At 36.4% G+C, this 55,982-nt stretch carries 51 protein-coding genes, 2 tRNA genes and 1 other annotated feature; of the genes, 22 read left to right on the forward strand and 31 right to left on the reverse strand.

Annotation, left to right across the window (positions count from 1 at the left end):
• Positions 1–123: 123 nt before the first annotated feature.
• From ACY9Z2_RS17415 to ACY9Z2_RS17455, 9 genes are all read right to left on the reverse strand, one after another.
• Complete coding sequence (locus ACY9Z2_RS17415; RefSeq protein WP_463610942.1) at positions 124–1,557, reverse strand: tyrosine-type recombinase/integrase; 1,434 nt, start codon at positions 1,555–1,557, stop codon at positions 124–126.
• Entirely contained in the window at positions 1,550–2,662 is a 1,113-nt protein-coding gene (locus ACY9Z2_RS17420; RefSeq protein ID WP_463610943.1) for a tyrosine-type recombinase/integrase, read from the reverse strand. Before ACY9Z2_RS17420 ends, ACY9Z2_RS17415 begins: the two co-directional genes overlap by 8 nt.
• Positions 2,663–2,939: 277 nt before the next feature.
• The gene (rpsR, locus tag ACY9Z2_RS17425) at positions 2,940–3,170 is read right to left on the reverse strand and encodes a 30S ribosomal protein S18 (protein WP_463610944.1); all 231 of its coding nucleotides are present in this window, start codon (positions 3,168–3,170) and stop codon (positions 2,940–2,942) included.
• A gap of 338 nt (positions 3,171–3,508) precedes the next feature.
• A complete protein-coding gene (ssb, locus tag ACY9Z2_RS17430; RefSeq protein ID WP_463610945.1) occupies positions 3,509–3,976 on the reverse strand; it encodes a single-stranded DNA-binding protein in 468 nt (155 codons plus the stop codon).
• 15 nt (positions 3,977–3,991) lie between these two features.
• Positions 3,992–4,282 carry a 30S ribosomal protein S6 gene (gene rpsF, locus ACY9Z2_RS17435; protein ID WP_463610946.1) on the reverse strand — a complete coding sequence of 97 codons (291 nt, stop codon included), beginning with the start codon at positions 4,280–4,282 and terminating at the stop codon, positions 3,992–3,994.
• Between the two features lie 132 nt (positions 4,283–4,414).
• Positions 4,415–5,515 (reverse strand): redox-regulated ATPase YchF, encoded by a 1,101-nt coding sequence (gene ychF, locus ACY9Z2_RS17440; RefSeq protein WP_463610947.1) that lies wholly within the window; start codon positions 5,513–5,515, stop codon positions 4,415–4,417.
• Positions 5,516–5,712: 197 nt separating this feature from the next.
• Positions 5,713–5,913 (reverse strand): DUF951 domain-containing protein, encoded by a 201-nt coding sequence (locus ACY9Z2_RS17445; RefSeq protein WP_463610948.1) that lies wholly within the window; start codon positions 5,911–5,913, stop codon positions 5,713–5,715.
• Between the two features lie 15 nt (positions 5,914–5,928).
• Positions 5,929–6,858 (reverse strand): mechanosensitive ion channel family protein, encoded by a 930-nt coding sequence (locus ACY9Z2_RS17450; protein ID WP_463610991.1) that lies wholly within the window; start codon positions 6,856–6,858, stop codon positions 5,929–5,931.
• Between the two features lie 76 nt (positions 6,859–6,934).
• The gene (locus tag ACY9Z2_RS17455) at positions 6,935–7,957 is read right to left on the reverse strand and encodes a YkvI family membrane protein (protein ID WP_463610949.1); all 1,023 of its coding nucleotides are present in this window, start codon (positions 7,955–7,957) and stop codon (positions 6,935–6,937) included.
• Between the two features lie 89 nt (positions 7,958–8,046).
• Between ACY9Z2_RS17455 and yyaC the strand changes: the two genes are divergently transcribed.
• Positions 8,047–8,676 (forward strand): spore protease YyaC, encoded by a 630-nt coding sequence (yyaC, locus tag ACY9Z2_RS17460; protein ID WP_463610950.1) that lies wholly within the window; start codon positions 8,047–8,049, stop codon positions 8,674–8,676.
• A 132-nt stretch (positions 8,677–8,808) separates the two neighbouring features.
• Here the strand turns inward: yyaC and ACY9Z2_RS17465 are convergent, their stop codons facing one another.
• The 13 genes from ACY9Z2_RS17465 to rpmH form a co-directional block, all read right to left on the reverse strand.
• The gene (locus ACY9Z2_RS17465; RefSeq protein WP_463610951.1) at positions 8,809–9,513 is read right to left on the reverse strand and encodes a DUF554 domain-containing protein; all 705 of its coding nucleotides are present in this window, start codon (positions 9,511–9,513) and stop codon (positions 8,809–8,811) included.
• 17 nt (positions 9,514–9,530) lie between these two features.
• Positions 9,531–10,691 carry an aminotransferase class V-fold PLP-dependent enzyme gene (locus tag ACY9Z2_RS17470; RefSeq protein ID WP_463610952.1) on the reverse strand — a complete coding sequence of 387 codons (1,161 nt, stop codon included), beginning with the start codon at positions 10,689–10,691 and terminating at the stop codon, positions 9,531–9,533.
• A gap of 143 nt (positions 10,692–10,834) precedes the next feature.
• Positions 10,835–11,668 carry a ParB/RepB/Spo0J family partition protein gene (locus tag ACY9Z2_RS17475; protein WP_463610953.1) on the reverse strand — a complete coding sequence of 278 codons (834 nt, stop codon included), beginning with the start codon at positions 11,666–11,668 and terminating at the stop codon, positions 10,835–10,837.
• The gene (locus ACY9Z2_RS17480) at positions 11,649–12,422 is read right to left on the reverse strand and encodes a ParA family protein (protein ID WP_463610954.1); all 774 of its coding nucleotides are present in this window, start codon (positions 12,420–12,422) and stop codon (positions 11,649–11,651) included. Before ACY9Z2_RS17480 ends, ACY9Z2_RS17475 begins: the two co-directional genes overlap by 20 nt.
• Before the next feature lie 225 nt (positions 12,423–12,647).
• Positions 12,648–13,505, reverse strand: coding sequence for a nucleoid occlusion protein (gene noc / locus ACY9Z2_RS17485; RefSeq protein WP_463610955.1), 858 nt, complete (start codon positions 13,503–13,505; stop codon positions 12,648–12,650).
• 268 nt (positions 13,506–13,773) lie between these two features.
• Positions 13,774–14,490, reverse strand: a complete 717-nt coding sequence (gene rsmG / locus ACY9Z2_RS17490) for a 16S rRNA (guanine(527)-N(7))-methyltransferase RsmG (protein WP_463610956.1) — start codon at positions 14,488–14,490, stop codon at positions 13,774–13,776.
• Between the two features lie 15 nt (positions 14,491–14,505).
• A complete protein-coding gene (gene mnmG / locus ACY9Z2_RS17495) occupies positions 14,506–16,392 on the reverse strand; it encodes a tRNA uridine-5-carboxymethylaminomethyl(34) synthesis enzyme MnmG (RefSeq protein WP_463610957.1) in 1,887 nt (628 codons plus the stop codon).
• Between the two features lie 70 nt (positions 16,393–16,462).
• On the reverse strand, positions 16,463–17,839 hold the full coding sequence (mnmE, locus tag ACY9Z2_RS17500) for a tRNA uridine-5-carboxymethylaminomethyl(34) synthesis GTPase MnmE (protein ID WP_463610958.1): 1,377 nt from the start codon (positions 17,837–17,839) through the stop codon (positions 16,463–16,465).
• A gap of 240 nt (positions 17,840–18,079) precedes the next feature.
• Positions 18,080–19,057 carry a M20/M25/M40 family metallo-hydrolase gene (locus ACY9Z2_RS17505; RefSeq protein WP_463610959.1) on the reverse strand — a complete coding sequence of 326 codons (978 nt, stop codon included), beginning with the start codon at positions 19,055–19,057 and terminating at the stop codon, positions 18,080–18,082.
• 404 nt (positions 19,058–19,461) lie between these two features.
• Positions 19,462–20,076, reverse strand: a complete 615-nt coding sequence (gene jag / locus ACY9Z2_RS17510; RefSeq protein ID WP_463610960.1) for an RNA-binding cell elongation regulator Jag/EloR — start codon at positions 20,074–20,076, stop codon at positions 19,462–19,464.
• Positions 20,073–20,843, reverse strand: coding sequence for a YidC family membrane integrase SpoIIIJ (gene spoIIIJ / locus ACY9Z2_RS17515; RefSeq protein ID WP_463610961.1), 771 nt, complete (start codon positions 20,841–20,843; stop codon positions 20,073–20,075). Before spoIIIJ ends, jag begins: the two co-directional genes overlap by 4 nt.
• Positions 20,844–20,918: 75 nt before the next feature.
• The gene (gene rnpA, locus ACY9Z2_RS17520) at positions 20,919–21,257 is read right to left on the reverse strand and encodes a ribonuclease P protein component (RefSeq protein ID WP_463610962.1); all 339 of its coding nucleotides are present in this window, start codon (positions 21,255–21,257) and stop codon (positions 20,919–20,921) included.
• Between the two features lie 166 nt (positions 21,258–21,423).
• Positions 21,424–21,558, reverse strand: coding sequence for a 50S ribosomal protein L34 (gene rpmH, locus ACY9Z2_RS17525; RefSeq protein ID WP_463610963.1), 135 nt, complete (start codon positions 21,556–21,558; stop codon positions 21,424–21,426).
• A 730-nt stretch (positions 21,559–22,288) separates the two neighbouring features.
• Here rpmH and dnaA point away from each other — a divergent pair.
• From dnaA to ACY9Z2_RS17565, 8 genes are all read left to right on the forward strand, one after another.
• On the forward strand, positions 22,289–23,641 hold the full coding sequence (gene dnaA, locus ACY9Z2_RS17530) for a chromosomal replication initiator protein DnaA (RefSeq protein WP_463610964.1): 1,353 nt from the start codon (positions 22,289–22,291) through the stop codon (positions 23,639–23,641).
• A gap of 186 nt (positions 23,642–23,827) precedes the next feature.
• Complete coding sequence (gene dnaN, locus ACY9Z2_RS17535; RefSeq protein WP_463610965.1) at positions 23,828–24,964, forward strand: DNA polymerase III subunit beta; 1,137 nt, start codon at positions 23,828–23,830, stop codon at positions 24,962–24,964.
• A 622-nt stretch (positions 24,965–25,586) separates the two neighbouring features.
• Positions 25,587–25,811, forward strand: coding sequence for a S4 domain-containing protein YaaA (gene yaaA / locus ACY9Z2_RS17540; RefSeq protein ID WP_463610966.1), 225 nt, complete (start codon positions 25,587–25,589; stop codon positions 25,809–25,811).
• A gap of 25 nt (positions 25,812–25,836) precedes the next feature.
• Positions 25,837–26,949 carry a DNA replication/repair protein RecF gene (gene recF, locus ACY9Z2_RS17545; RefSeq protein ID WP_463610967.1) on the forward strand — a complete coding sequence of 371 codons (1,113 nt, stop codon included), beginning with the start codon at positions 25,837–25,839 and terminating at the stop codon, positions 26,947–26,949.
• 19 nt (positions 26,950–26,968) lie between these two features.
• The gene (gene remB / locus ACY9Z2_RS17550) at positions 26,969–27,241 is read left to right on the forward strand and encodes an extracellular matrix regulator RemB (protein ID WP_463610968.1); all 273 of its coding nucleotides are present in this window, start codon (positions 26,969–26,971) and stop codon (positions 27,239–27,241) included.
• A gap of 136 nt (positions 27,242–27,377) precedes the next feature.
• Positions 27,378–29,303, forward strand: coding sequence for a DNA topoisomerase (ATP-hydrolyzing) subunit B (gyrB, locus tag ACY9Z2_RS17555; protein ID WP_463610992.1), 1,926 nt, complete (start codon positions 27,378–27,380; stop codon positions 29,301–29,303).
• A 475-nt stretch (positions 29,304–29,778) separates the two neighbouring features.
• A complete protein-coding gene (gene gyrA / locus ACY9Z2_RS17560) occupies positions 29,779–32,301 on the forward strand; it encodes a DNA gyrase subunit A (RefSeq protein WP_463610969.1) in 2,523 nt (840 codons plus the stop codon).
• Between the two features lie 284 nt (positions 32,302–32,585).
• Positions 32,586–33,680, forward strand: coding sequence for an HD-GYP domain-containing protein (locus ACY9Z2_RS17565; protein WP_463610970.1), 1,095 nt, complete (start codon positions 32,586–32,588; stop codon positions 33,678–33,680).
• Positions 33,681–33,931: 251 nt separating this feature from the next.
• Here the strand turns inward: ACY9Z2_RS17565 and ACY9Z2_RS17570 are convergent, their stop codons facing one another.
• On the reverse strand, positions 33,932–34,888 hold the full coding sequence (locus ACY9Z2_RS17570) for a YaaC family protein (RefSeq protein ID WP_463610971.1): 957 nt from the start codon (positions 34,886–34,888) through the stop codon (positions 33,932–33,934).
• Positions 34,889–35,066: 178 nt separating this feature from the next.
• Between ACY9Z2_RS17570 and guaB the strand changes: the two genes are divergently transcribed.
• From guaB to serS, 5 genes are all read left to right on the forward strand, one after another.
• The gene (gene guaB, locus ACY9Z2_RS17575; protein ID WP_463610972.1) at positions 35,067–36,536 is read left to right on the forward strand and encodes an IMP dehydrogenase; all 1,470 of its coding nucleotides are present in this window, start codon (positions 35,067–35,069) and stop codon (positions 36,534–36,536) included.
• 450 nt (positions 36,537–36,986) lie between these two features.
• Complete coding sequence (locus ACY9Z2_RS17580; RefSeq protein WP_463610973.1) at positions 36,987–38,321, forward strand: serine hydrolase; 1,335 nt, start codon at positions 36,987–36,989, stop codon at positions 38,319–38,321.
• Between the two features lie 50 nt (positions 38,322–38,371).
• Positions 38,372–39,256: a pyridoxal 5'-phosphate synthase lyase subunit PdxS gene (gene pdxS / locus ACY9Z2_RS17585; RefSeq protein WP_463610974.1), complete on the forward strand. Its 885-nt coding sequence runs from the start codon at positions 38,372–38,374 to the stop codon at positions 39,254–39,256.
• A 15-nt stretch (positions 39,257–39,271) separates the two neighbouring features.
• Positions 39,272–39,862: a pyridoxal 5'-phosphate synthase glutaminase subunit PdxT gene (pdxT, locus tag ACY9Z2_RS17590; RefSeq protein WP_463610975.1), complete on the forward strand. Its 591-nt coding sequence runs from the start codon at positions 39,272–39,274 to the stop codon at positions 39,860–39,862.
• 99 nt (positions 39,863–39,961) lie between these two features.
• Positions 39,962–40,182, forward strand: a binding site (T-box leader).
• A 168-nt stretch (positions 40,183–40,350) separates the two neighbouring features.
• Positions 40,351–41,625 (forward strand): serine--tRNA ligase, encoded by a 1,275-nt coding sequence (gene serS / locus ACY9Z2_RS17595; protein WP_463610976.1) that lies wholly within the window; start codon positions 40,351–40,353, stop codon positions 41,623–41,625.
• A 72-nt stretch (positions 41,626–41,697) separates the two neighbouring features.
• On the opposite strand, the gene ACY9Z2_RS17600 is transcribed toward serS, so the two are convergent.
• The 3 genes from ACY9Z2_RS17600 to ACY9Z2_RS17610 are packed head-to-tail and all read right to left on the reverse strand — an operon-like array spanning position 41,698 to position 44,357.
• Complete coding sequence (locus ACY9Z2_RS17600; protein ID WP_463610977.1) at positions 41,698–42,012, reverse strand: hypothetical protein; 315 nt, start codon at positions 42,010–42,012, stop codon at positions 41,698–41,700.
• 13 nt (positions 42,013–42,025) lie between these two features.
• Positions 42,026–43,153 (reverse strand): hypothetical protein, encoded by a 1,128-nt coding sequence (locus ACY9Z2_RS17605; protein ID WP_463610978.1) that lies wholly within the window; start codon positions 43,151–43,153, stop codon positions 42,026–42,028.
• Positions 43,140–44,357, reverse strand: coding sequence for a DUF58 domain-containing protein (locus tag ACY9Z2_RS17610; RefSeq protein ID WP_463610979.1), 1,218 nt, complete (start codon positions 44,355–44,357; stop codon positions 43,140–43,142). The genes ACY9Z2_RS17605 and ACY9Z2_RS17610 overlap by 14 nt, the downstream gene beginning before the upstream one ends.
• A gap of 257 nt (positions 44,358–44,614) precedes the next feature.
• Here ACY9Z2_RS17610 and ACY9Z2_RS17615 point away from each other — a divergent pair.
• Together ACY9Z2_RS17615 and proC are read left to right on the forward strand one after the other, a co-directional pair.
• Positions 44,615–44,707, forward strand: a tRNA-Ser gene (locus ACY9Z2_RS17615).
• Positions 44,708–45,085: 378 nt separating this feature from the next.
• Positions 45,086–45,913 carry a pyrroline-5-carboxylate reductase gene (proC, locus tag ACY9Z2_RS17620; RefSeq protein WP_463610980.1) on the forward strand — a complete coding sequence of 276 codons (828 nt, stop codon included), beginning with the start codon at positions 45,086–45,088 and terminating at the stop codon, positions 45,911–45,913.
• 65 nt (positions 45,914–45,978) lie between these two features.
• Here proC and ACY9Z2_RS17625 read toward each other — a convergent pair whose 3' ends face one another.
• The 3 genes from ACY9Z2_RS17625 to ACY9Z2_RS17635 all read right to left on the reverse strand — a co-directional run bounded on the left by ACY9Z2_RS17625 (position 45,979) and on the right by ACY9Z2_RS17635 (position 47,644).
• A complete protein-coding gene (locus tag ACY9Z2_RS17625) occupies positions 45,979–46,167 on the reverse strand; it encodes a hypothetical protein (protein ID WP_463610981.1) in 189 nt (62 codons plus the stop codon).
• A 132-nt stretch (positions 46,168–46,299) separates the two neighbouring features.
• Entirely contained in the window at positions 46,300–46,983 is a 684-nt protein-coding gene (locus tag ACY9Z2_RS17630) for a deoxynucleoside kinase (protein WP_463610982.1), read from the reverse strand.
• A 13-nt stretch (positions 46,984–46,996) separates the two neighbouring features.
• Positions 46,997–47,644: a deoxynucleoside kinase gene (locus tag ACY9Z2_RS17635; protein ID WP_463610983.1), complete on the reverse strand. Its 648-nt coding sequence runs from the start codon at positions 47,642–47,644 to the stop codon at positions 46,997–46,999.
• Between the two features lie 129 nt (positions 47,645–47,773).
• Between ACY9Z2_RS17635 and ACY9Z2_RS17640 the strand changes: the two genes are divergently transcribed.
• Positions 47,774–47,846 (forward strand) — tRNA-Arg (locus tag ACY9Z2_RS17640).
• A gap of 183 nt (positions 47,847–48,029) precedes the next feature.
• Here the strand turns inward: ACY9Z2_RS17640 and ACY9Z2_RS17645 are convergent.
• Positions 48,030–48,869, reverse strand: a complete 840-nt coding sequence (locus tag ACY9Z2_RS17645; protein ID WP_463610984.1) for a DUF3800 domain-containing protein — start codon at positions 48,867–48,869, stop codon at positions 48,030–48,032.
• A gap of 263 nt (positions 48,870–49,132) precedes the next feature.
• Between ACY9Z2_RS17645 and acsA the strand changes: the two genes are divergently transcribed.
• The 5 genes from acsA to ACY9Z2_RS17670 all read left to right on the forward strand — a co-directional run bounded on the left by acsA (position 49,133) and on the right by ACY9Z2_RS17670 (position 54,270).
• A complete protein-coding gene (acsA, locus tag ACY9Z2_RS17650; protein ID WP_463610985.1) occupies positions 49,133–50,848 on the forward strand; it encodes an acetate--CoA ligase in 1,716 nt (571 codons plus the stop codon).
• Between the two features lie 560 nt (positions 50,849–51,408).
• Positions 51,409–51,909, forward strand: coding sequence for a zinc metalloprotease (locus ACY9Z2_RS17655; RefSeq protein WP_463610986.1), 501 nt, complete (start codon positions 51,409–51,411; stop codon positions 51,907–51,909).
• 14 nt (positions 51,910–51,923) lie between these two features.
• Positions 51,924–52,565 (forward strand): hypothetical protein, encoded by a 642-nt coding sequence (locus tag ACY9Z2_RS17660; RefSeq protein ID WP_463610987.1) that lies wholly within the window; start codon positions 51,924–51,926, stop codon positions 52,563–52,565.
• 168 nt (positions 52,566–52,733) lie between these two features.
• Positions 52,734–53,147 carry a DUF4362 domain-containing protein gene (locus tag ACY9Z2_RS17665; protein WP_463610988.1) on the forward strand — a complete coding sequence of 138 codons (414 nt, stop codon included), beginning with the start codon at positions 52,734–52,736 and terminating at the stop codon, positions 53,145–53,147.
• A 607-nt stretch (positions 53,148–53,754) separates the two neighbouring features.
• A complete protein-coding gene (locus ACY9Z2_RS17670) occupies positions 53,755–54,270 on the forward strand; it encodes a type 1 glutamine amidotransferase domain-containing protein (protein ID WP_463610989.1) in 516 nt (171 codons plus the stop codon).
• Positions 54,271–54,391: 121 nt separating this feature from the next.
• Here the strand turns inward: ACY9Z2_RS17670 and ACY9Z2_RS17675 are convergent, their stop codons facing one another.
• Positions 54,392–55,681 (reverse strand): glycoside hydrolase family 18 protein, encoded by a 1,290-nt coding sequence (locus ACY9Z2_RS17675; RefSeq protein ID WP_463610990.1) that lies wholly within the window; start codon positions 55,679–55,681, stop codon positions 54,392–54,394.
• Positions 55,682–55,982: the final 301 nt, after the last annotated feature.

A 55,982-nucleotide genomic window follows, 5' to 3' on the forward strand; every position in this document is an offset into this window, starting at 1 on the left:
AGAAAGTGTTCCAAATTAATCAGCAAAAACTGTGTCTTTCTACTTGACGGTCACAAACGCCACTCTATATCAGATTTTGAAGGGTTGTAATCAACAATTGGCATGTCTTTATTTATTGTCATTTTATGCTCCCCCTTCTTGAAAGGCTGATAAACGGTCTATTATGTCTTCTAAGGCCTTTTCAGTCTCAAATAGATGGTATTCACTACCCATTAAATCTTCTGCTAAGTAACGTTCCTTATCCGCTCTTATACGTTCTAGGTGACTCTTATGTATATCAAAAAACTCAGGTGTTGTAATAAACTTGGGGCAAAACAAGCAAGCATTAGGTTTTCTGCAATCAATAACTTTGGCCCCAATTGGCTTAGCACAAACACCATCTGGAAGCTGTGCCATTAAGCGTTTTTCAGAATCAAGTTTGTTTCCATCTTTATCAGCAATGTCTTCAGTGCTTTTTTCAATAACACCTATAAATCCAAGTTTCTTGTAGTCTTTGGTTAATCTGTCATCTCGGACTTTGGCATACAACCGTGTTGAATGCATCGATTCATGCCCTAAATACTCTTTTACTTCAAAAGGTCTCATCCCATTGTTTAATAGGTCTGTTCCGATTTGATGACGAAAATTATGATATGTCAGTACAGCTAAATTACCGTTAGAATCATTTATGTGGAACCTCTTGAGAAATTTATTTTTCAACCAGCCTCTAGCTGTTCTTTGTTCAATAAACTTATATCTTTTATTAAATGGCTGATAATACATAAAAATCTTTTCAGTATTCATTTCAGAACGAAGTTCTTGAGTTGACTTGCAAAGATAATCAACTGCTACAGCTACATCCCTGTTCACTGGTATAAACCTTTCGGTTTCATTTTTCGGACTAACAATCTCCATCAAATGCTTATTCATGAAGTCCCTGTTCATGCAATCTGCTTTCAGATTTAGAGCTTCTGCAAGTCGCACTCCAGTGTGTCTAATTACAGTAATTAAAGCCCAAAGTACAACTTCGTTTAAGTCTTCTAGAACGGGCTTAATTGTTGGTTTCCAGTGACGAAGTGAGGAATCAATAGAATTCATTACATCATCATCAATAAGCATACTTTTTAGTGTATCTTCTGTCTGAAGAGTGCGTTGCTCCGTACCATCAAAAATTTCAGAGAGAGGAAACCCATCCCATTCAAACAGTTGTCCATGTCTTATATGATGTTTTAAAGATGCGATTGTTAATGATCTTGTAGATGGACTATTTACGTTTGTCAATAGATAGTGAACAAAACCTTCTATTAACTCATATGAGATATCCTCAAATGTATCAAGCTCAATACCATAACTTTCTAAAAAATCCCAGAATACATCTAATGAATAGTTGTATCTGTGTAATGTAGAAAGCTTCAACCGACCGATTGTAATATTTTCTTTTGTTATCTTCTTAATTGTTTCTTTAAACCACTCGTTTGGTAAATGTCCAAACTCGAATGTAAAATCAGATAAATCATCACTTGAAGGAAGTACCCATTTATCTTTTCTTATATCAATAAGAGGGAGTACGTTATCCATTGGATACCACACCTTTCTTACTTGTTAAATATCTTTCGTAGGCCTTAATTTGAGTTTCTATCGAAGGCTTAGCGTATTTAGAAGTAGTTTCGATGCTTCCATGCCCTAAACGATCCTTTATGATATTCACATCAACGCCGATGTCTTGTAACTCAGAACCGTGAGTGTGCCTCAATGTGTGAGGAGTTAATTTTGTATACTTAAAGTCACATTTCGATTCAATGTCATCAAAAACTCCTTCAACAGTAGCTCTCCCAATTGGTTCGCCTAAATTCGCCCTAGAATGTGAAACGAAAATATAATCACCATCCTTATTTTCAGGACGATGATATAAAATATAATCATCTATCTCCTGCAGTAACTTAGCTGAAACGGGGGTTGTTCTCTCACCTGTTTTAAGTTGTCTATTAGGTGGTTCATTATTTCGTTCAATAAGATATACGTTTCCCGTTTTCTCGATTGGATCAGGATAGTCAAAATCATCAATTCTGAGATGTAAAAGCTCGGAAACCCTATAACCTGTTTCATAAAGTAATTTAAACATCAATCTATTACGGAACTTTAAAGACTCATTTTCATTCCATAGAGACTCTATTGCTTCGAAACACTTATCAACGTCATATTCATATAACCTCTTTTTATCACTTTTCTTTTTATGCTTTCTCCTAAAATAATTATGAAGATTCTTATCCCAATGCCTAGTGATATGTCTAAGGTATCCTTTTCTTTGAGTGTGCCAATATCCTTTTGCTTTAACTAATGGTGATTCTTCCACATAACCCCCAATAGCTTCAAAATGCCTATAAAACGATCCTAGAGTTGCTAGGTAACGAGATAATGTAGGAGGGGATACTCTTCCCCTTGTATTTCTGCTGTCAACAAACTCGATAAAACTTGATAGATGTTTTGGCTTTACCTCAAAAAACTGTAACTCTTCCTGTTCAAGCCACATATAGTAAACTTTTAAATCATTCAAGTAGCCTCTAACAGTGTTGGGTGACATTCCTTTGAGTTCCAATGCGTTAGTAAAGTTTAAAACTTCCGGATTAATTCTCATACTAGAATCAACTAATACTAAGGAATTAAGAGTCTTTTCAATCTTCATATGCTCCCCCATTTGACTAAAGGAATTAGATTCCCCTCTCAATTACTTATTAATTACAAATATTATAACACTTCTACAATACTCTAGGTACAGTTCATACATAAATTACTCATAATACTTAAAAATAACTCCCCTAATAAAACAGCCTAAGTCTCTTTATAGCAATAAAAATAGAGAAGCCAATTATTTATTAATTGGCTTCTCTAAGTAAAGAGAATTTTATTTTTGACTTCATCCAAAAAACCACTAAGTTCAATCCCCTAGTGGTTTTTTATTATTACTCTGTTACGAAAGGCAATAATGCCATTGTACGAGCACGTTTAACCGATTTTGTAAGTTTGCGCTGATACTTAGCAGATGTTCCAGTAACACGGCGAGGAAGAATTTTTCCACGCTCTGAGATGAAACGTCTTAGTAAATCAACATCTTTATAATCGATGTGTGTAATTCCATTTGCTGTGAAATAGCACACTTTACGACGCTTTGCGCGTCCACGACGAGCTGCCATTTAATTACCTCCTTAATATATTATATCTATAGAAACTCATATAAATTTATAGAACCCATCTCTCAATAATTTTAAGAGTCTAACCTATGATATATTCACCCACTAAATTAAAGGAGAAGAATGTTCCTTTTCCTTTAATTTATATTACACATAGTATAATATATTAAAGCTAGTGGTAGCCGTATTTAAACAAAGATTACTCAAGTGATAAATAAAGTACGAATAATCCACACTTAACTCTTAAAATATTACTTATAAATTACTCACTAATTAAATAGTTAATCCTTTTATAAATAAAGGCTTTAAGGATATTTACAGATTACTCACTATTACACTTTTCAAAATGGTAAATCGTCGTCTGATATATCGATAGGCTGTCCGTTATTTTTAAACGGATCCTCTTCGTTTTGATTCGGTCTGTTTTGGTTTTGGTTTTGGCTCTGATTCTGTTGTTGATATCCTGATGAACCTTGACCTTGTGTGGAACCTTTTGTTTCCAAAAATTGTACACTGTCTGCCACAACTTCTGTCATGAAAACCATTTTACCGTCTTGCCCTTCGAAGTTACGTGTTTGCACACGTCCATCTACTCCGACCATACTACCTTTTTTCATGTAATTAGCAAGATTTTCTGCAGGTCTACGCCATACAACACAGTTAATAAAATCAGCTTCTCGGTTCCCTTGTTGATTAGAAAAAGGTCGATTAACAGCTAACGTAAAATTGGCTACTGCCACTCCGTTTGGCGTATAACGTAAATCAGGATCCTTCGTTAATCTGCCAACTAGTACGACACGATTTAACATCAGAACCACCCCTTATTATTGATCTTCTTCTCGAATTGCCATATGGCGGATAATATCATCTGAGAATTTAGCTAAACGATCAAACTCATTGATTGCAGCTTCATCACTTGAGAAATTCACAACTACATAATATCCATCACGGTAATCATTGATTTCATATGCAAGGCGTTTTTTGCCTTTTTCATCAACTTTTTCAATCTCCGCCCCATTATCAGTTAGAATCTTGTTGAAACGCTCAATTAATGCTGTTTGAGCATCCTCTTCCATGTCTGGGCGAATGATATACATGATTTCGTATTTAGTCATTCGTTACACCTCCTTTTGGTCTTAGCGGCCTCTATTCCTAATAGAGGCAAGGAGCAATTTATAGTTAATTACTCACAATAGTGTATTATACCAAATCATTCTCTTAAAAACAAGCTTTCGAGGGATCCTTTGTTATACGTTAAAACGGAAATGGATAACGTCTCCATCTTTTACAATATACTCTTTACCTTCTAATCGAACTTTTCCTTTTTCTCTTGCTTGTGCCATTGCACCCGCTTCTACAAGGTCTTCGTATGAAACGGTTTCTGCACGAATAAAACCTCTTTCAAAATCAGTATGAATAATGCCTGCAGCTTGTGGAGCTTTAATGCCTTTTTGGAATGTCCATGCTCGCACTTCTTGTTCACCTGCAGTAAAGTATGTTGCTAAGCCAAGCAATTGGTATGCAGCTTTAATTAATTGATCTAACCCGGATTCTTTAATACCAAGCTCTTCTAAAAACATTTCTTTCTCATCTTTATCAAGCTCTGCAATTTCGGATTCGATTTTCGCACAGACAACGATTACTTCAGCATTTTCGTTAGCCGCAAACTCTCTTACACGTTGCACATACTCATTTCCCTCTGGATCAGCGACCTCATCCTCTGAAACGTTCGCAACATATAATATTGGTTTACTCGTTAACAAATGCAATTGCTTTACTACTTTCCATTGTTCTTCTGAAAAGTCTATTGCACGTGCAGGTTTATCATTTTCAAGTCCGTCTTTTAGCTTTTCTAACACTTCATATTCAGCTAATGCCGCTTTATCTTTTTGTCGTGCTAGTTTTTCCACACGTTGGAATCGCTTTGTAACGGTTTCTAAATCAGCCAAAATTAATTCTAAGTTAATAATTTCGATATCATCGATTGGATCAATGGTCCCAGAAACATGTGTAATGTTTTCATCAACAAAACACCGGACCACGTGACAAATGGCATCTACCTGGCGAATATGGGATAAAAATTGGTTTCCAAGACCTTCCCCTTTACTCGCCCCTTTAACAATGCCAGCGATATCTGTAAATTCAAATGCTGTAGGGATTGTTTTCTTTGGGGATACTAACGCTGTTAATGTATTCAAACGATCGTCCGGAACTTCTACAATACCAACGTTCGGATCAATCGTACAAAACGGATAGTTCGCCGATTCTGCTCCAGCCTGCGTAATGGCATTAAATAAAGTAGATTTACCCACGTTAGGCAGTCCGACAATTCCTGCTGTTAAAGCCATGAAACTTTCACTCCTTAAGGATACTTTCAACTATAGTCTTCCCAATTATAATACAAGGACAGAATTTGACAAGCAAAGAAAAAGCAAAAATACAAGATTTCTAGCTTGCATTTTTGCCCATTTTCCTTTGAAACGTTTATTTTCTATTATTCAAGGCTGTAAAAACCTTATTTTCAAACGGAAATAATAAATTTTCACTATTCCGTTTCACCTTTTTCAAGAACCTTTTTTAGTTTCTTTGTAAATTCCCTTCTAGGAATCAGAACACTATGATCGCAGCCTTGGCATTTAATTCGAACGTCCATCCCCATTCGGATTATTTTCCAACGATTTTCCCCACATGGATGGGGTTTTTTCATCTGTACTATATCATTCAAGCCAAATTCCTTCTCCACCATCTAAGTCCCTTCTTTCTATTCCTGTTCTCTTTCTTGGATTAGTTTTGATTCTCCCTCTACTTCTAACGTGTTCGGACCTTCATTCCTTGTATACATTACAAGGCGTGGTGAAGGTATTTCAATTCCTGCACTATATAATCGTTCTTTTACTTCACGTCGAATAATTCTAGCACCTGCCCATTGGAATGATGGTGGCGTTTCGGCAATTACTTGTATAACAAAGTGAGACAGTTCCAATGTTTGAACTCCAATAATCTCTGGAACAGTTACAATTTCTTCATATTTATCCGGTAGTTCCTTTGCCATTTCTTCAATTATTTGCTCTGCAAACTCGATATCACTTTCATAAGGTACATTGATGTCCACTACTGCCAGTCCATTGTGAATGGAGTAATTGGTTACTTGTGTTACATTTCCGTTAGGCAGAATATGCAATTCTCCTGTCCAGCTTTTAATTTTTGTGGTACGAATTCCAATTTCTTCTACAGTACCTTCAACTCCAGAGGTTCTTACATAGTCCCCAACTGAAAATTGATCTTCAAAAATGATAAAGAATCCAGAAATAATATCTCGCACAAGGTTCTGTGCACCAAAACCAATTGCTAAGCCAGCTACTCCAGCACCAGCAAGTAATGGGCCAATTTGTAGTCCAAAACCACTATCCAAAACCATAATAAGCGCAGTGAAATAAACGGTATACGTTAAAATGTTATGCAACAACTTTTTAAGTGTATTTTCACGTCGTTCTGTTATTCGAAAAGGACCACGTTGTCGGCTAATAAACACCTTGTCTATTATCTTTTTACCAACCTTAATAATAACCATTGCTAAAATGAGAATCAGGACAATTTTTAAAAATCCTTCACCGATAACCAACCAGAGTTCAGGACCTGTAATATAATCCCAAAATTTGTTGATCTCTTTATTAGCTTCATCCACATCCATGCCCTCCATTACGAAACTAGCTATTCCATCTATAAATAAATAGTACAACATTACGTTATTAATGAAAAGCATAATACTACTGCACCTTCCTCTTGTTATTCCATATTGGATAAAGTATTAATCGCATCAAAACATATAAATTCAAAATTCCATATATTGGGTATATGTAGCTAACTAATGTTGAAAAACCAAACGTCGTGAATGGTATCATTATTAGAAGAGATAAAGCTGCTATTATCCATAAAGGCATGTTCCAATAACTCTGAATGCGTGTAATCATACCTAATAGCCCTGATGCTGCAGTTGTAAAAATTGCAAACCACAAAAGGATGGACATAAATACTAATATTCCAAAAGAATAATGCTTTAATATCGCAAATAAAGGTATTTCATAAACAAGGATTTCCTCTGCTATTTGAATCAAACTATTGTTATAGATATACGAAATAATTCCTAAAATTAGGCCGCTACCAATCCCAGCAATAGCTATCTCTTTTTTCGATTGAATTTTGTTACCAATAGCACCTAGAACAGCTATTAACGGCAAGATATTTAATGCCGTAAACGGAAATGCCGCTGTCCAGTTACGTTGCTCATGCCAATGTGAAAAAAGTGCTAGCTTCTGATCAAAGGTGAAAATCAGTAATATAGAAAGTAGTCCAACCAATAGAACTGGTAATATAAATTGATTAATCGTAAGTAACCCATTTATTCCCCTAATAAACAAAAGAACTAGAATTACAGAGATAAAACCAACACCCCACCAATAAGAAAAATAAAATGCCTGTCCAGTCGCACCACTACCTGCAAGCATCACAACGGTGGTAGTAAATAGATACAAAAAGATCATAACATCATAAATTTTGGTGAGTTTTTCTCCAACAATAACTTGTAATACTGGTAAATAATCCTTCGATTGCTTCTGATAGCCTACATTCATCACTACAATACAAGATATAGAAAACAATAAGGCAAATATAGCAATAGCAAGTCCACTTTCATGCCCAAAAAATTGCCATAATTCTCGACCAGATGCATACCCTGCGCCAATTGTTGTTCCAATAATTAAAAACATCCATTTAAGCCCTGAACTCCACATTTGCTTTCCTCCAATTAAAAACAAAATCGATGTATAGTTATCTTTTTAAAGTCGTATACTATTACCAATATGTTTGTGGAGGAAAAGCTATGAATCTAAAAAAACAATTTGTTACGGAAAGTGAACAAAATAAGATGAACGTAAAGTATACAAATTCATCGATTTCATTAGTTATGAGTGAAAAAATAATTTCTTTTCTTCCGGAACAACCAAGAGAATATGTAGTTGTCTGTATCGGAACCGATCGTTCAACTGGCGATTCTCTAGGACCGTTAACCGGGAGTTTTCTCCAAGAATATAGACCGAAACATTTAAGTGTTTATGGGACTATTCATAATCCAGTACACGCCACAAACCTTGAATCTTACATAGAATTAATTCATAACCAACACCGAAATCCATATATTGTGGCAGTTGATGCTTGTTTAGGTAAATCAACATCAGTTGGGAATATCATACTCGGCGACGGCCCTTTAAAACCAGGTGCTGCCTTAAAAAAGTCACTACCACAAATTGGGGATATTCATCTTACGGGGGTTGTTAACATAAGTGGTTTTATGGAGTTTTCTATTCTACAAAACACTCGTTTATCTCTTGTAGTTGATATGGCTAAACAACTAGCAAATCTATTAATAAAAGTAGATAATCGTTTACAACACAGCATAACCTCTCCATCAGTAGTTATGCCTACTAGCGAACAAGAGAATATTGAAATCTAAAAAACTTCTACTAGAATGTTTTTAGTAGAAGTTTTATTTTTAATTTATTTTTAATTGTTCTCTTAGCTGATAACACTGCGACACTATTGAAACTTTGTCGCAGTTACTAGTTTTTGTCGCAATAAACTTTTTCTAAAACAATTGATACACATAATAGATACCGATAACTGTTATTAGCGATGGTAACAAATTACCGATTCGGATTTTGGTGATTTTTAATAGATTCAAACCAATTGCTACAATTAATAGTCCACCTACAGCAGTTAATTCGACAATAAATCCATTCAAAAAGCTTTCTGGCATCCACTTTGTAATCTGTGTTGCTAACAACGCTATGGAACCTTGATAAATAACCACTGGAACTACTGAAAACACTACACCAAACCCTAATGTTGTCGTAAGTACTAACGCAACAAACCCATCGATAATCCCTTTCGTAATCAAAATTTCATGGTCTCCTCGGATGCCGCTGTCCAGTGCACCGATTACCGACATAGCTCCAATTACAAATATTAATGAAGCTGTTACAAACCCTTGAGCAACACTGAAGTTTTCATTCTTCGTAGTAAACTTACTGCCAATCCATGCACCTAACCGATTTAATCCTTCCTCCACATGTATAAGTTCACCAATAATAGCCCCTGTGAGTAGACTTAGTAATACTACAACAATTACTTCTGTAGTAAAGGCCATTTGTAATCCGATTAAAACAACCGCTAACCCTATTCCATGCATGACGGTTTCTTTATAACGCTCAGGAATTTTTGTAAAAAAAAGACCCAACAGACTTCCTACAATAATACAAATTCCGTTGACCAAAGTTCCATATAAAACCATTGCCCCATCCCCATTATTTAAATTTCGTTATACGCTGCTACTATTTCCGTTATTGCAGTAAGAAATTCCTTTACCTCTTCTTCCGTATTATAAATACCTAAACTAGCTCGTACAATCCCTTGATCTGTTGTTTTTAACGTTTCATGTGTTAACGGACTACAATGTAAACCAGCTCGGACTGCAATTTTATAGTGCGAATCAAGGACCGCACCTATTTCTTGTGAGGATACGTTATCTATATTAAACGCTACAATTGGCACGCGAAAAGAATCAGATGGTGGTCCGTAACATGTAACTCCCTTTATCTTTCTTAATCCATTAAATAGCTTGTTTGCTAACATTGTTTCACGTGGAACAATTTCCTTCTTTCGTTTCTCATACTCTAATAACGCTGCATGAAGTCCAGCTATTCCAGGTGTATTGAGCGTACCGCTTTCTAGATACTCTGGCCATTGTTCGGGTTGGTGAGCGGAATATGAATACGCACCTGTACCACCATGGTGAATTGGAGATAGCAGTACTTTACCTTCAACCATTAACACGCCAGTTCCCTGAGGTGCCATTAATCCCTTATGACCGGGGAAAACAAGCATATCAACACCTTGTTTTTTCATATCTATTGATATATGGCCTGCAGTTTGGGAAGCATCAATAAGTGTATAAATTTTTCTTTCCTTCGCTTTTTCTATTACTCCATCTATCGGAAAGATACGACCTGTAACATTTGATGCATGTGTTATAGCTATCAATCGTGTGTTTGAGGTTATAGCTTGCTCAACAGCATCAACAAATTCATCGTCACTACTAGTATCGGGAGTTTCGACATATGTAACTGTCACCCCATATTTTTCTTTTATAAATTCCAAAGGTCTTCTTATTGAATTATGTTCAAAGGAACTTGTTATAATATTGTCATTTTCATTCCAAGATATCCCTTTGATTGCTTGATTTAAAGCAATGGTCGCATTCTGATAAAACAACACTTGTTTAGGGTTGCTACACCCGAATAATTCAGCCGCTTTAATACGAGTCTGTTGAATAATTTCAGAAGCTTCTCTAGCTAGCGCGTGCGAACCCCTTCCAGGATTAGCACCGACAGATTTAACAGCATGAACCATTGCATCTACTACACTTGGTGGTTTTGGAAAAGAAGAAGCAGCTTGATCAAAATATATCACTTATATCAACCTTCCCTATTACTAGTCTTGATATAAAATACTTATATTTATATAAACATCTCATTACATATAGTATCTGTAAAAAGTGAAAAGAAGACTGACTTAGCTTAGAGCTATTTCTCTGTCAGTCTCCTTACACCAATTTATGAGTTTAAAGCTTCTATAATCCTATCTAAATCATCATTCGAGAAAAATTCAATTTCAATTTTCCCTTTTCGTTTGCCTCGCTGAATCGAAACGGAAGTACCTAGTCTGTCTCGTAATATCGATTCTCTTTCCTGCAGAAAAATATCTAGCTTTGGCTTCGTTTTCTTTTTTGTAGGCTTTTTGTTCATCTCAATAATCATTTGCTCAACTTGACGAACATTAAGCTTTTCCTTCAAGATCCGTTTCACAAAAGGAAGTAACTTATTTTTATCCTTGATACCTAATAATGCTCGACCATGCCCCATCGATAGTTCACCATTATTAATATAAGCTATAACCTGATCTGGTAACGTAAGTAAACGTACTAGGTTTGCAATATGTGATCTGCTTTTCCCTAGCCTTTTTGAAAGTTCATCCTGTGTTATTTTCAATTCCTTAATTAAATTTGCATACGCTTGTGCTTCTTCAATAGGTGTAAGGTCTTCACGCTGCAAGTTTTCTAGCAGGGCAATTTCCATCATTTTTTCATCAGTTAAATCTTTTACAACAACAGGAATCGTGTCTAAACCGGCTTCCTTCGCCGCACGAAAACGACGTTCACCAACAACTATTTCATAGCCTTTAATACTCTTTCGGGCAATTAATGGTTGAATAATACCATATTCTAAAATCGACTCCTTTAATTCCTCAATAGCATCGGCATGAAAAGTTTTTCTTGGCTGGTATGGATTTGGTCGACATTCTTTAATGGATATTTCTTGAACAATTTCTTCCTTTTCATCCATCTCTGGAAAAAGTGCATTTATGCCTTTACCTAACCCTTTCACCACTAGCCATCACTTCCTTCGCTAATTCTAAATACACTTCTGCACCTCTAGATTTCGGATCATACGTAATAATTGGTTGACCATGACTCGGTGCTTCACCAAGTCGGACATTTCTTGGGATTACTGAGTTATAGACTTTATCTTGGAAGTATTTTTTCACTTCTTCGATAACCTGAATACCTAAGTTGGTCCGGGCATCGAGCATAGTCAGTAATACCCCTTCAATCATTAAATGTTTATTTAAATGTTTTTGAACTAACCGAATAGTGTTTAGTAACTGACTGAGTCCTTCAAGAGCGTAATACTCACACTGTACAGGGATTAATACCGTATCTGAGGAGGTTAATGCATTAATTGTTAGAAGACCTAGTGAAGGAGGACAATCAATGATAATGTAATCGTAGTTGTCTTTCACCACTTCTAACGACTTTTTCAAACGAATTTCCCGTGAGATAGTTGGTACTAATTCGATTTCTGCCCCTGCTAACTGAATAGTAGCTGGAATGATATCGAGATTCGGTACGTTCGAATGTGTAATAACATCTACAGCAGGCACATCTTCAACTAAAATATTATAAATACAGTGATTTACATCTGCTTTATTTACTCCTACCCCACTAGTAGCATTGCCTTGTGGGTCAATGTCTACAAGCAATACTTTCTTATTTAAATGTGCTAGACACGCACTAAGATTGACGGCTGAAGTAGTTTTTCCTACGCCACCCTTTTGATTTGCCATGGCGATTATTTTACCCATGCTGTCACCTACCTATCATTCTATACTTACAATTCTATCACTTTTTTTCAATAAAAGATGAAAAAGTTGTATATTGTTATAAAAACGTAAATTACAAGGATTTTTGCTATTGTTTTACCGTTTTCGAAAGATACAAGAACATAAAACCACATTTTTCGACATTACTGTTCAAAAAAACCCATCTATCAGTCAAAAGATGGGCAAGTATATGAAAGTATAAATCTATTATTTCTTTTTTGGTATCTTTATTGTAAATTGATAATAGTCGTCTAAATCCTCTTCCGCTGTTTCCACATCTAAACCTGTATCAGTAACCATTGTTAGTGACTGTCTAATTGTATTAACAGCTATACGCATATCTTTGTTAATACCCTTCAATTTAGGCTTTTTCTTCTTTGTTTCTTCATTATTCTTTTCCATTCGATCTATACGTTCTTCCGTTTGCTTTACATTAAGATCTTTTTCAATTATTTCATGTAAAAGTTTTGCCTGTTTTTCTTGATCCTTCACCTTTATTAACGCTCTTGCATGACGTTCAGTTATCGATTTGTTTAAGAGCGCCTGTTGAACCGTATCATCTAGTTTTAGAAGCCTTAGCTTATTAGCAATTGTTGATTGGTTTTTACCTAATCGTTGTGCTAGTGCTTCTTGTGTGATTGAATGCAATTCCAAGAGCCTAGCATATGCTCTTGCTTCTTCAATAACGGTTAATTCTTCACGCTGTAAGTTTTCAATAAGTGCGACCGATGCAGTTTCCGTATCGGTCATTTGCTGTATAATGACGGGTGCAGTTTCCCAACCTAATGATTGGATCGCTCGCCATCTTCGTTCACCGGCAATTAATTCATACTCTTCATCATCTAATTTCCGAACAACAATCGGCTGAATCATGCCATGCGTTTTAATAGTTTGTGCTAGTTCAGCTATTTTTTCTTCACTGAAAATAGATCTTGGTTGAAAACGATTAGGTATAATTTTTGTAACATCAAGTTGAACCACTTCATTTGCATGATAGGTCTCTTCTTGTGAATCAGACTCCGATTTATCTCCTAACCCGAATATTCGGTTGAAGGGTCGTACCATGACCAGACACCACCTTTATTTCTAAAAACTTATATGTATTTCACCTAACAATTATTAGTGCTTTGATTATAGTTTATATATAAAATGTTTCACGTGAAACATTTTATAATTTTGCTAGATTTCATATGTTTTAATACACTTATTAAGTTGTTTAACCAATAAGAAAAACGCCGCAGTAATAAACCGCTGCGTATAAGTATCTGTCTTTATTTTACCATAATTGAATCTAAAAAGTACCTATTAGAATAAATATATTTTATCTTCGCTACTATATTATAGGGTTTTTATTTGGAACACCAGCTTTTCTTGGATATTTATTTGGTGTTTTTCGTTTTTTATCAATCATAATAATAGAGCGTTCACTATCTTCTTCAGGTAACGTAAATGTATGAACAGCTTGTATATTACCACCCAAAACTTCAATAGCAGCTTCAGCATCTTTTAGCTCTTCTTCCGTTTGAGCTGCTTTCATGGCAATAAACTTGCCATTTTTCTTTGTTAAAGGTAAGCAAAGTTCACTTAACACGCTCATGCGTGCAACTGCACGGGCTGTCACGAGGTCAAACGATTCTCGAAATTTACTGTTCTTCCCGAAATTCTCTGCTCGATCATGGTAAAATGCTACATTTTTAATGTCTAAATTTGTCGCTAATTGATTTAAAAAGACAATTCGTTTTTGTAACGAGTCTACTATTGTTACATTTATATGGGGAAAACATATTTTGAGGGGGATGCTAGGAAACCCAGCACCAGCACCCACATCACAAATATGCAATTCTTTTGTAAAATCAACATGGAAAGCAGCAGTAATAGAGTCATAAAAATGTTTTAAATAGACTTCGTTTTTATCTGTAATTGCCGTTAGGTTCATTTTTTCATTCCACTCAACTAATGTGCGAAAATAAATATCAAACTGCTCTTTTTGTCTATCATCTAATGCGATTCCTTTTCGCTCAAGTTCGTCTACAAATATATCTGGGTTCATAATTTGTCTCCTAACTTAATTCGCTATTCGTGCAACTTTTCCTTGCTCGATGTATACCAATAAAATGGATACGTCAGCTGGATTAACACCAGATATTCTTGATGCTTGCCCTACAGAAAGTGGACGAATCGTTTTCAGCTTTTCACGTGCTTCCGTTGCTATCCCATTTATTGCATCGTAATCAATGTTATAAGGAATTTTTTTGTCTTCCATTTTTAACATCCGGTTTACTTGTTCAATTGCTTTCTTAATATACCCCTCATATTGGACCTGTATTTCCACTTGTTCTTTCACTTCGTTAGGAAGTTCTTTTTCAAAAGGAACCATTTGTTCAATTAATTGATAATTAACTTCTGGCCGCTTCAGTAATTCTAATGCTTTCAAAGGCTGCTTTAATGGTGTTGCATTCACTGTTTCTAAAAGTTGCTGTATCTTATCTTCTGGTTTAATTGTAATTTTTGCTAGACGATTTTTTTCTTCCTCTATTAACGCCTTTTTCTCAAGAAATTTATTGTAACGTTCTTCCGTTATCAATCCAAGCTTGTATCCTACCTCTGTTAAACGAAGATCTGCATTGTCATGGCGTAACAATAAACGATATTCTGCGCGAGAGGTCAATAAACGATATGGTTCATTCGTACCTTTCGTCACTAAGTCGTCGATCAATACACCGATATACGCTTGTGAACGATCAAGAATTAATGATTCACGGCCTAAAACTTTAGCAGCTGCATTTATACCAGCCATAATCCCTTGTGCAGCAGCTTCTTCATATCCGGAAGTTCCATTAATTTGACCAGCAGTATAAAGACCTTGAATTTTCTTCGTTTCAAGTGTTGGCCATAGCTGTGTTGGAATTACTGCATCATACTCAATTGCATAACCTGCACGCATGATTTCTGCATTTTCCAAACCTGGAACAGTTTTAAGCATTTCATGTTGAATATATTCTGGTAATGATGTTGATAATCCTTGCACATATACCTCTTCAGTTTGACGTCCTTCAGGCTCTAAAAATACCTGGTGACGCGGTTTGTCATTGAAGCGCACAATTTTATCTTCAATTGATGGGCAATAACGTGGACCTGTTCCACGTTTCATACCAGAATACATTGCCGATAACGTTAAATTATCATTGATAATTTCATGGGTAAATTCATTGGTGTACGTTAGCCAACAAGGAATTTGATCGGTTATATACTCAGTAGTTTCATACGAAAAAGCTTGTGGTTTATCATCACCAGGTTGTATTTCTGTTTTTGAATAGTCAATTGTATGACTGTTCACTCGTGGTGGTGTACCTGTTTTAAACCTTGTTAACTCAAACCCGAGTTCTTCCAGGTGCTCTGAAAGTTTTACAGAAACACGTTGATTATTTGGTCCACTTTCATACTCCAAATCACCCATCAGAACTTTTCCTCGCATAAAAGTACCAGTAGTAATAATAACCGTTTCAGCATGATAAGCAGCTTTCGTTTCGGTTATTACACCTTTACAAACGCCATCTTCAACGATTAGTTTTTCAACCATTCCCTGTCTTAACGTTAAATTCTCTTCGTTTTCGATTATATTTTTCATTTCACGAATGTATAAAGGTTTATCTGCCTGTGCACGTAAAGCCTGAACTGCAGGACCTTTCCCTGTATTTAACATCCTCATTTGAATGTGTGTTTTATCAATTACTTTTGCCATCACGCCACCGAGTGCATCTATTTCACGTACTACAATTCCTTTTGCTGGTCCACCAAGTGATGGATTACATGGCATAAAGGCAACCATATCTAAGTTTAGTGTTAGCATGAGGGTTTTCGCACCCATACGGGCAGCGGCAATCCCAGCTTCAACACCTGCATGACCTGCTCCAATTACGATGACATCATAACGACCTGCATCGTATACCATAATTTTTCATCCTTTCCAATAAAAGACAAGTATATATTAACTCGTTTCTCACGATTTTATTTCAATTGTTCTACTTACCTAGGCAAAACTGAGAAAATAATTGGTCGATCAGACTATCACTTGCTGTATCTCCAATTATCTCCCCCAGCAATTCCCATGTTCGTGTTACATCGATTTGAATAATATCAAGTGGCATCGCCATTTCTAGACTGCCAATTGCATCTTCTAATGCTTGCTTAGATTGCTTTAGAAGTTGAATATGACGAACATTCGATACATACGTTAGATCCCCACTATCAATCTCTCCAGTAAAAAATGTTTGCGCAATCGCCTTTTCTAATTCGTCTACACCTTCTTCTTCTATTAAAGATGTTGTAACGATTGGTTTACCTTCTGCTATCGCCTTAACATTTTCTAAGTCTAGCTTCGTTGGAAGATCCGTCTTATTTATAATAACGATATATTCTAATCCTTTTACGGCTTCAAACAGTTTCTTATCTTCTTCTGTTAGTTCCTCATTATTATTTAACACAAATAATATGAGGTCTGATTCTTTTAATACTTTTCTTGATCGTTCGACACCAATTTTTTCGACAATATCTTCTGTTTCTCTAATTCCTGCAGTATCGACAAGTCTAAGTGGAACCCCGCGAACATTGACATATTCCTCAATAATATCACGAGTGGTACCGGGAATTTCGGTAACAATCGCCTTATTTTCCTGTACCAATGTATTCATTAACGATGACTTCCCAACGTTCGGACGTCCAACAATCGCTGTTGCCAACCCTTCACGTAAAATCTTACCCTGCTTAGCAACTTCTAATAGCTTCTCTATTTCATCATGAACTTCCTTGGTTTTGACTCGCATCATTTCATGCGACATTTCTTCTACATCATCGTATTCTGGATAATCAATGTTAACCTCTACATGTGCTACAGTCTCGAGGAGTTCCTGTCTTAATCGTTGAATTAAACCAGACAGCCTTCCATCCATCTGTTTTAATGCAACGGTCATTGCCTTATCGGTTTTAGCGCGGATCAAGTCCATAACTGCCTCAGCTTGCGATAAATCGATTCGCCCGTGGAGAAAAGCACGCTTCGTAAATTCACCAGGCTCTGCTAAACGTGCGCCTTTACTTAACACTATTTCTAATACGCGATTGATTGATACCAAGCCACCGTGACAATTAATCTCGACTACATCTTCTCTTGTAAACGTCTTTGGTGCTCGCATCACGGTCACCATTACTTCTTCTGCTACATCATTCGTATCTGGGTCAATTATCTTACCATAGTGAATCGTATGAGAATCTACTTGATCTAAATCTTTCCCATCAAACAATTGACTCGTGATTGAAACGGCCTCTGGACCACTCAATCTGACAATTGAAATTGCACCTTCACCAATCGGTGTTGATATCGCTGTTATTGTATCTATCTCCACGTTCTCACCTTCTCATCGCATCTATTACTATCTATTATTTACACTCTTTGATATTTATCATCACTAACAACTTAGAATAGCACATATTCATGAAAAAATAAACTTATCCACAAACATTCTTTAACCATATAAAAAAGGTGTTTATCCACATGTGAATAAACACCTTTTAACGAATATTAATTTATCAACAATTTATCGCAATTTGACGTACAGTAATATCCAACTGAAAGGAGTTTCACTTTATAATTGCGGTTCTTCATAATAATAATCAACTGGAACTGGAGCTACCTCTGCCTTTTCAAGCGCAGGGGTATCTTTTCTTGCTACTTGAAAGGTTGCAGCGCCAACAATATTAGCAACATCTTTTAATTTTTCCTTACTAATATGTTCAATTGTATCCTCTTCCGTATGATACCATGGCTCAAGTGGTGTATGGATAAACAATGCAGCTGGAATTCCTAGATTATGAAATGGAACGTGGTCACTACGTCCAAGCTCACTATACGGTACCAATTCACTAACACGTGAGCCGGCTGCTGCACCGAGGTCAGTTACAAGATTCTTTTCACCGTTTGCAGTAAACATTACTAAATCCCCTGCATCTTCACTTCCAACCATGTCCATTTGGAATTGTGCTACCGTTCTTTCTACCTCTTCAGGTGTCATCGCAGCAGCATACTTACGAGAACCCCAAAGTCCATATTCTTCCGCACCAAATGCCACAAATTTAATCGTAGTATCTGTAGGTGTATTTGCATAAACCCTAGCCAACTCTAAAAGAGCTGCGGTACCTGAGGCATCATCATTAGCACCTTTCCCCCAAGGCACGGAATCATGATGTGAACCAACGATAATTGTTTGGCCAGTATCATGATTTTTCATCGGTTCTTTTACCGCTTCTACATTATAAGAAGTGATTTGTTCCCCATTCCATGTTTCAAAAGTAAACTCATATACGTTAACATTTTCATAACCAAAGCTTTTGAATTGATTTTCTAGATATTCAACTGTTTTCCTTTCACCTTCTGTACCAGCGCCACGTGAGCCGATTACTTCCGATAAATAATATACATGCCGATAAATATTATCTGCATTAATCCGTTTGACTACCTTGTTATCAAAAGCTTGACTTGCTTGTCCCGCTGGAGCAGCAAATACTGGTGTTGCTGCAAGCATAAAGATCATCAAATAAAGACTAGTAATTTTTACATGTTTCATATATACACTTCCTTCCCTGTTTCGTACAACTATTCTAGGAAAGTTAGTGGAATCCTTTTTTATTTCCAAAAAATGAGAAAATGGTAGTGGAAATATATGTAAGATGACGCCATTCGTACTATTTATTTATAGTTATAAAGTAAAAAAATCCTAGTTATCACTAGGTTCATTTATCTATAAACTGAGGTTGGTGTGCGACGATCTATCAATATCGTTTTTAAGTTTGATGGATCATAAAATTGGGGATTTGGATCGTATTTTTGAATTCTGGATCATAAAATAAGGATTTGGATCGTATTTTTCAAATTCGGACCGTAAATGTTGAAATGTGGATCGTAAGCAACAATCGTAACCAGAATAGCATATAAAAAAACCCTGGTTTCCCAGGGTTTTTTCACTTAATATTATGGTTTTATCACAATATGCCGATGTGGCTCTACACCATCAGAATACGTGGAAATATCTTTATTCCCCTGTAAAGCACTGTGAATAATTTTGCGTTCATAGGCTGGCATTGGTTCTAACGCTACTTTTTTATTTAAGCGTCTAGCTTTATCAGCCATTTTTAATGCTAATGATTCGAGAGTTTCTTTTCTTCGTCCACGATAACCCTCTGCGTCAACAGTTACCGTATAAAAGTTTTTACCATCTTTATTGATTACCAAATGTACCAAATATTGCAGTGCATTTAATGTTTGACCACGTTTTCCAATAAGTAATGCAATTTTTTCACCATTTAATTCGAAGGTTACGTGTTTTTCATCAACGGTAGTAGTAACCTCAACGTCAATACCCATATTTTTGGTTACTTCAAGTAGATATTTTTCCGTTTCCTGGATTTGATTTTTGGCTATTGAAACTTTTACTATCGACCTTTTCGATCCGAAAACGCCAAAAAATCCCTTTTTGCCTTCATCAATAATTGTAATATCCACCTGGTCCTTTGTTGTGTTTAACTGCTCTAATGCTGATTGGACCGCTTCTTCCACCGTTTGACCAGTAGCAGTTATTTCTCTCACTTTTTGTCTCCTCCAGTACTAGCATCTTTCATCATTGGTTTACGAATAAAAACTGTTTGAGCAACCATAAAGATGTTACCTACAACCCAGTATAGTGCAAGAGCTGCTGGGAAGAAGATTGCAAATACAGCGATCATTATTGGCATAACGTAAAGCATTACCATCATTTGTGGGTTTTGCCCAGCTGGACTACCAGCCATCATCAATTTTTGCTGTAAGAATGTTGCGGCACCAGCAACTATCGGCAAAATAAAGAATGGATCTGGTTCACCAAGTTCAAACCATAAGAAACTATGTTCTTGAATTTCAGCATTACGCATAATCGCATGATAAATTGCAATTAATATCGGCATTTGTACAAAGATTGGTAAACATCCGGCTAATGGATTTACACCATGCTTTTGAAATAATGCCATTGTTTCTTTTTGTAGCTTTTGTTGTGTATTAGCATCTTTTGAGCTATATTTTTTCTGAAGTTCTTTCAACTCTGGTTGAATATCCTGCATTGCCTTAGAACTTTTTAGTTGTTTTACGTTAAGTGGTAATAATACGAGTCGAACAATAATTGTTACGACAACAATACCCAAACCATAGTTTTCACCAAACAATTCTGCAAAGTAAGTGATTAACCATGACATTGGATAAACAAAATATTGGTCCCAGAACCCTTCACTTTCAGAGGTAATAGGCTGATCAATATTCATACATCCAGAAAGTAGTACAACGATACCTAACATGCTTACTAGCAATAAAAACTTCTTTGACACTAATTTTCCTCCTTACTTACAAGTACCTCTATGTATATACCTATCATTTTATCATTAAATCAAATAAAGATTCTATTATTTTCTTAACAATCGTTCTTTCGACAATAAATGATTTAAGCTTTTTTTAAACTGTTCATATTCCATATCTTTTGTTGGTTGTCTAGCAATAATGACAATATCACACGCTTTTAACTGATTATCCAGATCTTGAAAAGCATGGCGTAAATGTCGTTTAATTCTATTCCTAGTAACAGCATTTCCTATTTTTTTGCCAACAGAAATACCAACCCTATGATGCGCTTGTCCTTCTTTTTCCATATAGTAAATAACCAGTTGTCGGTTAGCAAAGGATTTTCCTTTTTTAAATACAAGCTGGAATTCTTTATTATCTTTTATCCGAAAAACTTTTTTCATTACGATCACCTTTACTACCTAACAGATCAACTTTTTATCTATATAATAAGCAGTGATCCCATCATTCCTCAAATTTCAACGAAGGAACAGGAAACACTGCTTCTCTTCAAACTCTAAATATTTTTCCCTCATAAGTGAGAAAAAGACCACTGACATGTTCAGCGGCCTATGCAGATAATACTTTTCTTCCTTTTTGTCGACGACGCGCTAATACTTTACGTCCGTTCTTTGTGCTCATGCGTGCACGAAATCCATGTACTTTTTTATGTTTACGGTTATTTGGTTGATACGTTCTTTTCATCTATCATACACCTCCCTGAGGAATTAAAAATTCAAACTAAACATATCCAGTAGACAGTCTAAGTTATTATACGTAAAACATGTACCTTCTGTCAACTTCCATTTGAAAACAAGTTACCCACAGGGTAATGTTCATTCTTTTTTCGTCAAAATTTTTATCCACACCACCTATCGACAAGATAATCACAAAATATAGTGGTGTGGATATTTGTTGTCTACAAGGGATAGAATTTGTGGATAACTGTCGAAAAAGCCATTGCACTACAGTCTTTTTTTTGATATTATATTTGTGTTTTAACATGTGGAAAACGAAAAATATTATTAAGATATCCACATTCTGTTAATAACCTGTGGATACTTGTTCACACCTCTGTTTATCTACTTATCAACAACTATGTGGAAAGCGTATATAAACTTATCTAGTTACTTATGCTATGCTATTTATTATCCACACCGTTAATTTTATAAATTTATTTCTACTTACTTATCAATTATTCTATGTAGTAAGCTAGTTTTTTATGTTTTATTCTTGATATAAAACTTGGTTTATCGCCAATATCGAATGGCAAAAGCCTTGTTGCACTTATACTGATATCCACTAATAACCATAAAAGGTATACTTTACTATCAGTCAAAAAACGCCTTTCCGTCTTTCAACTTTGATTAAACGTATTGAAAGATTGAGAGAGGCTTTTTCTATCATATATTCCTTGAAAGGAGTGACCAAATCCTTGGAAAACATTGAAGAACTATGGACAGCCACACTTGAAAAAGTAGAAGAAAAAGTTAGTAAACCAAGCTTTGATACTTGGTTAAAAAATACAAAAGCAGAGAAGCTTCAGGATGATACGTTAATCGTTTCTGCTCCAAATGAATTTGCACGCGATTGGTTAGAAGGTAGATATACATCACTAATTTCGGAGTTATTATTTGAAATTACTGGTGCAGAACTAAAAACAAAGTTCATCATTCCTGAAACAAATTTAGAGACAGATGATTTAGATACACCACCAAAATCTATCCCAGCTGTACCAAACAACCAGGATCCTGATGCTCCAAAAACAATGCTAAATTCCAATTATACATTTGATACATTTGTTATTGGATCAGGGAATCGATTTGCTCACGCTGCTTCACTGGCAGTAGCTGAGGCACCTGCTAAAGCGTACAACCCACTCTTTATTTATGGTGGTGTTGGACTTGGCAAAACACACCTTATGCACGCTATTGGTCACTACGTTCAGGACCATAACCCAGATGCTCGAGTGGTTTATTTGTCATCGGAAAAATTCACCAATGAATTTATCAACGCTATTATGGATAACAAAACAATCAATTTCCGCAATAAATACCGTAATGTCGATGTGTTATTAATCGACGACATTCAATTTATTGCTGGGAAAGAATCAACACAAGAGGAATTTTTCCATACGTTTAATACGTTGCATGAAGAAAACAAACAAATCATTATTTCCAGTGACAGACCACCAAAAGAAATTCCTACATTAGAGGATCGTTTACGTTCACGGTTTGAATGGGGATTGATTACAGACATTACACCACCGGATTTAGAAACGCGTAGTGCAATTCTAAGCAAAAAGGCAAAGGCTGAAGGACTCGATATTCCAAATGAAGTTATGATGTACATAGCTAATCAAATTGATACGAACGTCCGAGAGCTAGAAGGTGCATTAATTCGCGTAGTTGCTTATTCTTCCTTAGTAAATCAGGATATAGATGCGTCACTTGCTGCCGATGCACTTAAGGATATTATTCCAACAAATAAGCCAAAGGTAGTAACGATCCAAAAAATCCAGCAAGTAGTAGGAGAAAAATATAACGTGAAACAAGAGGACTTTATTGCAAAGAAGCGTACAAAGTCTATCGCATTTCCAAGACAAATTGCCATGTATCTATCAAGGGAAATGACTGACTTTTCATTACCTAAGATTGGTGAAGAATTTGGTGGACGAGATCATACCACTGTTATTCATGCGCACGAAAAAATTGCACGAATGCTCGAAGATAATACAAGCTTTAATCAAGATATAGAAGAAATTAAGGAGCAATTAAAAAGCTTATAAGTTATTAACATGTGAATAATGTGCATGAAGGAACAAACTTACCAACAATCTATCCACAAGGGATAAATCTTTATGAAAAAGCCAAAAAGTAAGTTATCCACATAATCACAGTGCCTATTACTATTATTACTATTTTTTTATAATAAAAATATATATAAAAGAACTTCCATTAGGAGGATTTAGTTCATGAAATTTAGTATTCAGCGAGATAAATTAATTACAAGTGTCCAGGATGTTATGAAAGCAATATCATCACGTACTGCTATTCCCATTTTGACTGGAATGAAAATTGAAGCAAAAAAGAGTGGAATTACGTTAACCGGTAGTGACTCTGATATATCCATTCAATCATTTATTCCTGTAGAAGAAGATGGAATTGTACATGTAGAAGATATTGAAGAAGGAAGTATTGTTTTACAGGCACGTTATTTCCCTGATATTGTTCGTAAGCTTCCAGAAAAGTCAGTTGAAATTACTGCTGATGAAAACTTAAAAGTAACGATAAAATCAGGAAAAGCAGAATTCAATTTGAATGGTCAAGATGCAGAAGAATATCCACAGCTGCCAATGCTGCAAACGGATGAAAGCTTTGAATTACCAACTGATTTATTAAAAAGCTTAATTAAACAAACGGTATTTGCTGTTTCTACAATGGAAACACGCCCGATTCTAACTGGTGTAAAAATTAATTTTGATAATGAAACGTTAAATTTTACAGCTACAGACAGCCATCGTTTAGCATCACGTGAAATTCCAGTTCAACAAGCACAGTTGAATATACCGAGTGTTGTTGTTCCAGGAAAAAGCTTAAATGAACTATATAAAATTTTATCTGATACGGAAGATCCTGTAGAAATCAGTGTAACGAACAACCAAATATTGTTCAGAACAAAGCACGTATACTTTTTATCTAGATTGCTAGATGGTAATTATCCTGAAACATCTCGATTAATACCAGAAGAAAGTAAAACAATCATTCATGCAAAAACAAAAGAATTATTGAATACAATCGACCGTGCTTCTCTTTTAGCAAAAGAAGATCGTAATAATGTTGTTCGTCTTGCAACAAAAGAAAATCAAGTAATAGAGATTACGAGTAACTCACCAGAGGTTGGTAGAGTTGTAGAAGAAATGACCGTACAATCAATTGAAGGTGAAGAGTTAAAAATCTCTTTCAGTTCTAAATATATGCTAGATGCATTGAAAGCAATTGAAAATGACGAAGTAAAAATTGAATTTACTGGTGCAATGCGTCCGTTTATTATTCGTCCAGAGAACAACGATCCAATTTTACAGCTAATTTTGCCTGTTAGAACGTATTAACTATATTTTAATAAGTGTTTTCCAAAGATACTTTTCGTAATTAATGTATATTGCAACATAGAGTACAACGTTGATTTCCGTTACGAGCAGTCGCTTTCCGCGGACAACGCTTCAGCCTCTTCGGAAGAAAACCACTTCCTCCGGGGGTCTTCAGCGCAGGAGTCGACTGCCCTTCACTTCAATCAACAATGGAAAATGAAGATAGACATGTTATTTAATTAAGCAAAAACAGTGGAGGAAATACACGAAGACTCCTGCGGGAAAGCGAAGTGTTGAGACCCCGCAGTGAGCGTTCTTTGCTCATGAGGAGGCTCAACGCAAGCCCGCGGAAAGCGTAGTGTATTTCCGGAACGGTAGTTCCAACCAAAAATAGTAATTTCACTATAAAAACGCTTTTCATTTTTCAAAAATGAGGGCGTTTTTTGCTTTAATTTGCAGAAATGGATAGTTTTTAAAGCGTTATATAACAATTTTAGCTTACTTCCTTCCCTTAACACCAAAACTTTAGTAAAATAGATAGAAGGCACTTGTATTTGATTATTTGAGGGCAATACGTATCACTTTATACGTATGTTGTTTTAATAATAGGATACAAACTCTAAAAAAGAATCTGGTGAAAAAGATGCACGAAAAAATTGAAATAACTACTGAATATATACCCCTTGGTCAATTTTTAAAACTGGCAAACATATTTGAATCAGGTGGTATGATTAAAGCTTTTCTACAGGATGAAGGTGCGATCGTAAACGGTGAACGGGAAAAGAGACGAGGTCGAAAGCTTTATCCAGACGATGTAATAGAAGTAGAACAAGCTGGTTCTTTCATCGTAGTAAAAGAAGAAAATTGATTGTAAAAATAAATGAGGAATTGTCATGCATATTAACCATTTACAGTTAAAAAATTATCGAAATTACGATGCGATAGATCTTACTTTTGATGATAAGGTCAACGTAATAATAGGTGAAAATGCGCAAGGAAAAACCAATCTTATGGAAGCTATATATGTACTTGCATTCACTAAATCACATCGTACCCCAAGGGAAAAGGAACTGATTCAATGGGATAAGGAATATGCTAAAATAGAAGGTAACATAACAAAAAGAAATCAATCTTTTCCGCTTGAAATTGTCGTTTCCACTAAAGGGAAAAAGGCGAAATTAAATCACCTAGAACAAAAGCGGTTAAGTGATTATATCGGCGCATTAAATGTGGTAATGTTCGCTCCAGAGGATTTAACCTTAGTAAAGGGTCCACCACAAATTCGTAGGCGGTTTATCGATATGGAGCTTGGACAAATTCAGCCTCGTTATATTTATCATCTTGGACAGTATCAAAAGGTCTTGAAACAACGAAATCATTTATTAAAGCAAATGCAACGAAAACAAAAGCAAGATCCGGCGGTTTTAAGAGTGCTTACAGAGCAGTTAATTCAGCATGCCACAACGTTACTGGAAAGAAGATTTGCCTTTTTAGAGTTGTTGCGTAAATGGGCAATACCTATCCATAAGCAAATAAGTCGTGATCTCGAACAACTGGAAATAGAGTATTTAGCGACGATAGAAGTATCAGAAGCGTCAAGTAAGGAGAAAATAGAAACTAGCTACGTAACGAAATTTCAAGAAATAGAAGAGAAAGAGATTGAACGGGGAACAACATTAATTGGTCCACATCGTGATGATTTACTTTTTTACGTTAATGGAAAAGACGTCCAAACGTATGGATCACAAGGGCAACAACGGACAACAGCTTTATCGATGAAGCTTGCGGAAATAGAGTTAATCTATAACGAGGTTGGCGAATATCCCATCCTTCTACTTGATGATGTGTTAAGTGAATTAGACGATTATCGGCAATCGCACTTATTAAACACCATACAAGGACGGGTTCAAACCTTTGTCTCCACCACGAGTGTAGATGGAATCAATCATAAAACATTAAACAAAGCAGAGTTATTTCGAGTGGACAATGGCAAGGTAGATACATAGTTAGGTGGTGTAATTTTTTATGTTTATTCATATCGGGAATGACAATGTGATTCAATCAAAAGATGTAATTTCTATTATTGATCGAAATGTGATTTCATCCTCATCCATTATGGAAGAGATGATTGATCGCGCAACCAAAAGTGAATTGATCGTTGCACCATCCGAAGAGACAAAATCTGTCGTAATTACGAAGGATTTAATATATTTTAGCTCCTTGTCAGTTGCAACATTAAAAAAGCGAGCGAGTATGATTTCAACAATAAGTAAGCTTGATAATTATTCAGATGAATGAAAAAGGCGAAAGTGCTTCTCTAACTATCGATGCTGACTTATCGTAAGGCAGATTAGGAAGGGCATTGTAGCTGATCGATATATTGAGAATAGATTATAAGAGGACAACCTCGTAAAAAAGAAATGTGGGTGAAAGAATGTCGGCAGAAAATAATGTAACAAATGAACAATTATATGGTGCTGATCAAATTCAGGTACTTGAGGGATTAGAGGCTGTACGTAAAAGGCCGGGAATGTATATTGGTTCTACTAGTGGACGTGGTTTACATCATTTAGTATGGGAAATTGTTGATAACAGTATTGATGAAGCACTAGCAGGGTACTGCGATCATATTGAAATTACTATTGAAAAAGATAATAGCATTACAGTTAAAGATAATGGACGCGGTATTCCAGTTGGGATTCAAAAGAAAACTGGTCGACCAGCAGTTGAAGTTATTATGACTGTCTTACACGCTGGAGGAAAATTCGGCGGTGGCGGATATAAGGTTTCTGGTGGATTGCATGGTGTAGGTGCTTCAGTTGTTAATGCGCTTTCCACAAATCTAGAAGTTTATGTTCACCTAGATGGAAAAGTCCACTTTATTGGATTTGAACGCGGTGTGCCACAAGAAGAGTTAAAGGTTATTGGCGACACAGATAAAACTGGAACAATCATTCATTTTAAGCCAGATCCAGAGATATTTACGGAAACTACCACGTATGAATTTGACACTCTAGCATTGCGTGTGCGTGAGTTAGCCTTTTTAAATAAAGGACTAACGATGTCACTTGAGGATAAACGAAGTGATAAAGAACCTGTGACGTATTTCTATGAGGGTGGAATTAAGTCATATGTAGAATATATTAATCAATCACGTGAAGTACTCCATGAACCGTTTTATGCGGAATCAGAAGATGATGGGATTACAGTTGAAATAGCTGTTCAGTATAACGATGGTTTTGCGAGCAATATCTATTCATTTGCAAACAATATCCACACCCATGAAGGTGGAACGCATGAATCAGGATTCAAAACTGCACTAACGCGAGTAATCAATGATTATGCTAGAAAAAATAACATGTTTAAAGAAAATGATCCGAATTTAACTGGTGATGACGTCAGAGAAGGAATGGCAGCGATTATATCAGTAAAACATCCGGATCCACAATTCGAAGGTCAAACGAAAACAAAGCTTGGTAGTAGCGAGGTTCGTACCGTTACGGATTCCATCTTTAGTGAAGCTTTTTCAAAGTTTTTATTTGAAAATCCTTCCGTTGCGAAGATAGTAGTTGAAAAAGGATTAATGGCTTCTCGTGCACGTGCTGCAGCGAAAAAGGCACGTGAATTAACACGTCGTAAAAGTGCACTGGAGATATCAAACCTGCCTGGTAAACTAGCCGACTGTTCGTCAAAGGATGCAAAAATAAGTGAACTCTATATCGTTGAGGGTGACTCTGCAGGTGGTTCAGCTAAGCAAGGAAGAGACCGTCATTTCCAAGCAATTTTGCCGTTACGTGGTAAGATCTTAAACGTGGAAAAAGCACGACTCGATAAAATTCTATCAAATAATGAAGTTCGGGCGATGATCACAGCACTTGGTACAAGCATTGCTGAGGACTTTGATATTACAAAAGCACGTTACCATAAAGTAGTTATTATGACTGACGCTGACGTAGATGGTGCTCATATTCGTACCCTTTTATTAACATTTTTCTATCGTTACATGCGTCCATTAATTGAAAATGGCTATATATATATTGCGCAACCACCATTGTATAAAATACAGCAAGGTAAAGCTGCACACTACGCATACAACGATAAGGAATTGGACCGTGTGTTAGGTGAACTTCCAAGTAGTCCAAAGCCAGGTATCCAACGATACAAAGGGCTTGGGGAAATGAACGCTACACAGCTCTGGGAAACGACAATGGATCCGGATAACCGTACATTGTTGCAGGTTGACCTTTCAGATGCAATTGAGGCGGATCAGATTTTCGATATGCTAATGGGAGATAAAGTAGAACCACGCAGGAACTTTATCGAAGAAAATGCCCAATACGTACAAAATTTAGACGTTTAAGAAAGAAAAGCGAAGGCGACTGGTCAGAAGCAGACGCATAAGCAAGAGACTGGAAAACGCTTGGTTTTTAGCGTTTGAAATGTCTATTGCTTATGACGGCAGCTTCTAGGAGCCGCAGCTAGCCAAAGAAAAGCGAAGGCGACTGGTTAGAAGCGGAAGCATAAGGGAACGAAATTTATTGGACACACAATCCGTTATTTACGCAAAACATACCATTTTTAATAGGCTATCGGACATCAGATTCCTTATTTAATCAAAATCGATACAAACTAACCATTAAATGACCAAATAGCGGATTCTAAGTCCGTTAAGATCAACAAATGCGATTATTTTAACCAAATAGCGAATCCTGTGTCCGCAAAATTGATATAAACAAAGTCAAACATTGTTTTAATGTTTCGTCACAACTAGTCATAGATAAAAGATAGATTTTCATTGTTCGTCACTTGAAATTTAGTGACAGGGAGGTAACAGAATGGCAGATCAAGAACGTTCTAATGTTCAAGAAATAAATATTAGTCAAGAAATGCGTACATCATTTCTTGACTACGCAATGAGTGTAATTGTGTCACGTGCCCTACCAGACGTCCGTGATGGACTGAAGCCTGTTCATCGAAGAATTTTGTATGCGATGAATGATTTAGGAATGCACTCGGATAAAGCACATAAGAAATCAGCACGTATTGTTGGTGAAGTAATTGGTAAGTACCATCCACATGGTGACTCTGCCGTATATGAAACAATGGTACGTATGGCACAAGACTTCAGCTATCGTTACATGCTGGTTGATGGACACGGTAACTTTGGGTCGGTTGATGGTGATTCTGCAGCTGCGATGCGTTATACAGAGGCACGTATGTCCAAAATTTCAATGGAATTACTGCGTGACATTAACAAAGATACAATCGATTATCGGGATAACTACGATGGTTCCGAACGCGAGCCAATCGTGTTTCCATCTCGTTTTCCTAACTTATTAGTTAATGGTACATCCGGGATCGCAGTTGGTATGGCAACGAATATTCCACCCCATAACTTAGGGGAAACAATTGATGCTGTGTTAGCTATTAGTAAAGATCCTGAAATTACTATTGATGAACTGATGGAAAATCATATCTATGGTCCTGACTTTCCAACTGCTGGACAAATTCTTGGCCGAAGTGGAATTCGGAAAGCATTCGAAACTGGAAAAGGTTCTATAACCATTCGAGCTAAGGTACATATTGAAGAGAAAGCTAATGGCAAATCAACGATTATTGTTAGTGAGTTACCATATCAGGTCAATAAAGCTAAACTGATTGAAAAGATTGCTGATCTTGTACGTGATAAGCGTATTGACGGTATTACTGATTTACGTGATGAATCCGATCGTAATGGACTTCGTGTTGTTATGGAGTTACGCCGTGATGTAAATGCGAATGTTGTATTAAACAATCTGTACAAATATACGTCACTTCAAACGACCTTTGGCATCAATATGCTTGCTTTAGTAGATGGACATCCACGTGTTTTAAATATAAAACAATGCTTGGAATACTATTTGGAGCACCAAAAGGTAATTATTAAACGTCGTACTGCATTTGAGCTACGAAAAGCAGAAGCGCGTGCACACATTTTAGAAGGTTTGCGCATCGCTTTAGATCACTTGGATGAGGTTATTGCGTTAATCCGAAATTCCAAAACAGCCGATATTGCTCGAGATGGCTTAATGGAGCGCTTTGGACTTTCTGAAAAACAAGCTCAGGCTATTTTAGACATGCGTTTACAACGTTTAACCGGTCTAGAACGTGAAAAAATTGAAAATGAATACAACGAATTACTCCAACTAATTGATGAGCTAAAAGCTATTTTGGCTGATGAAGAAAAAGTATTAGAGATTATTCGTGAAGAATTAACGGAGATTAAGGAGCGTTATAGTGATTCCCGTCGATCTGAAATTGTAGTTGGTGGACTAGACTTCATTGAGGATGAAGACTTAATTCCTGAGGAAAACATTGTTATTACGCTTACACATCAGGGCTATATTAAACGTTTACCAGCTTCGACGTATCGTACGCAGAAGCGGAACGGTCGCGGTATTCAAGGAATGGGAACGAACGAGGATGACTTCGTTGAACACCTAGTATCCACTTCAACACATGATACGGTACTATTCTTCACAAATAAAGGTAAGGTATACCGAGCAAAAGGATATGAAATCCCTGAATTTAGCCGGACAGCAAAAGGAATTCCAGTAATCAATCTTTTACAAATTGAAAAAGATGAGTACATCAATGCAGTTATCACGATTGAAGAATTCGCTGAGGATTGGTTCCTATTCTTTACAACAAGAAAAGGTGTGTCGAAACGAACTTCATTATCTCAGTTTGCAAACATACGAAAAGGTGGATTAATCGCTGTAAATCTGCGTGAAGATGATGAATTGATTTCGGTTCGTTTAACGGATGGTAACAAGGATATTATGATTGCGACGAGAAATGGCTATCTAATTCGTTTTCCAGAAGACCAAATCCGTTCGATGGGTCGTACCGCAGCGGGAGTCCGAGGGATATCTTTACGTGATGACGATGAAGTCGTGTCGATGGAAATTTTAGAAGAAGGTCTACAAATTTTACATGTAACCAACAAAGGGGTCGGAAAACGTACTCCTGAAGATCAATATAGGATCACAAAACGTGGTGGTAAAGGTATTTTCACGTGTAAATTAAATGAAGATACTGGCCATGTAGTTGCAGTAAAAGCTGTAAATGGTGAGGAAGATCTGATGTTAATTACAGTTGCTGGTGTATTGATTCGAATTCCAGTTGCAGGAATTTCTCAATCAGGTCGTAACACGCGTGGTGTTGGTTTGATTCGTTTGCAGGATGAAGAAGAAGTTGCAACCGTTGCAAAAGTAGAGCCAGAGGATGAGGAAGAAGTAGAAGAAACTGAATCCGAGGCAGAAGTAACATCAGAACAAGAAACGAATGTAGAAGTAAACGATACAGAAGACGAATAAGACAACAGGATGAGAAAGTATGTAAAGGCAGCTCAGCAGAGAAATGAAATGATTACTCTCTTTGAGTTGCCTTTTCTCACTGATAGGAAAGTATAAGGGCAACTAAGGCTTTCGCCATTAAAGCTTGGCGATAAGCCAAGTTTTCTAATAACGTCAGAAGTATAAGTTATGGTAAATAAACCTTATAAGAAAAACTTCGGCACTCGCTATTTGACGAGGCGAATACCGAGTTTTCTAATAAAAAAATTATTCTACTGTAACGTTCTAATCAAAGGGGGGATAACATGCGAGTGGAACCAGCACAACTTGTTCCAGGTTGTATGTTGTTAAGCGATGTAAAGGGAAAGTCAAACCGGGCAATCATCCCTAAACATACTGTTCTTACAGAAGAACACATCACGATATTGGAGAAATTTTTAATCAATCATGTAGATGTTGGAGCGAAGTTGGCAGATGGAAAAGCCTTTACACCAAAAACGGTTATAAAAGAAAAAGAGAAATCAAAGCAGGTACCATCAACAAAAAGTAGAGATAAATTAACGTTTGAGGATCATTATCATCTTGTTGTAACAGCGTATAAGAGGCTTTTTCATTCTTGGCAAAACAACATTACGATTGATATGCCAGCGGTTCGAAAGCTTGCGATTCCGTTATTTGAACGGATGGACAAGGGTGAAGTTGATGTCTTTACATTGCATCAATTAAGTACAAAAAAGGATTATATGTATCATCATAGTATTGCAGTTGGAATAATTGCTGCTTTTTTAGGAAAGAAAATGGGTTATTCGAGCGGTGATTGGATTCAAATTGGGTTAGCAGGATTCCTTAGTGATAGTGGGATGGCTAAAATATCACCAGGGATATTACATAAATCTGGGTCACTAACCGATGCTGAAGTAAACGAAATGAAAAATCACCCAACCTATTCATACCGAATGGTCGAACATATACCAACGATAACCCAGGTTGTAAAATTAGCTATTTTACAGCACCATGAACGAATGGATGGTAGTGGCTATCCACTTGGTGTTCAAAAGGAAAAAATACATGCTTATGCGCGGATCATTGCTGTTAGTGACATGTATCATGCCATGACTAGTGATCGTCCGTATCAAGAAAAAAAATCGCCGTTTCAAGCGATTGAAACGTTATCTTTTCATAAATTTACCCATTTTGATCACCAGGTAGTTGATCTGTTTATTAAAAGCCTTGCTAATTTTACAATTGGCACAAAGGTAACGTTATCGGATGGCCATAAAGCGGAAATTGTTTTTGTAGAAGACAAGTTTCCAACAAGACCAATGGTAAAGCTTGATGATGGAGAAAGTATTTTGGCATTAAAAGATAGACCAAATATTTATATTGAAGAAATTATCTAATCAGAAATAGACTGGGACAAAATTAAATTCATTAATAAGAATTCGAACAATAATATAAAATAGTGTAAAAAAATCGCTCCGGAAATATACTTCGCTTTCCGCGGGTGGCTGGTGAGCCTCCTCGTGCTTTCGCACTCCGGGGTCTCACCGATGCCATCCCTCCCGCAGGAGTCTACGTATATTTCCGGAGCTAATTTATAACATTGTTCGTCATCTCAATTGGTAGGAATAGTTATAAGCCAACCTCTTAACTAATTTCTCCCCTTATGCATCAACCACTCTCCAAGTAAAACCTCAATCTTATCAGCAACGATTGTTAAATAATGTGCAATAACCGAGTAATCTAATCCATGTTTTGTAGCAAATAGTTCTCCCCAAAACTCTGTTTCATAACGACTAATCATACTTAGGTTATATAGCAATAAATAATGGATTAAAATCTCAGGAATTGTAACAAAATACGTACGTTCTAAAGGAAAATATATGGTTTGCTTCTCTTGATGACAATAAAATGGTCCATTCATTTGTTGAACAGGTTTTTCCAACGTAACGATAAGGGATCCATCTGTTGTTTCTGTTTTTTTTATGTTAGACAAATGTGTTTGTATCCGTTGAATAAATGCACGCTCGGTTAAATGAAAACGATCAAGGATAGTAACTGGAAACTGTAGAAGTGAAGAGCCTATTTCACCAATCTCAACAGTTTTTTCATGATTACTATGCACAAAAAGGTCATTCATCTCAGGTATTAATCCTAATAAAAATTCCATTTTAATTTTCTGGAAAGGTGCATGTTTCATAGAAAACAAATGATTACATGCATAACTAAACAGGCCATTTTGTTGAATTTTTACCTCATCATGGATGAACGTGTAATCCTTCTTTTTTCGCTTTCTAGCTGTGACACCATGTGCCAGAATAGACGTCGATTCAGGATAACCTGGTCGATTGGTTAATAAGCATGCTTTTAATAAGTGAACCATCCCGTAGAAATATAAAAGTGGCTGGAGCCGAACATCAGCTTTTCTTCCTTCTTGTAAAAATAACTCCCCCTGATCAAGGTAGTACATCAATGTACCACTGTTTTCATAGCTTTTCGATTCCGGTTCACGTTCACCGATTGTTGTATAACAATTTTCTAGAAATTGTTGGCTCGAATGGAGATTATGTAAAGAGGTGAAAAAGGTTGATATATCCTGTTTTCTCATATAATTCCTCCTCTCTAAACTATTAAAATATTTAGAATGCATTTTCTTTTTCCACTTTAGTAAGTACCTGTTGAAAATCACTTAACGATACCTTATTCTAAGTAACAATTAGTGTAACCGTATAGATAAATAATACGCATAGACTTTATGCCATAAAATGACAATTAGGAGGATGAAGATGCGCGAGGATAAGTTTGCAAAAGAAGGTTTAACGTTTGATGATGTATTACTAGTACCAGCGAAATCAGAAGTACTTCCAAAGGACGTAGAAGTAAAAACAAAACTGTCTCAAAAACTAAAGTTAAACGCACCGTTTATTAGTGCAGGCATGGATACAGTTACGGAAGCTGAAATGGCAATAGCAATGGCACGTCAAGGTGGCTTTGGTGTTATTCATAAAAACATGTCGATTGAAGACCAAGCAGAACAGGTTGATCGTGTAAAACGTTCGGAAAGTGGCGTTATTACTAATCCTTTCTTTTTAACCCCTGAACATCAAGTATTTGATGCTGAGCATTTGATGGGCAAATTCCGCATCTCTGGCGTTCCGATTGTAAATAACGAAGAGGAACAAAAGCTAGTCGGAATCCTTACAAATCGTGATCTTCGTTTTATTCAAGACTATTCGATTTTAATTCACGAAGTAATGACAAGTGAAAATCTGGTAACTGCACCAGTTGGTACGACACTGGATGAAGCAGAAAAAATGCTACAGCAATATAAAATTGAAAAATTACCACTTGTTGATGATAACGGTGTTTTAAAGGGATTAATTACGATTAAGGATATTGAAAAAGTAATTGAATTTCCAAACGCTGCAAAAGATGCACAAGGTAGATTATTAGTAGGTGCAGCTGTTGGTGTAACCGTTGATGCAATGAAACGAATCGAGCACCTTGTAACTAGTGGCGTAGATGTAATTGTCATTGATACGGCACATGGTCATTCAAAAGGCGTATTAGAGCAAGTGAAACGTGTAAGACAAGCTTATCCAGAATTAGACATCATTGCTGGAAACGTTGCGACTGCGGAAGCGACAAAAGAATTAATTGAAGCAGGCGCATCTATTGTAAAAGTAGGAATTGGACCAGGTTCCATTTGTACAACACGCGTTGTAGCAGGTGTTGGTGTACCGCAGATAACAGCTGTTAACGATTGTGCAATGGCTGCTGCAGAATATGGCATTCCAGTAATTGCAGATGGTGGTATTAAGTATTCAGGTGATGTTGCCAAAGCATTAGCTGCTGGAGCGCATGCAGTTATGCTTGGTAGTATGTTTGCTGGGGTATCCGAAAGCCCTGGAGACACAGAAATTTTCCAAGGTAGACAATATAAAGTATATCGTGGTATGGGATCAGTAGGTGCAATGAAAGCTGGTTCAAAAGATCGTTATTTCCAAGAATCAGAGGAAACGAAAAAGCTTGTACCTGAAGGAATCGAAGGACGAGTTGCCTACAAAGGGCCTCTAGCAGATACTGTTCATCAATTAATCGGTGGATTACGTGCTGGCATGGGCTATTGTGGAACAGCTTCAATTGATTCGTTACGTAACGATGCTCGTTTTATTCGTATTACCAATGCAGGTTTACGTGAAAGCCATCCACATGATGTTCAAATTACGAAAGAAGCACCGAATTACTCGGTATAAATAGTATGAAAGCTTCCTTTTCTAGAGGAAGCTTTTTTTGTTTGTTGCTTGGGTTTGGAGCAGCCTGTGCATCAAATCTAAGCGAGTAATGTCTTTTCTGGACACACGTTCCTCTATTTCCTGAAAAAACCTCATTTTGTACATGTTATCGGACCCCAGAGACCTTATTTAACCAAAATCATAATAAATTACCCCCTTTTTGATCAAATAAAGGATCCTGTGTCCGGAAAAAATTTTGTTCAATTCAATGGTCTTAGCCACACAAGCAAATTTTGTCGAAAGAAGTAATGGATGATTAAGTCTGGGGCACAAATAAATAGGTAAATAATCCTAGTAAAAAAATAGATAGGGAATATTCCCCGTCTATTTTTTTGTTATTTTCTATGGTAAACTATCAAAGATGTGGTTTAAAAATTAATAGATATTTATATACAGGTGGAGGTAGAGAAAGTGATAGACAACGTAAAGAGAATTTTGTCATTATTACTTGTAGCATTAGTAATGGTGACAACGGTAATTGTACAGCCTATGGGAACACAAGCAGCGACCGTTGAGCTTAATGCAAAATCAGCAATATTAGTTGATGCAGAGACAGGGAAGATTTTATACGCTAAAAATGCTGATACGGCACTACCACCAGCTAGTATGACAAAAATGATGACGGAATACCTTGTATGGGAAGCTATCGAAAGTGGTCAAATCAGCTGGGATACAACAACAACTATTAGTGACTATCCATATAGTATATCGGCTAATCCAACCTTCTCAGGAATTGGATTAACGCAAAATAAACCATATACCGTAAAAGAATTGTATAAAGCAATGGCAGTATTTTCGGATAATGGTTCTACTATCGCACTTGCAGAATTAATTGCAGGTTCCGAAGGTCAATTTGTTAAAATGATGAACAAAACAGCAGAAGAAATGGGTTTACCTGATTATAAATTTGTTAACTCCACTGGATTACCTAATTCACTACTTGGTGAAAATGTACCAGAGGGAACAGATCCAAACGCAAACAACTTACTTTCTGCACGTTCTGCAGCATTATTGGCATACAACCTAATTAAAGAGCATCCACAAGCACTAGAAGTTTCTAGTCAAACAGAAGTAGAGTTTGAAGGTTACAATGTGGAGAATTTGAACTGGATGTTGCCACATACAGCATCATTCTTGAAGCAGTTCCATTATGAAGGTGTGGATGGTCTAAAAACAGGACATACCGATATAGCTGGCTATTGCTTCACAGGGACAGCAGAACGTAATGGACAACGACTTATTTCAGTTGTCATGAAGACGGACAGTAAAGCTGAACGTTTTCAGGAAACAGCAAAACTATTAGATTTTGGATTTTCTAACTTTGAAACAAAAGAACTTTTTCCAAAAGGCTATCAACTAGATGGACAAGCGAAGTTACCTGTGGCTGATGGAAAAAAAGATACTGTTGAAATCGCAACAAATAAAGCAATAAAGGTACCTGTACAACAAGGTCAGGAAGAAAAGTATACGCTAAAATATACGTTGAATAAAGACAAACTAAACAAAGCTGGCGAATTAGCTGCTCCAATTGAAAAAGGCGAGAAAATAGGAACAGCCGAATTAATTTTCGAAGGTGAAAACGATTATGGCTACATTTTTAATGCAGAAACGAATAAGACGGTTGACGTTGTAGCACAAGATTCTGTCGAAAAAGACAACTGGTTTATGTTGATTATTGGATCAATTGGTGACTTTTTTGGAAACCTATTTACAACAATCGTTGATACTGTTAAAGGTTGGTTTTAAGTAGTATAATAATCTAGGCTGAAAGTATCATATCACAGGAGGAATTACGAATGACAAATACAGGTACAGATCGCGTAAAACGTGGAATGGCAGAAATGCAAAAAGGCGGCGTAATCATGGACGTTGTCAACGCTGAACAAGCAAAAATCGCAGAGGAAGCTGGAGCAGTTGCTGTTATGGCATTGGAGCGTGTTCCATCTGATATCCGTGCTGCAGGTGGCGTAGCTCGTATGGCTGGCCCTGAAATCACGGAAGCAGTAATGAATGCAGTTTCTATCCCTGTTATGGCAAAGGCACGTATTGGACATATCGTTGAAGCACGTGTTTTAGAAGCAATGGGCGTCGATTACATTGACGAAAGTGAAGTATTAACACCAGCTGATGATGTATACCATTTAAATAAATCAGATTTCACGGTTCCTTTCGTATGTGGATGCCGTAACCTAGGAGAAGCTGCACGTCGTATTGGTGAAGGTGCATCTATGCTTCGTACAAAAGGTGAACCTGGTACAGGAAATATCGTTGAAGCGGTTCGTCATATGCGTCAAATTCAATCTGAAATCCGTCAATTGTCAGCAATGTCGAAAGATGAAGTGATGACATTTGCAAAAAATATCGGAGCACCATTCGAGCTATTGTTGCAAATTCGCGAAGAAGGTCGTTTACCTGTTGTTAACTTTGCTGCAGGTGGCGTTGCAACACCAGCCGATGCTGCATTGATGATGGAACTTGGAGCTGACGGGGTATTCGTTGGATCTGGTATCTTCAAATCAGATAATCCAGCAAAATTTGCTAAAGCGATTGTAGAAGCTACAACACACTACACAGATTATAAGCTTATTGCTGAACTTTCTAAGGATCTTGGTATCGCGATGAAAGGGATCGAAATGAGCACACTTTCCGGATCTGACCGTATGCAAGATCGTAGTGAATAGAAAGAAGGAATGACTATGACAACAATCGGTGTTCTTGCACTACAAGGTGCAGTTCGCGAACATATTCGTTCTGTGGAAGCATCTGGTGCAATAGCAATAGAGATAAAACGTACAGAACAGCTAGAAGAAATCGATGGACTTATTTTCCCTGGTGGAGAAAGTACAACGATGCGACGCTTAATTAATAGCTACGGTTTTTTTGAAGCACTGAGAGAATTTGGTGCGAAAGGAAAGCCAATTTTCGGAACCTGTGCTGGATTGATCTTAATGGCGACAGAAATTGAAGGTCAGGAAAGTGGCCATTTAGGTTTGATGAACATGAAGGTTGCACGTAATGCCTTTGGACGTCAGGTAGCAAGCTTCGAAAAAGAACTTGAAATCAAGCATGTGGCAGATGACTTTAATGCAGTGTTTATTCGTGCCCCATATGTCGTTGAGGTTGGACAAGAGGTTGAAGTGTTAGCAACGTATCAAGACCGTATTGTTGCGGCAAAACAAGGGCATTATATTTGTACAGCGTTTCATCCGGAATTAACGGATGACAATCGATTTGTGGAGTATTTTGTTAAAATGGTGGAAGAATCTAAAAAAATGCTTGCATCGTAGTATTATTGGCTAAATGTACTGTTTGTTGGACGAATAAACCATTTTTATAAAAAGACTTGCATCCTAACATAAAATTATGTATGATGTATCATAATCATTTAAACAGTAATGCGAGGAAATAGTAACAGTTATGCTTTCTAAAGAGAGTCGATGGTTGGTGTGAATCGATGAAGGAATGCTGTGAATCCATCCTTAAACTGGTTTACTGAACGCAGGTTGTAGTAGGTAAACCCGGCTAAAAACCGTTAACATTTTTGAGCCGGAAGAGTTCATCTCTTCAATCAGGGTGGCATCGCGGGAATTATACTCTCGTCCCTATTTTTGGGACGGGAGTTTTTTAATGGAAAAGCGGAGGTGACTGTTCAGAAGCGGACGCATAAGCAATAGACATTCCAAACGCCTGGTTTTTGGCGTTTGGAATGTCTATTGCTTATGACGGCAGCTTCTAGGAACCGTAGCTAGACAAAATAAAAAAGGAGGAACTAAACATGTTAGACATGAAGTATCTACGCAATAATTTTCCAGAAGTAAAAGAAAAACTAGCCCACCGTGGTGAAGATTTATCTGAATTAGATAAGTTTGGTGAGCTTGACATACGTCGTCGTGAATTAATTGCAGAAACAGAAAAATTAAAAGCAAAACGAAACGAGGCAACGAAGCAAATTTCTGTGCTGAAAAAGGAGAAAAAAGATGCAGAGCCTGCAATTAAAGAAATGCGTGAGGTTGGCGATCAAATTAAGGAATTGGATACAGAACTAAAGGATATCGAAAAAAAACTAGAAATGATGTTGTTGTCTATTCCAAACATTCCACATGAAAGTGTACCAGTTGGAGAAGACGAGGATGACAATGTGTTGGCACGTGAATGGGGTGACGTCCCTAAGTTCGAATTTGAAGCACAACCGCACTGGGATGTCGCAACGAATTTGGATATCTTGGATTTTGAAAGTGCAGGAAAGGTAACAGGAAGCAGATTTGTTTTTTATAAAGGGTTAGGGGCTCGTTTAGAACGTGCGCTACTAAACTTTATGATGGACTTACACGCAGATGAGCATGGATATACGGAAATGCTTCCGCCATATATGGTAAATCGCACAAGCATGACAGGTACAGGTCAGCTTCCAAAATTTGAGGAAGACGCATTTAAGCTTGAAGGCTGGGACTATTTTATGGTACCAACTGCTGAGGTTCCCGTAACGAACTACCATCGTGATGATATTTTACGAAATGATGATTTACCGAAAAAATATGTGGCATTTAGTGCATCTTTCCGTTCTGAAGCGGGATCTGCTGGACGCGATACACGCGGCTTGATTCGTCAGCATCAATTTAATAAGGTAGAGCTTGTTCACTTTACGAAGCCTGAAGATTCTTATGAAACACTTGAAACATTAACAGAACATGCGGAAAAAGTTTTACAGCTATTAAAATTACCGTACCGTGTGATGAGCATGTGTACAGCTGACTTAGGCTTCACTGCTGCTAAAAAATACGATATTGAAGTATGGATTCCTAGCCAAGATACGTATCGTGAAATCTCTTCTTGCTCTAACTTTGAGGATTTCCAAGCAAGACGCGCCGGCATTCGCTTCCGTCGCGAAGAAAAAGGAAAGCCAGAATTTGTTCATACGTTAAACGGATCTGGACTTGCTATTGGTCGTACCGTTGCAGCTATTTTGGAAAACTATCAGCAAGAGGATGGCTCTGTGGTTGTACCAGAAGTGTTACGACCTTATATGGGTGGGAAAGATGTAATTAGGTAAATAAAAAAATTCCTCCTTTCATTGATTGGAGGAATTTAAATTTATTAATAAAATGTTTTTTATCCACCATAGTTATACAAAACTTACTACGGTTGAGAGTACGAAAACACAAAATGCCGAAAGTGTAAATGAATTAACCAAACTCATCTTATAGGGACCCTCATTTTTGGTTGGTTCATCCTTAATAGAAATTGCTCCAATAAAACGTATCCCCTTTTGCTTTACATCCATTCCATTGATAACGAAAGTAAAAAGGACGGAAATTATTAACATGATTATTCCGAATGGAAAAAATACATCCTGTAACTGGACGTTTTGCTCGATTGAAAACAAATAAATGAATAACAGCTGCAAAGCAATCAATACAATCAATTTAACCAGTAACAACTTACCCCATCCTTTATAGTTCCATCTTTTTCTTTATATCAGCCAATTCATCCTCAAACTGTAAGGCTTCTTCTTCAGTCAATTCACCATCACCATATCTAACCTTTTGATACAAATCCAAATAAGAAGCTTCTATACCATACCGATCAAACCAGTTTTCAATTGTCTCGGATGTTTCTCTACCTTTTTCTTTTCGCTTAGCCAGTTGTTCGAATTGATACACTTTGCGTCTAATTCGATTATTGGGCTTTTTTGAATTTCCTTTTCTAAATAATGAATTGTTTTTTCCTTTTTCAGTTGGTTCTGTTTCTTTTATTCGAGTGGAAGAGAAGATTTTCGATATGCTCCCCTTACCTTGTGAAATAGCCTTTTTACGTACTAAAAATATAATAACTACTATAAAAATTAGAATAATGATTAACTGGCCAATTCCTAAAACAAACTCGGGCACATCGGTTTCAGGGTAGCTAGTTTTAGGAGGTATAGGATTTTGTTCTCCAATTTTTGGACTAAATTGTGGTTTTGCGACAGTCAGCATCGATACAATTTTATTCCAAATGGTAGCAAGGGAAAGATTGCTAATTTGAAAGAAAGAAAATAAAAGAACACTACCTACCAAAGTCAAACCAATAAACCAAGATGGATAACGTAACGATGGGTAAATATTCATATCTCTTCCAACAAAAATATGGCTTAATTGGTAACCGACAACCATGAAAACTAAAAAGGTGATCGCCATCCAAATCAGATTTGGATCATAAAAAAAGATAACATCTATTGCAAATAAAAATAGCATCCCCCCGATTAACTGTAATTGTCTCTCTCTAGCTACTTCATTTTCCTGAATGATGAACCTCCATACAAAAAACATACCAATTATGAGGCTAATAAATACAGAAAGTCCAATTACATAGTTTGTGAACAGTACCAAGATAGCAAGGTCCACCACATAAATAATATAATTTTTAATTAATCGGATACTGAGAACAAAGAGTACAATGGAAAAAATAATTATAATTAAATAGTTCCAAAAAGGTTTTGAGTAAAGGAATGAAGAATGAATTGGGACTAACAAAAAATAAAAGACAAGACATTCTCCAACGAACTGATAATATTTTGTAATCGTATTATTTGGCTTCATACACATATAACCTTTCTGATAGATAGGCACCATTTTCATTATCGATTACCTGAAATACACGGTTGCCTTGTTTATTCCACTTATTTGTATAAGAGATGCTTTGATGATCAAGTGCTCCGATCACAATTATCATATCCGAAGCTTCAATTGATCGATCGATGCGATGCATAACATTTACAATTGAAATAGCATTATTATCATCACCAATTCGTGCAAGTAATTCCAACATCTTTTTCAAATGATTATTGCCATCCCCTTCATCAAGAAAAAATGGAACATTACCGATCCGTGATGCATTAATACACAACTTCATCGGATATCCTTTTTTGGTAATTATTTGGCATATATATGCTGCTTGTGATAATAATTCCTCAAATTTATCGCTTCGATATATATTTCCTACTGGGCTAATTTCCGCAATATTAACGATAACTGTCCAACAAATATTTTGGTTACGCTCATAAATTTTTGTTTGTAATGTTTGGTTTTTAGCTGACGCCTTCCAATGAATGCGATGGAAAGGATCCGAGTGAACATAATCCCTTGTACCTACGGGGCTTAGCTGATCTTCAAATGGTGAAAATAATGTTACCTGGTTTCCAAAATTATTGTATGGAAATTCCTCTATACCAGCTACTGGTATAGGTTTTGGGTAAATTAGAACTTCCGTTTGATACTTTTCAAGGAGTTCCATATCCACTTGATCAAAATTCAATAAATGAGGAAATACAAGTTGAACATTTTCAACAAGCGATACTCCACGTTTCCTTGCTTGTATCGGAATTGGCATATGGGTTTCACTTTTTCCATGTAAGACAAAAGGGATCTGGTAATGATTCAGCAGTCCCCGTGTCTTTTCTATAAAATCCTCACTGTATACCTTTTGGTTGGTTGAAAATGTGATCTTCGCATTTAGAAAAGGGAGAAAGGAATGATTGGATAGTCGAAGATCTAGTTCCCCTTGGTCCCCTTCAAACATTCGAATGGTTCGCTTCCTATTCTCTAGTATTAGTCTTCGGCCGATTCGCTTATCATAGATTCGAATGAGTAACACGTAAACACCAACCAATCCAATAACCAAGAAAATTAATGTCTGGTTGACTATTAAACTAATAATGGTTAAAGCACCAAGAAGTAGTAGGATAAAATCATACTTTTGTCTCGTATTTTTTATGGAGTTTCTATTCCAATTTGTTTGTTTCATTGGTAAGCTGACTCCTTTTTTATTTGTGTAAAAAATTCTCATTTATATTATAATGTTACCATTTACTTACAGAAAATAGAATGACATTTTTTGAATTATTTAATAATATTATGAAACCTTTGTTTATTTGAGGTAGAACATCTTATTATTTGGGTTATAAGTTATGTTGTTATTAATTTGTTTTCTTAAAATAAAAAATTCTTCCGTTCCAATTGACAAGCCTTTTTTCCCATGATATATTATTACTTGTCGATTACGGAGGTATACCCAAGTCTGGCTGAAGGGATCGGTCTTGAAAACCGACAGGCGGGTCAAACCGCGCGGGGGTTCGAATCCCTCTACCTCCTCCATTTATTAACACAAGCGCATAATTTTGGAGATACGGAAAACCGCTGCATATTGTAGCGGTTTTTGTTATTTTTTTCTCTTGACAGCATACAATCTAACAAGTATAGTAATTGAAATTACATAGGTAAAAGACAATGAACAGGCCAGTAGATGATGAACTAAGCGTAAGAGATCGGAATTCACCGGCTGCAAGATTCCGTCGCTATAGCATGATCGAACCTACCTGGTAGTTGTTAGGATTAAAATCTAACCGCAGACTTACTGCGTTATCAATAAAAGAGTGGGCAGTTAAGCCAATGAAGGTGGTACCGCGGATAGAACCCCAATCCGTCCTTTTATCGAGGACAGATTGGGGTTTTTTCTATTTTAAGGGAGGCGAGATGATGGTAAAGAAAATAACGTTCATTGGTGCGGGTTCGATGGCTGAGGCTATTATTGCAGGGATTATACATGATAGTTATCTTGATGCAAGACAAATTTTTGTTACGAATAAGAATAATAAAGAACGATTAAAACGATTAAAGGATCGCTATGATGTGCATTGTAAGACGGATCGAAATGAGGCAGTAAAAGATGCCGATATAATCGTACTATCGATGAAACCGTATGACTTACCTTCTGCAATTGAAGCATTTAAAGATTATATTCAACCAAACCAAGTGGTTGTTTCGGTTTTAGCTGGTAGTTCCATTGCGTCTATTTCTTCTCTTCTAAATAAGCATGTACCAATCATTCGTGCAATGCCAAACACCTCCGCAACGATTGGTTATTCAGCAACTGCAATAGCTAGGGGCCATAGGATTACAGACAAACAGTTAACGGAGGTCATTTCTCTTTTTAATACAATTGGCACCACAACCGTTGTAGATGAAGAACATATGCATACCGTAACAGGACTTTCAGGAAGTGGACCTGCATATATTTATTATCTAGCGGAGGCAATGGAGGAAGCGGCTGTTGAATCAGGGTTAGACCCGGAGACTGCAAACCAATTAATCATGCAAACAATTATTGGAGCAGGAGAAATGCTGAAGCAATCAGGCGAGCCTGCTGATGTTTTACGTAAAAAAATCACGAGTCCAAATGGAACGACGCAGGCAGGGCTTGAGACACTTGAAATTCATCATTTTCAGGATGCTATTAGAGCGTGTATAGCTAGTGCCCGGGACCGTTCAAAGGCATTAGGGAACCAAAAAAGAGACAATTAATCTTTGTAGGGAATTGTCTCCCTCATAGTTGTTGCAAACCATGGAAATGATTTTAGACTCTCTCTTTATAAACGAATTTTACTTTGTTCCCTGTCTTTCTTATGAAAATAATAAACACTTCCTTCAAAAGCAAAGAATGCGATAAAAGTACTTGCAACGTAAGGATGTGAAGAGTCAATTGCCAAAAATAATAGCAAAGATAACAAGCAGAAAATACCCGCTACACATAAATGAGCTTTTACATGTTTTATCATAGTAAACAATGCTCCTTTTTTGGTAACTATATTTTTTTACTTTAACATAAGCATGTTATTTTTAAATGACACAAAATCATAGTAGAACAGAAAATGAGGTAATTCAACCAATAGTGAATTACCTCATTGTTATTACCGTATAAGTTCTCTCGTTTTCCATTTTCGTGACTGCTGGATGAAGTGTCCCACTTTTTCTAAAATCGGTTCAATCGATTCTTCTTTTTTCATTAAATCATAGTCCGAAATCTTAATGCGTAAAATCGGGCAAGAATTAAAGTTATTAATCCAGTTTTCATAACGCGTGTGCATTTCTTCCCAATAGCTTAGTGGTGTGTTCTTCTCCATTTCACGGCCACGTATTTTAATCCGATCTAATACCTCATCCAATGTTCCTTCTAAGTAAATGAGTAGGTCCGGATGTGGAAAATATGGTGTCATGACCATTGCCTCAAAAAGGTTTGTATATGTCTCGTAATCAATTTTTGACATGGTACCATTCTCATAATGCATCTTAGCGAAGATTCCTGTATCTTCATAAATCGAACGATCCTGTACGAAACCTCCACCATATTCAAAAATTTTTTTCTGTTCCTTGAAACGTTCAGCTAAAAAATAAATTTGTAAATGAAAGCTCCATCGTTCAAAATCAGCATAAAAGTTCTCTAAATATGGGTTTGTATCTACCTTTTCAAAAGAAGTTTTAAATTGTAGTGCATTTGCTAATGCATTGGTCATGGTGGACTTTCCCACACCAACTGTACCTGCGATGGTTATAATGCTATCGTTTGGTATTTGGTATTTCTCCCGTAAGTTCATCGTATTTTCCCCTTCATTGTTTCACTGTTTCCTTATGATTGTTCAAGTGATCCTCTACTCGCTTTATAATCAGATCGAGATCATCCTGTCGTTTTACAAAATCCAATTCGTCTCCATTGATTCGAATAACGGGAATTTCTGGATGTAACGCTTCGAATTGATTCATGTAATCCTCGTAATCACGAGATAACTGAGCAAGATAGGAAGCTTTAATATTTTTCTCCACTTCACGACCACGTTGTTTGATTCGTGCAAGTACTGTATCAAGGCTAGCGTGTAAGTAGATCATCATGTTTGGAACTGGCATATCTTTGGTCAAAATATGATAAATTTGTTCATACTTATCAAATTTGTCCTGCTGCAACGTGCGTTTTGCAAAAATCATGTTTTTCGATATATGATAATCAGCTACTACCGCTTTTTGCTGACGTAAATATTTTTTTTCAATATCTTCTAATTGTTTAAATCGATTGCACAAGAAAAACATTTCCGTTTGAAAACTCCACTCATCGATATCATCGTAAAATTTTCCAAGAAACGGGTTTTCTTCGACAATTTCTTTTAATAAATGATAATCAAAATGGGCAGATAGCTTCTTTGCAAGTGATGTTTTCCCGATACCAATTGGTCCCTCGATGGCTATGAACGGAACCTCTGCCATATGTATTCCCCCATTCATGTCAGATGTATTTAATTTTAGCATAACATCCGGGTCAAAACCATATAACTTAGGAGAAGTCTTTTCATCGGTTCGACAATTTTGTATAATAGACAATGGTCTTTAAAATTTGCCCCCGTAGCTCAGGGGATAGAGCATCGGTTTCCTAAACCGTGTGTCGCAGGTTCGAATCCTGCCGGGGGCGTAAAAACGATTTCCATTTTTAATTATCATTGTTCACAAAAATTGAAATTTATGTTATGTTTATTTGTTGACAATTTTATTAAATATAATTATAATATTTGTGAATTAGAGAATAATTAATAATGAGCTTGTCTTTTTCGAAGGCTTACGTGCCACGTGAGCTACTAAGTAGGAAAAGGGGGGCTCATTTATTTTTGGATCGATAACTGGAATTTACCTTGAACGATTTAGGTCTGAATCTCCAGTGTCTATATGAATGGTTCCAACTATTGGCTATATCACCATCTAAGCCTGTAGTAATGCCAATGTTAAAATGTGGGTTAATTTGATTAATGTTATTGTAAATATTTTTATATAGTGCTTCTTTAGCTACTGTTCTTTTTCCTCTTTTAAATTTTCCTTCTGGTATTCTTTTGTGTTTATCATTTAGTCTGAATTCCATTGCTCCTAGTACTATGTCTAAGCATTGTAAGATTACATGATCATGTGACTTTGCTTCAGCAATATCATCTTTTTTATGGATGATTATTTTATTCTTTCGAAAGTCTTTATCGTATTGCAATTTAAAGATATGATCAATAAAAGCTTGGTTTTTTTCTTTTTTGTCTGGCAACTGGTCGAAGAACGGATGTAAGGAAATAGGTTCATCGTAGTTATTTGAATGTATAAGACCGAATCCGTGTTTAAAGAATTGGTAATAAAGAAGGAAATATTCGTTATCTAACTGCTCTTTTGTAAGATTTATAGGTAAAAAATGGTTGTGGGTAAACATTATCCTTATTTTTATTTTATCCTTTTGAATGAATCTGAAGAATTCATTAACTAACTCTATATATTTTTCTAGGTATACATCTGTAACCTTTTGCCACTTTACTTCACCTTTGAAGTTTAATTCTTCTTTTTTGTAATTCAATGCATTTTTAACTTCATGGAAATCTATAGACCTAACTAGTGCACCACCATAAAAATTACTAAAAAATTCACCGTTTTTAACGGATTCATCATAGTACATGATATATTGCATACTATTCTCCTTAATGAAGTATTTATTGATAATTATATAGACAGATTTTTCTAACTTCAATTATAATCCAAATTTTGTATTTTTTGAATGAATACGAGAGTATGGCAGAAATAAAATAGTACTAGGTTGGAATAGTAACAATGTAAATTACTTTAAAAACAAAACAGGTTGTTCTAAAATAGAAATTAGTTACCTAAATTGTTTAATAATTTTTAATTGCATGTTTGTAATCGGTTACAAAATAATAATGATGAGGTGATTTGATGGAAACGCAACGAATTCCTGCACGAGAAGGGAACCACAATCTGGAAAACTATGAAAATGCCCGCCAAGGATTTTCGTGGGATGAATTGAAAAAGAACTTTAGCTGGAATGAAACAGGTAAAGTAAATATTGCGTATGAGGCAATTGATCGTCATGCGGAGGATCCGAATAAAAAGGATAAAGTTGCCTTACTGTATTCATCACCAGACCGGGAAGAACAAGTAACATTTGATGAGATTCGCAAAGGTAGTAATCAGTTTGCGAACGTATTGAAAAAATATGATGTAAACAAAGGGGATCGCGTATTTTTATTCTTACCGCGTTCACCTGAATTCTATTTAACGTTTTTCGGTATTTTAAAAGTTGGGGCTATTGCTGGTCCACTATTTGAAGCGTTTATGGAGCAAGCGGTTCGTGACCGTCTACAGGATAGTGAGGCGAAGATGCTTATTACAACGCCTGAATTGTTGGAGCGTGTACCACAGGAAGATTTGCCTGATCTTGAGAAAATTGTGCTTGTAGGCGATTCAAATGAATCCTCTGATAAATACATTCATTATGATCAGGAAATGAAGGATGCGTCTGAAGACTTCGATATCGAATGGGTCGATTTAGAAGATGGTATGGTGATTCATTATACTTCTGGTTCAACCGGTAAACCAAAAGGTGTTTATCATGTCCATAATGCAATGATTCAGCATTATGCAACGGCTAAATGGGTGGCCGATTTAAAAGAAGATGACATTTATTGGTGTACCGCAGACCCAGGTTGGGTAACTGGAACGAGCTACGGAATTTTTGCTCCTTGGTTACTAGGTGTGGCGAATGTAATCCGGGGTGGACGCTTTAGTCCAGATGACTGGTACGGAACCATAGATAAATATAATGTAACTGTTTGGTATACAGCACCAACTGCATTGCGAAAATTAGTAAGTGCTGGTGAGGAAAAAGTGAAGAATCATGACTTTTCATCTCTTCGCCATATCATGAGTGTAGGCGAGCCGTTAAATCCAGAGGTCATTACTTGGGGCTTGAAAGCATTTGATAAGCGTATCCATGATACTTGGTGGATGACGGAAACAGGTGCAATGTTGATCGTTAATATTCCTTCTATGGAAATGCGTCCTGGCTCAATGGGGAAACCAATACCGGGAATTGAAGCGGCGATCGTTGATAATGACGGAAATGAACTTCCGCCAAATCAAATGGGCAACCTAGCTATTAAAAAGGGATGGCCATCCATGATGCGGAAGATTTGGAAGCGCCCAGAAAAGTTTGAAAGCTATTTTATTAATGGCTGGTATGTTTCTGGTGACAGTGCTTATATGGATGAAGATGGCTACTTTTGGTTCCAAGGCCGTTTAGATGATGTTATTAATACTTCTGGTGAACGTGTTGGTCCATTTGAAGTGGAGAGTAAACTAATCGAACATCCAGTTGTTGCAGAAGCGGGTGTAATTGGTAAACCGGATCCTGAACGCGGTGAAATTATTAAAGCGTTTATAACGTTAAATGAAGGCTATGAAAAATCAGATGAATTACTAGAAGAAATTCGTCAGTTTATTAAGACTGGATTAAGTGCACATGCTGCGCCACGGGAAATCGAAGTAAAAGATTCGATTCCGAAAACGCGTAGTGGTAAAATCATGCGTCGACTGTTGAAATCGTGGGAGCTTGGTTTGCCTACAGGGGATACTTCGACTTTGGAAGAATAATATATTTCAAAAAGGGATGCCGATTTGGCATCCTTTTTTGATCAATCATTACATTTAATTTTTAAATATGTTTAATATAAACTTTACAGGAACTACTAAAATTTTTGGGGAAATTCTTTAAAAAATCAAATTCATTAAAAAGGAGAGATTACTTTGAAGAAGATAACATCTATTATAGCCTTTGTTCTAATGTGGATTGATTGACGTAGATTATAGAAGTACATAAGACTTAAATACGGTAAACGGATTTATAGTAAAGTTAGAAAAGGAATTGGAAAAGATATGTAAAACCAATTATGGCGTTATTTGGAAGAACCTATTTTAAAAAGTTAAGTCAGCTTATGGACACTTACTATATAATTTACTTAAACATAGTATCCTAAACTAGAGTACTCTTATGTACTCGAAGTTTAGGTTTTTTTAATTTAAGTTATTTAACTATTAAATATTTTATAATTTTTGAAGGACTTTTTAAGCATCTGTCGAAATATTCTTTATAAGCCAATGCAACCATAATCTAAGATTTCCTGGCTTACAAATAATTTTTGGGAGGTATATTTGTGAAACTAAAGAAAATAGTCTTACCAGTACTCATTTTCACTTTATTTGCTGTACCCCTACACTCTTCTGCATATGTTCTGAATAGTAAGTCACTATCACACCGTTTAGATGCTAACTACTGGATTGATCCTAATTTTGACAGCATGGAAACATCCGTTGAATACGGAATATTAGCGTGGAACAGCTTATCAGACATTCAATTTACTGATAGAGTACCACTACCAGGGGCTGATATACAGGTTGAATACGCTGGCTATTATAGCGGGGATACTTATGCAGTTAGTAAAGGGAATGGGCGTATAACTGTTTATAATTTATGGAGTGACTTAAGTACCTATACCAAAAGAAAAGAAACTATAGTACACGAAGTAGGTCATGAAGCAGGTTTAGCTCACACACAAAGTTGGAATGATGATACGTCTGTAATGCGCCAGTACGGATTTAATAATAAACCCTACCCTTTAGCTGATGATATGGCGGGCATTAGAGCCAAATACTAAGAAGGAGGTATTGAATGAAAATGAAAAAATATCTTGTTACCACATCGTTATTCCTTATGGTTTGTCTTTTAGTTATATTCACTTTTGGCGATTTATTCACTGATAGTAAAACAGCTATGAATGATGATGACATATCTTTCGATTCTTCCAACGATGAAAATTTAGTTGTATTTGAAGGAAAAACAGATGGTTTTAATTCACTGGAACAGTTAGAAAGTGAAACACCAATTATCGTGCGTGGCATAAAAGTCGGGGAAGAAAAAACAGTTGTTCATAGATCAAAAATAGATGGAGTAGTAAATGGTGGTTATACAATAAGTAACTTTAAGATAGAAAAGGTTTTTAAAAATGGAAATGATGATAATATTACCACCAATACTATTATACCAATATCTGAGACTGAGTTTTATGATAAGAAAACAAAAAAAACATACACTATAAATGGCTATCAAAAGATGGAAAATGATAAAGAATACTTATTATTCTTAACTAACAAACGGGAAGGAACTTATACTCCGAGAGGTGTTACATTTGGAAAGGTTCCTTTAAACACTAACAATCTAGAAATATTGAAAAAAACAAGCGTGGTTAATGACGATCATAGAACACTTTTGAATACCATATTTGAAGAAGCACGCGAAAAATACGGAAAATAATTAAACTTCTCTACATGTTTCAAAAAGACCACACCAGTTGGTCTTTTTGTTTTTTAATATGTTATCAAAATAGTATGTTAGTATAAAAACAGATGTAGAACTATTATTTTTATGACCTTTTTACCATACTCTATTCTAAATAATAATTAACTAAGGGAGTGGAATTAAATGAACAAAAATTTACTATTTATTATTTTAACAATTACTTTAACACTATTCTTAGTTTCCTGTCAGCAGGTAAAAGACAGCGACATTGTAATCGACCAAGGTGGAGAAATAAGTAACATTGATAAACTTAAAAATTTCATCCAAAATATTGAAAATGACGAAAAGGACAAAATACGAATTGTACGACATACTACTGAAGGAGATCCAATTTATCATACTTTAACGTATACTGGTGAAAACGTGAAGTATATTTATGATAATTCACAAGACGAATATGCAGGATCTAATAAAGGGGAAAAAAGTACAACATGTGATAAATTGAAAAGTAAAAGTTTGGAAGGTGGAACGAAATACTTTTTAAGTGGTTGTTCTTCAAACTTTGGAAATTATTTTAGTTTCCGATTACCAAGCTGACAAATTGAGGAAGGGAACGGCAATTAGTATTTCATGACCTTTTATCGTAGGACTTCTCATACCTGTAGGTGCGTTAAGGAATCAGTCAACTAGCCTTTCTACATTTTATTGTATAAAGGCTTTTTAAAGGGTTTAAATTCTGTTCATTTAAATATGCCTGTACTCAAGATCAAAATAAAGTTGTTTTAACCCTATTAACCTAAAGCTATCGTTAGCACAACATGGGATTTAATATACTTAAAATTGACCTCTATTACATAACATTTCCCATTTAACAATACATTGCATTTTCTTTTCTGATCTAATGTGTAAAATACATGCATTTAAAGTAAAAACATTGATTTTAATAGATTTTTAGTAATTTAATTTTGATAAAATGTCAGGTATATAAATGAGGATGCCTATAACGTATATAATAAAATTGTTGTAAAGTCATATAGCGATTCTGGTAAAAATAACTTAATAGATATAGAGAGGGCTTATTATTCTAATCCAAAGTATTAATTTACACATAGAATAATTGACTAAAAGCTCTAGATACATGTTTTATTTTCCAATCAACGGGAAGACTCATCTATGAATCAACTTCAAAAGGAGCGGATTAGTGATGAGTAAAACAATAGCATGTGTCATAACAGATAAATTTGAAGATATTGAGTATACAGACCCAGCGAAAGCATTTAAGGAAGCTGGTCATAAAGTAGTAACGATTGAAAAGGAAAAAGGTAAGGCTGTAACAGGAAAAAATGGAGAAGCATCAGTTACGATTGATGAGTCAATTGACGATGTGAACCCGGACAACTACGATGCGTTGTTCATCCCTGGTGGATTTTCACCGGATCAATTACGTGCGGATGATAGATTTGTAGCTTTTGCGAAGCATTTTATGGATGTGAAAAAACCTGTTTTCGCTATTTGCCATGGTCCACAGCTGTTAATTACCGCTAAAACACTAGAAGGCAGAAAGGCAACTGGTTTTAAATCCATTCAAGTAGATATGGATTATGCTGGCGCGGATGTACAGGATGAAGAGGTCGTTGTATGTAACAATCAGTTAGTAACAAGTCGTCAGCCTGATGATATTCCAGCATTTAATCGAGAATCATTAAATTTATTGAAATAACAAAGGTAGCCACGTGAACCATTTTGATTTGGTTCACGTGGCTATTTTAAATCGTCGGTTAAAGTCGAAACCTCAGAAACCCCCACTTCAAATTTTGTTAGAAATGAAGTGGTGGGAGTATTCATTCTCTTTTCACAATCGTAAAATTAGCTTGCAAGAGTAGCCAGTTTTGTGGAAATGCTAGACCAAGCTTCCAATAGCTAATCCCACGTAAATTTAATTCCTTTATCATATTAAACTTTGCTTGAATAGACCGTGCATCCTCAAACCATACTTCATGCTGGTTTCCCTGTGCATCGTAATAAAAGAAAAACGGTGCTTGTTCTTCTTGATCGTATTGTATGGCAACATTTTCAGTTCGAGCTAGTGCAATTGCTTGCTGTGGACTTAATGCGTCAGCTATTTCCCCACCTTCTTGATAAGGGAGTGTCCAATCATAGCCATATAAATTTTGACCGAGTAATATTTTTTCGGAAGGCATCACGGATAAAGCATAATTTACAACTTCTCGGACTTCATTAATCGGTGACACCGCTCTAGCTGGTCCGCCGCTATAACCCCATTCATACGTCATCAACACAACAAAGTCAGCTATTTCACCGTGTGCTGCATAGTCATGTGCTTCGTACCAAGCCCCTTGCTGTTCTGCACTTGTTTTTGGTGCAAGTGCGGTGGACATAAGTAGTCCAGCTTGTGATATGCGTTCCTTGGCTTTTCGTAAAAAGGTATTATATGCTTCGCGATCTTCAGGTGGTAAAAACTCAAAATCAAAGTGTACATCTGTAAATCCAACTGATGTTGCTATATTAACAATCGTATCCAATAGCTTGTTCTGTACAGCTTGAACCGTAAGAATTATATGACCCAGTTCTGCACTAAACGCTCCCTCTTCCAAATTTGTTACGACGAGCATAAGCGTCGCATCATTGTTTTCCGCAATTGTTTTAAAGTCATTAAGCGGTGGTGCATCAAGGCTTCCATCTCGATTTACTTTATAACTGAACGGAGCAAGGTACGTAAGAAAAGGTGATACTTTTCTGGCAGCTGCCTCCAATGTTTGAGATACAGTATCTCCGAACGGCTCAATATAGGCATTTGCAACAATTTCTGGTTCTGGTTGTGGTGGAATATATAAACGGAGTCCGACAGGTAGCATATTGTTAACAGGAATATTATTAATACGTGCTAATTCTTGGTATGGTAAACCAAAACGTTGGGCAATCGAATATAATGTATCACCGCGTTGGACAAGATAAAATTGTCCAACAATTGGAATGACTAGTGCTTGCCCAACCACAAGAGCTCCAGGTGAATCTAGTTCGTTAGCGTCAATGATCGCATCAATTGACGTATTATATGTATTTGCTATGTTAAAGAGCGTATCCCCTTGCCTCACAACATGAATCTGCATAAGTAAACCCTCCTCTAACGATGTCTATTACTATGGTATGAAGAGGATTTACGATATATGATTAAGAAAAGAAAAGCGGAGGGGGCTGTTTAGAAGCGGACGCATAAGCAAGGAACCGAAAACGTCTGGTTTTTGGCGTTGAAGTGTTCATTGCTTATGACGACAGCTTCTAGGAGCCGCAGCTAGACAAAGAAAAGCGGAGGCGACTGTTTAGAAGCGGACGCATAAGCAAGGAACCGAAAACGCCTGGTTTTTGGCGTTGAAGTGTTCATTGCTTATGACGACAGCTTCTAGGAGCCGC

The organism is Virgibacillus sp. GM2-2, from assembly GCF_055329585.1.

Excerpts from the sequence above, each read along its gene's own strand:
- ACY9Z2_RS17445 (WP_463610948.1), bottom strand. The coding sequence starts at position 5,913 with ATGGTGGAGAAGGAATTTGGCTTGAATGATATAGTACAGATGAAAAAA.
- ACY9Z2_RS17465 (WP_463610951.1), bottom strand. The coding sequence starts at position 9,513 with ATGGTTTTATATGGAACTTTGGTCAACGGAATTTGTATTATTGTAGGA.
- rpmH (WP_463610963.1), bottom strand. The coding sequence starts at position 21,558 with ATGAAAAGAACGTATCAACCAAATAACCGTAAACATAAAAAAGTACAT.
- dnaN (WP_463610965.1), top strand. The coding sequence starts at position 23,828 with ATGAAATTTAGTATTCAGCGAGATAAATTAATTACAAGTGTCCAGGAT.
- ACY9Z2_RS17450 (WP_463610991.1), bottom strand. The coding sequence starts at position 6,858 with ATGGATGTGGATGAAGCTAATAAAGAGATCAACAAATTTTGGGATTAT.
- rnpA (WP_463610962.1), bottom strand. The coding sequence starts at position 21,257 with ATGAAAAAAGTTTTTCGGATAAAAGATAATAAAGAATTCCAGCTTGTA.
- ACY9Z2_RS17630 (WP_463610982.1), bottom strand. The coding sequence starts at position 46,983 with ATGAACTTACGGGAGAAATACCAAATACCAAACGATAGCATTATAACC.
- gyrB (WP_463610992.1), top strand. The coding sequence starts at position 27,378 with ATGTCGGCAGAAAATAATGTAACAAATGAACAATTATATGGTGCTGAT.
- recF (WP_463610967.1), top strand. The coding sequence starts at position 25,837 with ATGCATATTAACCATTTACAGTTAAAAAATTATCGAAATTACGATGCG.
- rpsF (WP_463610946.1), bottom strand. The coding sequence starts at position 4,282 with ATGACTAAATACGAAATCATGTATATCATTCGCCCAGACATGGAAGAG.
- ACY9Z2_RS17455 (WP_463610949.1), bottom strand. The coding sequence starts at position 7,957 with ATGTGGAGTTCAGGGCTTAAATGGATGTTTTTAATTATTGGAACAACA.
- ACY9Z2_RS17635 (WP_463610983.1), bottom strand. The coding sequence starts at position 47,644 with ATGGCAGAGGTTCCGTTCATAGCCATCGAGGGACCAATTGGTATCGGG.
- ACY9Z2_RS17625 (WP_463610981.1), bottom strand. The coding sequence starts at position 46,167 with ATGATAAAACATGTAAAAGCTCATTTATGTGTAGCGGGTATTTTCTGC.
- pdxS (WP_463610974.1), top strand. The coding sequence starts at position 38,372 with ATGACAAATACAGGTACAGATCGCGTAAAACGTGGAATGGCAGAAATG.
- rpsR (WP_463610944.1), bottom strand. The coding sequence starts at position 3,170 with ATGGCAGCTCGTCGTGGACGCGCAAAGCGTCGTAAAGTGTGCTATTTC.
- pdxT (WP_463610975.1), top strand. The coding sequence starts at position 39,272 with ATGACAACAATCGGTGTTCTTGCACTACAAGGTGCAGTTCGCGAACAT.
- ACY9Z2_RS17660 (WP_463610987.1), top strand. The coding sequence starts at position 51,924 with ATGAAAATGAAAAAATATCTTGTTACCACATCGTTATTCCTTATGGTT.
- ychF (WP_463610947.1), bottom strand. The coding sequence starts at position 5,515 with ATGGCTTTAACAGCAGGAATTGTCGGACTGCCTAACGTGGGTAAATCT.
- yaaA (WP_463610966.1), top strand. The coding sequence starts at position 25,587 with ATGCACGAAAAAATTGAAATAACTACTGAATATATACCCCTTGGTCAA.
- ACY9Z2_RS17605 (WP_463610978.1), bottom strand. The coding sequence starts at position 43,153 with ATGAAGCCAAATAATACGATTACAAAATATTATCAGTTCGTTGGAGAA.
- yyaC (WP_463610950.1), top strand. The coding sequence starts at position 8,047 with ATGAATCTAAAAAAACAATTTGTTACGGAAAGTGAACAAAATAAGATG.
- proC (WP_463610980.1), top strand. The coding sequence starts at position 45,086 with ATGATGGTAAAGAAAATAACGTTCATTGGTGCGGGTTCGATGGCTGAG.
- ACY9Z2_RS17665 (WP_463610988.1), top strand. The coding sequence starts at position 52,734 with ATGAACAAAAATTTACTATTTATTATTTTAACAATTACTTTAACACTA.
- ACY9Z2_RS17645 (WP_463610984.1), bottom strand. The coding sequence starts at position 48,869 with ATGCAATATATCATGTACTATGATGAATCCGTTAAAAACGGTGAATTT.
- rsmG (WP_463610956.1), bottom strand. The coding sequence starts at position 14,490 with ATGAACCCAGATATATTTGTAGACGAACTTGAGCGAAAAGGAATCGCA.
- ACY9Z2_RS17610 (WP_463610979.1), bottom strand. The coding sequence starts at position 44,357 with ATGAAACAAACAAATTGGAATAGAAACTCCATAAAAAATACGAGACAA.
- ACY9Z2_RS17480 (WP_463610954.1), bottom strand. The coding sequence starts at position 12,422 with ATGGGTAAAATAATCGCCATGGCAAATCAAAAGGGTGGCGTAGGAAAA.
- acsA (WP_463610985.1), top strand. The coding sequence starts at position 49,133 with ATGGAAACGCAACGAATTCCTGCACGAGAAGGGAACCACAATCTGGAA.
- mnmG (WP_463610957.1), bottom strand. The coding sequence starts at position 16,392 with ATGGTATACGATGCAGGTCGTTATGATGTCATCGTAATTGGAGCAGGT.
- ACY9Z2_RS17570 (WP_463610971.1), bottom strand. The coding sequence starts at position 34,888 with ATGAGAAAACAGGATATATCAACCTTTTTCACCTCTTTACATAATCTC.
- ACY9Z2_RS17675 (WP_463610990.1), bottom strand. The coding sequence starts at position 55,681 with ATGCAGATTCATGTTGTGAGGCAAGGGGATACGCTCTTTAACATAGCA.
- ACY9Z2_RS17670 (WP_463610989.1), top strand. The coding sequence starts at position 53,755 with ATGAGTAAAACAATAGCATGTGTCATAACAGATAAATTTGAAGATATT.
- remB (WP_463610968.1), top strand. The coding sequence starts at position 26,969 with ATGTTTATTCATATCGGGAATGACAATGTGATTCAATCAAAAGATGTA.
- ACY9Z2_RS17565 (WP_463610970.1), top strand. The coding sequence starts at position 32,586 with ATGCGAGTGGAACCAGCACAACTTGTTCCAGGTTGTATGTTGTTAAGC.
- noc (WP_463610955.1), bottom strand. The coding sequence starts at position 13,505 with ATGGTACGACCCTTCAACCGAATATTCGGGTTAGGAGATAAATCGGAG.
- guaB (WP_463610972.1), top strand. The coding sequence starts at position 35,067 with ATGCGCGAGGATAAGTTTGCAAAAGAAGGTTTAACGTTTGATGATGTA.
- serS (WP_463610976.1), top strand. The coding sequence starts at position 40,351 with ATGTTAGACATGAAGTATCTACGCAATAATTTTCCAGAAGTAAAAGAA.
- ACY9Z2_RS17420 (WP_463610943.1), bottom strand. The coding sequence starts at position 2,662 with ATGAAGATTGAAAAGACTCTTAATTCCTTAGTATTAGTTGATTCTAGT.
- gyrA (WP_463610969.1), top strand. The coding sequence starts at position 29,779 with ATGGCAGATCAAGAACGTTCTAATGTTCAAGAAATAAATATTAGTCAA.
- ACY9Z2_RS17505 (WP_463610959.1), bottom strand. The coding sequence starts at position 19,057 with ATGAAACATGTAAAAATTACTAGTCTTTATTTGATGATCTTTATGCTT.
- ACY9Z2_RS17415 (WP_463610942.1), bottom strand. The coding sequence starts at position 1,557 with ATGGATAACGTACTCCCTCTTATTGATATAAGAAAAGATAAATGGGTA.
- ssb (WP_463610945.1), bottom strand. The coding sequence starts at position 3,976 with ATGTTAAATCGTGTCGTACTAGTTGGCAGATTAACGAAGGATCCTGAT.